At 46.0% G+C, this 57,671-nt stretch carries 59 protein-coding genes (1 of these 59 running past the window's edge); 40 read left to right on the top strand and 19 right to left on the bottom strand.

Translation table 11 applies throughout. The features are described from left to right. The 3 genes from VR7878_RS09410 to VR7878_RS09400 all read left to right on the top strand — a co-directional run. Positions 1-690, top strand: the final stretch of a protein-coding gene (locus tag VR7878_RS09410; RefSeq protein WP_370737078.1) for a methyl-accepting chemotaxis protein. It extends 1,248 nt beyond the left edge of the window; 690 of the gene's 1,938 nt are visible here — the last part of the coding sequence; the start codon falls outside the window, past its left edge; its stop codon occupies positions 688-690. 182 nt (positions 691-872) lie between these two features. Further along, entirely contained in the window at positions 873-1,859 is a 987-nt protein-coding gene (locus VR7878_RS09405) for a serine/threonine protein kinase (protein ID WP_077335562.1), read from the top strand. Positions 1,860-2,010: 151 nt separating this feature from the next. After that, positions 2,011-2,610 (top strand): thiol:disulfide interchange protein DsbA/DsbL, encoded by a 600-nt coding sequence (locus VR7878_RS09400; protein ID WP_077335560.1) that lies wholly within the window; start codon positions 2,011-2,013, stop codon positions 2,608-2,610. 122 nt (positions 2,611-2,732) lie between these two features. Here VR7878_RS09400 and yihG read toward each other — a convergent pair whose 3' ends face one another. Beyond that, positions 2,733-3,611: a 1-acylglycerol-3-phosphate O-acyltransferase, YihG family gene (yihG, locus tag VR7878_RS09395; RefSeq protein WP_077335605.1), complete on the bottom strand. Its 879-nt coding sequence runs from the start codon at positions 3,609-3,611 to the stop codon at positions 2,733-2,735. 134 nt (positions 3,612-3,745) lie between these two features. Next, entirely contained in the window at positions 3,746-5,269 is a 1,524-nt protein-coding gene (locus tag VR7878_RS09390) for a YifB family Mg chelatase-like AAA ATPase (protein WP_077335558.1), read from the bottom strand. Between the two features lie 482 nt (positions 5,270-5,751). Here VR7878_RS09390 and ilvG point away from each other — a divergent pair, with 482 nt between their 5' ends. The 5 genes from ilvG to ilvA are packed head-to-tail and all read left to right on the top strand — an operon-like array spanning position 5,752 to position 12,052. After that, positions 5,752-7,398: an acetolactate synthase 2 catalytic subunit gene (gene ilvG / locus VR7878_RS09385; RefSeq protein ID WP_077335556.1), complete on the top strand. Its 1,647-nt coding sequence runs from the start codon at positions 5,752-5,754 to the stop codon at positions 7,396-7,398. Positions 7,399-7,410: 12 nt separating this feature from the next. Beyond that, a complete protein-coding gene (gene ilvM / locus VR7878_RS09380; RefSeq protein WP_077335554.1) occupies positions 7,411-7,695 on the top strand; it encodes an acetolactate synthase 2 small subunit in 285 nt (94 codons plus the stop codon). Between the two features lie 10 nt (positions 7,696-7,705). After that, positions 7,706-8,647: a branched-chain amino acid transaminase gene (locus VR7878_RS09375; protein WP_077335552.1), complete on the top strand. Its 942-nt coding sequence runs from the start codon at positions 7,706-7,708 to the stop codon at positions 8,645-8,647. A gap of 30 nt (positions 8,648-8,677) precedes the next feature. Beyond that, entirely contained in the window at positions 8,678-10,519 is a 1,842-nt protein-coding gene (ilvD, locus tag VR7878_RS09370) for a dihydroxy-acid dehydratase (RefSeq protein ID WP_077335550.1), read from the top strand. Between the two features lie 3 nt (positions 10,520-10,522). Next, positions 10,523-12,052, top strand: a complete 1,530-nt coding sequence (ilvA, locus tag VR7878_RS09365; protein ID WP_077335548.1) for a threonine ammonia-lyase, biosynthetic — start codon at positions 10,523-10,525, stop codon at positions 12,050-12,052. 319 nt (positions 12,053-12,371) lie between these two features. On the opposite strand, the gene VR7878_RS09360 is transcribed toward ilvA, so the two are convergent. After that, positions 12,372-12,551 (bottom strand): hypothetical protein, encoded by a 180-nt coding sequence (locus VR7878_RS09360; RefSeq protein ID WP_139344064.1) that lies wholly within the window; start codon positions 12,549-12,551, stop codon positions 12,372-12,374. Between the two features lie 137 nt (positions 12,552-12,688). Between VR7878_RS09360 and tusA the strand changes: the two genes are divergently transcribed. Next, positions 12,689-12,943, top strand: coding sequence for a sulfurtransferase TusA (gene tusA, locus VR7878_RS09355; protein WP_077335544.1), 255 nt, complete (start codon positions 12,689-12,691; stop codon positions 12,941-12,943). A 20-nt stretch (positions 12,944-12,963) separates the two neighbouring features. Here tusA and VR7878_RS09350 read toward each other — a convergent pair whose 3' ends face one another. From VR7878_RS09350 to VR7878_RS09330, 5 genes are all read right to left on the bottom strand, one after another. After that, positions 12,964-13,968, bottom strand: coding sequence for a tetratricopeptide repeat protein (locus VR7878_RS09350; protein WP_077335603.1), 1,005 nt, complete (start codon positions 13,966-13,968; stop codon positions 12,964-12,966). A gap of 74 nt (positions 13,969-14,042) precedes the next feature. Then, entirely contained in the window at positions 14,043-14,867 is an 825-nt protein-coding gene (locus tag VR7878_RS09345) for an HDOD domain-containing protein (protein WP_077335542.1), read from the bottom strand. Positions 14,868-15,224: 357 nt separating this feature from the next. After that, positions 15,225-15,743 carry an Hcp family type VI secretion system effector gene (locus VR7878_RS09340; protein ID WP_077335540.1) on the bottom strand — a complete coding sequence of 173 codons (519 nt, stop codon included), beginning with the start codon at positions 15,741-15,743 and terminating at the stop codon, positions 15,225-15,227. A gap of 255 nt (positions 15,744-15,998) precedes the next feature. Continuing rightward, positions 15,999-16,256, bottom strand: coding sequence for a hypothetical protein (locus tag VR7878_RS09335; RefSeq protein ID WP_077335538.1), 258 nt, complete (start codon positions 16,254-16,256; stop codon positions 15,999-16,001). 105 nt (positions 16,257-16,361) lie between these two features. Continuing rightward, positions 16,362-16,916 carry a TMEM165/GDT1 family protein gene (locus VR7878_RS09330; RefSeq protein ID WP_077335536.1) on the bottom strand — a complete coding sequence of 185 codons (555 nt, stop codon included), beginning with the start codon at positions 16,914-16,916 and terminating at the stop codon, positions 16,362-16,364. Between the two features lie 125 nt (positions 16,917-17,041). Between VR7878_RS09330 and VR7878_RS21075 the strand changes: the two genes are divergently transcribed. The 6 genes from VR7878_RS21075 to VR7878_RS21070 all read left to right on the top strand — a co-directional run bounded on the left by VR7878_RS21075 (position 17,042) and on the right by VR7878_RS21070 (position 23,897). Then, complete coding sequence (locus VR7878_RS21075) at positions 17,042-17,185, top strand: hypothetical protein (RefSeq protein WP_159440448.1); 144 nt, start codon at positions 17,042-17,044, stop codon at positions 17,183-17,185. A gap of 110 nt (positions 17,186-17,295) precedes the next feature. Then, positions 17,296-18,219 carry a glycine--tRNA ligase subunit alpha gene (gene glyQ / locus VR7878_RS09325; protein ID WP_077335534.1) on the top strand — a complete coding sequence of 308 codons (924 nt, stop codon included), beginning with the start codon at positions 17,296-17,298 and terminating at the stop codon, positions 18,217-18,219. A 13-nt stretch (positions 18,220-18,232) separates the two neighbouring features. After that, complete coding sequence (gene glyS / locus VR7878_RS09320) at positions 18,233-20,299, top strand: glycine--tRNA ligase subunit beta (protein ID WP_077335532.1); 2,067 nt, start codon at positions 18,233-18,235, stop codon at positions 20,297-20,299. A 323-nt stretch (positions 20,300-20,622) separates the two neighbouring features. Further along, the gene (locus VR7878_RS09315; protein ID WP_077335530.1) at positions 20,623-21,876 is read left to right on the top strand and encodes a valine--pyruvate transaminase; all 1,254 of its coding nucleotides are present in this window, start codon (positions 20,623-20,625) and stop codon (positions 21,874-21,876) included. A gap of 320 nt (positions 21,877-22,196) precedes the next feature. Continuing rightward, positions 22,197-23,723: an anti-phage dCTP deaminase gene (locus VR7878_RS09310; protein WP_077335528.1), complete on the top strand. Its 1,527-nt coding sequence runs from the start codon at positions 22,197-22,199 to the stop codon at positions 23,721-23,723. Between the two features lie 9 nt (positions 23,724-23,732). After that, entirely contained in the window at positions 23,733-23,897 is a 165-nt protein-coding gene (locus VR7878_RS21070; protein WP_159440447.1) for a hypothetical protein, read from the top strand. 18 nt (positions 23,898-23,915) lie between these two features. On the opposite strand, the gene VR7878_RS09305 is transcribed toward VR7878_RS21070, so the two are convergent. The 8 genes from VR7878_RS09305 to dnaA all read right to left on the bottom strand — a co-directional run bounded on the left by VR7878_RS09305 (position 23,916) and on the right by dnaA (position 33,495). Next, positions 23,916-24,413, bottom strand: coding sequence for a GNAT family N-acetyltransferase (locus VR7878_RS09305; protein WP_077335526.1), 498 nt, complete (start codon positions 24,411-24,413; stop codon positions 23,916-23,918). A gap of 162 nt (positions 24,414-24,575) precedes the next feature. Further along, positions 24,576-25,196, bottom strand: coding sequence for a protein-methionine-sulfoxide reductase heme-binding subunit MsrQ (gene msrQ / locus VR7878_RS09300; RefSeq protein WP_077335524.1), 621 nt, complete (start codon positions 25,194-25,196; stop codon positions 24,576-24,578). 60 nt (positions 25,197-25,256) lie between these two features. Then, on the bottom strand, positions 25,257-26,258 hold the full coding sequence (gene msrP, locus VR7878_RS09295; RefSeq protein ID WP_077335522.1) for a protein-methionine-sulfoxide reductase catalytic subunit MsrP: 1,002 nt from the start codon (positions 26,256-26,258) through the stop codon (positions 25,257-25,259). 297 nt (positions 26,259-26,555) lie between these two features. Further along, positions 26,556-26,996, bottom strand: coding sequence for an Hsp20 family protein (locus VR7878_RS09290; protein WP_077335520.1), 441 nt, complete (start codon positions 26,994-26,996; stop codon positions 26,556-26,558). 342 nt (positions 26,997-27,338) lie between these two features. After that, a complete protein-coding gene (gyrB, locus tag VR7878_RS09280; RefSeq protein ID WP_077335516.1) occupies positions 27,339-29,753 on the bottom strand; it encodes a DNA topoisomerase (ATP-hydrolyzing) subunit B in 2,415 nt (804 codons plus the stop codon). A gap of 19 nt (positions 29,754-29,772) precedes the next feature. Continuing rightward, positions 29,773-30,852 carry a DNA replication/repair protein RecF gene (recF, locus tag VR7878_RS09275; RefSeq protein ID WP_077335514.1) on the bottom strand — a complete coding sequence of 360 codons (1,080 nt, stop codon included), beginning with the start codon at positions 30,850-30,852 and terminating at the stop codon, positions 29,773-29,775. A 40-nt stretch (positions 30,853-30,892) separates the two neighbouring features. Continuing rightward, on the bottom strand, positions 30,893-31,993 hold the full coding sequence (dnaN, locus tag VR7878_RS09270) for a DNA polymerase III subunit beta (RefSeq protein ID WP_077335512.1): 1,101 nt from the start codon (positions 31,991-31,993) through the stop codon (positions 30,893-30,895). 98 nt (positions 31,994-32,091) lie between these two features. After that, positions 32,092-33,495, bottom strand: a complete 1,404-nt coding sequence (gene dnaA / locus VR7878_RS09265) for a chromosomal replication initiator protein DnaA (protein ID WP_235862862.1) — start codon at positions 33,493-33,495, stop codon at positions 32,092-32,094. Positions 33,496-33,891: 396 nt separating this feature from the next. Here dnaA and VR7878_RS09260 point away from each other — a divergent pair, with 396 nt between their 5' ends. The 8 genes from VR7878_RS09260 to mnmE all read left to right on the top strand — a co-directional run bounded on the left by VR7878_RS09260 (position 33,892) and on the right by mnmE (position 40,352). Then, positions 33,892-34,641 carry an amino acid ABC transporter substrate-binding protein gene (locus tag VR7878_RS09260; RefSeq protein WP_077335510.1) on the top strand — a complete coding sequence of 250 codons (750 nt, stop codon included), beginning with the start codon at positions 33,892-33,894 and terminating at the stop codon, positions 34,639-34,641. A 166-nt stretch (positions 34,642-34,807) separates the two neighbouring features. Next, on the top strand, positions 34,808-35,479 hold the full coding sequence (locus tag VR7878_RS09255; RefSeq protein ID WP_077335508.1) for an amino acid ABC transporter permease: 672 nt from the start codon (positions 34,808-34,810) through the stop codon (positions 35,477-35,479). Continuing rightward, positions 35,476-36,213: an amino acid ABC transporter ATP-binding protein gene (locus VR7878_RS09250; protein ID WP_077335506.1), complete on the top strand. Its 738-nt coding sequence runs from the start codon at positions 35,476-35,478 to the stop codon at positions 36,211-36,213. The genes VR7878_RS09255 and VR7878_RS09250 overlap by 4 nt, the downstream gene beginning before the upstream one ends. A 300-nt stretch (positions 36,214-36,513) precedes the next feature. Beyond that, entirely contained in the window at positions 36,514-36,648 is a 135-nt protein-coding gene (gene rpmH / locus VR7878_RS09245; RefSeq protein ID WP_005378825.1) for a 50S ribosomal protein L34, read from the top strand. 11 nt (positions 36,649-36,659) lie between these two features. Further along, entirely contained in the window at positions 36,660-37,016 is a 357-nt protein-coding gene (gene rnpA / locus VR7878_RS09240) for a ribonuclease P protein component (RefSeq protein WP_077335504.1), read from the top strand. Continuing rightward, positions 36,983-37,240, top strand: coding sequence for a membrane protein insertion efficiency factor YidD (gene yidD / locus VR7878_RS09235; RefSeq protein ID WP_074374016.1), 258 nt, complete (start codon positions 36,983-36,985; stop codon positions 37,238-37,240). Before rnpA ends, yidD begins: the two co-directional genes overlap by 34 nt. A gap of 2 nt (positions 37,241-37,242) precedes the next feature. Further along, positions 37,243-38,871 (top strand): membrane protein insertase YidC, encoded by a 1,629-nt coding sequence (gene yidC, locus VR7878_RS09230; RefSeq protein ID WP_077335502.1) that lies wholly within the window; start codon positions 37,243-37,245, stop codon positions 38,869-38,871. 119 nt (positions 38,872-38,990) lie between these two features. Further along, positions 38,991-40,352, top strand: a complete 1,362-nt coding sequence (gene mnmE / locus VR7878_RS09225; RefSeq protein WP_077335500.1) for a tRNA uridine-5-carboxymethylaminomethyl(34) synthesis GTPase MnmE — start codon at positions 38,991-38,993, stop codon at positions 40,350-40,352. A gap of 76 nt (positions 40,353-40,428) precedes the next feature. Here mnmE and VR7878_RS09220 read toward each other — a convergent pair whose 3' ends face one another. From VR7878_RS09220 to VR7878_RS21065, 3 genes are all read right to left on the bottom strand, one after another. After that, positions 40,429-41,067: a DUF4276 family protein gene (locus VR7878_RS09220; RefSeq protein WP_077335498.1), complete on the bottom strand. Its 639-nt coding sequence runs from the start codon at positions 41,065-41,067 to the stop codon at positions 40,429-40,431. A gap of 12 nt (positions 41,068-41,079) precedes the next feature. Next, positions 41,080-42,324, bottom strand: a complete 1,245-nt coding sequence (locus tag VR7878_RS09215) for an AAA family ATPase (protein WP_077335496.1) — start codon at positions 42,322-42,324, stop codon at positions 41,080-41,082. Positions 42,325-42,475: 151 nt separating this feature from the next. Beyond that, positions 42,476-42,652 carry a hypothetical protein gene (locus tag VR7878_RS21065; protein WP_159440446.1) on the bottom strand — a complete coding sequence of 59 codons (177 nt, stop codon included), beginning with the start codon at positions 42,650-42,652 and terminating at the stop codon, positions 42,476-42,478. A gap of 729 nt (positions 42,653-43,381) precedes the next feature. Here VR7878_RS21065 and mioC point away from each other — a divergent pair. The 17 genes from mioC to VR7878_RS09130 all read left to right on the top strand — a co-directional run. Then, positions 43,382-43,819, top strand: coding sequence for an FMN-binding protein MioC (gene mioC / locus VR7878_RS09210; RefSeq protein ID WP_077335599.1), 438 nt, complete (start codon positions 43,382-43,384; stop codon positions 43,817-43,819). Positions 43,820-44,129: 310 nt separating this feature from the next. Beyond that, complete coding sequence (locus tag VR7878_RS20845; protein WP_139344063.1) at positions 44,130-44,309, top strand: hypothetical protein; 180 nt, start codon at positions 44,130-44,132, stop codon at positions 44,307-44,309. A 280-nt stretch (positions 44,310-44,589) separates the two neighbouring features. Then, positions 44,590-46,485, top strand: a complete 1,896-nt coding sequence (gene mnmG, locus VR7878_RS09200) for a tRNA uridine-5-carboxymethylaminomethyl(34) synthesis enzyme MnmG (RefSeq protein WP_077335492.1) — start codon at positions 44,590-44,592, stop codon at positions 46,483-46,485. 1 nt (position 46,486) lies between these two features. Further along, positions 46,487-47,119, top strand: coding sequence for a 16S rRNA (guanine(527)-N(7))-methyltransferase RsmG (rsmG, locus tag VR7878_RS09195; RefSeq protein ID WP_077335490.1), 633 nt, complete (start codon positions 46,487-46,489; stop codon positions 47,117-47,119). A 15-nt stretch (positions 47,120-47,134) separates the two neighbouring features. Next, positions 47,135-47,908 (top strand): ParA family protein, encoded by a 774-nt coding sequence (locus tag VR7878_RS09190; protein ID WP_077335488.1) that lies wholly within the window; start codon positions 47,135-47,137, stop codon positions 47,906-47,908. 21 nt (positions 47,909-47,929) lie between these two features. Continuing rightward, on the top strand, positions 47,930-48,823 hold the full coding sequence (locus VR7878_RS09185) for a ParB/RepB/Spo0J family partition protein (RefSeq protein ID WP_077335486.1): 894 nt from the start codon (positions 47,930-47,932) through the stop codon (positions 48,821-48,823). Between the two features lie 147 nt (positions 48,824-48,970). Further along, positions 48,971-49,339 (top strand): ATP synthase subunit I, encoded by a 369-nt coding sequence (locus tag VR7878_RS09180; RefSeq protein ID WP_077335484.1) that lies wholly within the window; start codon positions 48,971-48,973, stop codon positions 49,337-49,339. Between the two features lie 12 nt (positions 49,340-49,351). Next, positions 49,352-50,134, top strand: a complete 783-nt coding sequence (gene atpB, locus VR7878_RS09175) for a F0F1 ATP synthase subunit A (RefSeq protein WP_077335482.1) — start codon at positions 49,352-49,354, stop codon at positions 50,132-50,134. A gap of 50 nt (positions 50,135-50,184) precedes the next feature. Further along, positions 50,185-50,427 (top strand): F0F1 ATP synthase subunit C, encoded by a 243-nt coding sequence (gene atpE, locus VR7878_RS09170; protein WP_021021406.1) that lies wholly within the window; start codon positions 50,185-50,187, stop codon positions 50,425-50,427. Positions 50,428-50,498: 71 nt separating this feature from the next. Next, on the top strand, positions 50,499-50,969 hold the full coding sequence (gene atpF / locus VR7878_RS09165) for a F0F1 ATP synthase subunit B (protein ID WP_077335480.1): 471 nt from the start codon (positions 50,499-50,501) through the stop codon (positions 50,967-50,969). 14 nt (positions 50,970-50,983) lie between these two features. After that, positions 50,984-51,517 (top strand): F0F1 ATP synthase subunit delta, encoded by a 534-nt coding sequence (gene atpH, locus VR7878_RS09160; RefSeq protein WP_077335478.1) that lies wholly within the window; start codon positions 50,984-50,986, stop codon positions 51,515-51,517. A gap of 13 nt (positions 51,518-51,530) precedes the next feature. Continuing rightward, positions 51,531-53,072, top strand: a complete 1,542-nt coding sequence (atpA, locus tag VR7878_RS09155) for a F0F1 ATP synthase subunit alpha (protein ID WP_077335597.1) — start codon at positions 51,531-51,533, stop codon at positions 53,070-53,072. 44 nt (positions 53,073-53,116) lie between these two features. Then, a complete protein-coding gene (gene atpG / locus VR7878_RS09150; protein ID WP_077335476.1) occupies positions 53,117-53,983 on the top strand; it encodes a F0F1 ATP synthase subunit gamma in 867 nt (288 codons plus the stop codon). Between the two features lie 34 nt (positions 53,984-54,017). Next, a complete protein-coding gene (gene atpD / locus VR7878_RS09145; RefSeq protein WP_077335474.1) occupies positions 54,018-55,421 on the top strand; it encodes a F0F1 ATP synthase subunit beta in 1,404 nt (467 codons plus the stop codon). Positions 55,422-55,439: 18 nt separating this feature from the next. Beyond that, complete coding sequence (locus VR7878_RS09140; protein ID WP_077335472.1) at positions 55,440-55,862, top strand: F0F1 ATP synthase subunit epsilon; 423 nt, start codon at positions 55,440-55,442, stop codon at positions 55,860-55,862. Positions 55,863-56,001: 139 nt separating this feature from the next. Then, on the top strand, positions 56,002-57,366 hold the full coding sequence (gene glmU / locus VR7878_RS09135; protein WP_077335470.1) for a bifunctional UDP-N-acetylglucosamine diphosphorylase/glucosamine-1-phosphate N-acetyltransferase GlmU: 1,365 nt from the start codon (positions 56,002-56,004) through the stop codon (positions 57,364-57,366). A 215-nt stretch (positions 57,367-57,581) separates the two neighbouring features. Further along, on the top strand, positions 57,582-57,671 hold a 90-nt coding region (locus VR7878_RS09130; RefSeq protein WP_205409443.1), incomplete at its 3' end, for a transposase.

The raw sequence follows: 57,671 nt of genomic DNA, 5'->3' as shown, positions 1-57,671 counted from the left end.
GAAGTGGCTCAAAATGCCCTGAACGCATCTTCGGCAGCAGAAGAAGCCGCGAAAAATTCACAACAAGGATTAGATGTTGTCAAAGAGATGAGTCAAGACATCCGGATGTTAGTTCAAGGGATGGAACAAGTGGTGACAAGCACAGCGCAATTAGAGCAAGAAACCATTGATATCGGCGGCATTCTTGATGTGATCAATACCATTTCGGAACAGACTAACTTACTGGCCTTAAATGCCGCGATTGAAGCAGCGCGGGCGGGTGAAAATGGCCGGGGATTCGCGGTTGTCGCAGACGAAGTCAGAGGGCTTGCCAGCCGAACCCGGGAGAGCACCGAGCAAATTCAGACGGTCATCGAACGACTGCAAGGCGAAACCAAAAAAACCGTTCAGCTCATTGCATCAAATAATGAAAGTGCGAAACATACAGAAGAACGTTCATTACACGCAACCAATGCATTAGAAACAATCCGGCAATCCGTGATGGTGATTCAGGATATGAACAGTCAAATCGCGACAGCAGCAGAGCAACAAACGCATGTTTCCGCGGAAATCAATGCCAGTATTGTTGAGATTAATGATCTGGCGAAGGCGACCGCGGAAACATCGGATGACAATGCGGATAAAACTAACCAACTCACGGGGATAGCCGCTGATCTATCGCAATCTGTCAACGCATTTCGCCTGTCATAAATGATGCTTGTAAAATATACTGGGGGAACACCGATTTCCCCTTTTCCTGCAAGACGCCATTTCTCATCAGTGCTTGTTGCACAGCACTAAGTAACTTGCAGATGTCGTACCGGTTTGGGGATATTGTCAATCAATGTTAGTCTCTTATCATACTTCACTGACCTACCAACCAAGCTTTTATCATGACACAAGCAACCTTTCACTTTGATGCGCTGACACCGGATCTGATGTGGTACGCACTGGAAAGTATCGGTATTCGTGCCGAATCCGGATTCTTACCGTTGAATAGCTATGAAAACCGGGTTTACCAATTTACCGATGAATCTCGTCAGCGCTACGTGGTGAAATTTTATCGCCCGGAGCGATGGACAACCGAACAGATCGAAGAAGAGCACCAATTCGGACAAGAACTCGCTGAATCAGAAGTGCCGGTTTCCGCTCCGATCATCTTGCAGAACAAAACCCTGCACACATATCAGGGTTACCGGTTTGCCCTGTTTCTCAGCGAAGGCGGACGCCAGTTCGAAATTGACAATGTTGAACAGCTTGAGTGGGTGGGGCGATTCATGGGGCGTATTCATCAAGTTGGTGCCAAACAACCGTTTATGCACCGTCCGACGATCACACTGGACGAATACCTTTATCAACCGCAACAGTTACTGGAGCATTCGACCTTTATTCCATCCCATATCGAAAAGGCGTTTTTCTCTGATCTCACTGTGCTGATTGATGGCATAAAAGAGACCTGGCCGGAACAAACAAACAATATCCGTCTGCATGGTGACTGCCACCCGGGCAATATTCTCTGGCGTGATGGCCCGATATTTGTCGATCTGGACGATGCCCGTAACGGCCCGGCAATTCAGGATTTATGGATGCTGCTCCACGGTGATCGCGCAGAGCGGCTCACACAACTTGATACAATCCTTGAAGGCTACCAAGAATTTTGCGATTTTAACCCTTCTGAATTGAAACTAATTGAACCATTGCGTGGTCTACGCATGGTACATTACATGGCATGGTTGGCAAAGAGATGGCAAGACCCTGCATTTCCGGTCGCTTTCCCTTGGTTTAATGACCCCAAATATTGGGAGGGACAAGTGCTAGCATTGAAAGAACAAATTTCTGCACTGGAAGAAACGCCACTTTCTTTTATGCCGCAATGGTAACCCCGATACCCAAACAACCTCGACAGGATCGCTTCAACAAAACGCATTGCTGTGACTTTGCAAGAGAATGTTTCACCGGCATTGCATGTGTGCAGTAAGGCGTGATTTAAAGGTGGGTGTAATACAATAATTGGATCATATGGAGTTCATCATGAAAAAGCTTTTAGCTTTATTTACAACGTTAATCGTCAGTCTCTCTATTCACGCAGCTCAGTTTAAAGAGGGCGAATACTACAAAGTCCTTGACCGGCCGCATTCCGAAAACCCGAAAGTCATGGAGTTTTTCTCGTTCTATTGCCCACACTGTAATGCGTTTGAGCCTATTGTTGAAAAACTGGCAGCACAACTTCCAAAAGGCACTGAATTCCAGCGTGTTCATGTTTCATTCATGGGCGGCAATATGGCACATTCGATGAGTAAAGCCTACGCGACGATGGTTTCTCTCAATGTTGAAGATAAAATGGTGCCGGTAATGTTTGACCGCATCCATAATAAACGACGCCCGCCGCAGAACGATGAAGCGCTGAAGCAGATCTTTACCGATGAAGGGATCGATGCCAAATCATTCGATAATGCTTTTAACAGCTTTGCCGTTGATTCCATGGTTCGCCGTTTTGATAAAACCTTTGAAGAGAGTGGCCTGACGGGCGTACCGGCGCTTATCGTCAACAATAAGTATCTTGTTCAGCCGCCACGCAATATTAAAACTGAAGAATACTTTGAGCTAGTGGATTATTTGCTGAAAAAATAATGCTCTCAGGTGTCGGTTCAGGTAACAACTGTAACGATAACTCAAAACAATCAGGGAGCCGAAAGGCTCCCTTATGTGTCAATAACGAACGTTCTTCACTTCTTCACATGGCTCATCAGATCTCATTGATAGATATCATCCAATAACCCATCTTTATGTTCCCAGACACCCCCCAGCCATTTCTGAAACTGGCGCTTATAAGGTTTGTCATTAAAGTAATCACCGGAAACCCGCTCATCAACCGGCAAAACTCGAACCCGAACCACAATGCGCTGCATTTTGCCCATCAGCATATCTTTAAATGGCATGTCCTGATTATCCGGATAGGCCAACGTGACATCGAGAATGTTCTCAAACTGCTCGCCCATTGCCGCCAGCGTATAAGCAATGCCGCCGGATTTCGGTTGTAACAGATGCCGATAGGCCGATTTGGTTGCACGTTGTTTTTCCGATGTAAACCGCGTGCCCTCAACATAATTCACCACAGTAGTCGGGATATGCTTGAATTTGGCACATGAGCGTCGGGTCGTTGCCAGATCCTGCCCGCGTTTTTCCGGATGACGCAACAAATATTCTCTTGAATAGCGGCGCATAAACGGCATATCCAGCGCCCAGCAACTCATCCCGATAAACGGTACATACAATAACTGCTGCTTTAAGAAAAACTTGGGCATCGGAATCCGATCTTTAAACACACTGCACAGCACGACGATATCCGTCCAGCTCATATGATTACTAATCATCAGATACCATCCGCGACGATTTAAGTCATCGACGCCCTCAACATCCCATTCAACCGGATTGGACAGATGCAAAATCCGCATATTTATTGTAGCCCACAGCCACATAAACCAATTGGCAAGCCGCGTCGCATAAGCTTTCAACGATGGTGTCGGCAACAACAATTTAATCAAAGCGGCCACACAGATCGCAACAGAACAAAAACCAGTATTCACCAACACCAAACAGGCGTTTACAACCAATAAAACGTAAGCCAGCATAAGATAGACGTCATTTCCGCGCAAAGAATCAAATAGCGTGTGATTATACAAATTTAGTCATTGAATAACATGCTTCTCTTTGCCTCCTTCACTGGACTCAAACAATGGCATAATGTGTAATCACAGTGATCGATTTAAACCGCTTGTATCGTCAGTTGCTTCAATAATCGATCCATCGCACGATATCCCAACGCTTCTGCCAGATGTGCCCGCTGTATATGTTCCTCTTCTGCCAAATCAGCAATAGTGCGGGCAACTTTAATGATGCGGTGATAAGCACGAATAGACAGACCCAGACGGTGCAATGCGTTTTCCAGAAACTCGGCATCGGATTTTACCAGCGGGCAGAAAGTTTCAATTTCCCGGCTGGTGAGCAGCGAATTCGCTTTCCCCCGTAAACGCAGCATTAACTCTCTAGCCCGAAGCACTCGCTCACGAACCGCCTGTGTGGTCTCTCCCCGACCACCGCCTTCAGCAAGCATGCCTTTAGGTAAAGCCGGGATTTCAATAGACAGGTCAAACCGATCCAATAACGGCCCTGATAACCGGCTCAGATAACGGAGAATGTGTTGCGGATTGATCCGGCTCTCCTGGCCTTCATAATAGCCGGTCGGGCTTGGATTCAACGCACCGACTAACTGAAAGCGCGCCGGGAAACGGGTTTTACCTTGCGCCCGGGAAATGACAATCTCTCCCGATTCCAACGGTTCACGTAATGAATCGAGCACCCGACGTTCAAACTCCGGCATCTCATCAAGAAAAAGTAATCCGTTATGAGCCAGCGAGATTTCACCGGGACGAGGAATCGAACCACCGCCGACCAAAGCGGCCATCGAACTGGAATGATGCGGTGCACGGAATGGTCGTTGTTTCCAGTTGTACTGATGAATGTCCTGCTGCGTCAGCGATGCAACCGCTGCCGTTTCCATGGCTTCTTCATTACTCATCTCAGGCAGCAAATCACACAATCGGGAAGCCAGCATCGTTTTCCCCGTTCCCGGAGGCCCGAGAAACAGTAAATTATGATGACCGGCTGCTGCAATTTCTAAAGCACGCTTGCCCTGTTGCTGGCCAATAATATCCTGCAAATCCCGCGAAGACGTCGGTTGCTTAATCTCGGGCTGAGACTGATACAACCCCAGTGACAAATCGCCGCACAACGCCTGACAGACTTCCTGCAAACTCCCGGCAGAGTAATGCTGACCTTGCCCGACTAAGGCCGCCTGATCACCATTCTCATGCGGCACAACCAAAGCACGCTCAGCCAGCCCGGCAGCCAAAGCTGCGGGTAATACCCCTTTCACAGTTCGCAACTGACCGGATAACGCTAACTCCCCTAAAAATTCATAATTTGCCAGATGATCCGAGATGATTTGATCCGAGGCAGCCAGAATGCCTAAAGCAATAGGCAGATCAAAACGCCCGCCCTCCTTGGGTAAATCGGCCGGTGCCAGATTGACCGTGATACGCTTGGGGGGAAATTCAAACCGGGAATGGATAATCGCACTGCGAACCCGATCCCGTGATTCCTTGACGGTGGTTTCCGGTAACCCCACCAGTGTAAATCCGGGCATCCCATTACTAATGTGAACTTCAACAGTCACCAATGGTGCTTCGACCCCGACACTTGCCCGACTATGAATGATTGCTAACCCCATATAATTTCCTTGTGATTGATTTATAAATATTCATGGCATCAATCAGTGATACGCAGAATGTACAGGGGTAGGTATAACGTAAGCGGAAAATAAAAGAATATGAAAAAAGAATGATATTTTCCTTGTCATGTAACAGAATTGTATGTTACACACTAGGTATGTCGAGATTTTCATCAATCTTGGAACATTAACTAACAATAAGATTTCTATTCATGATGCATCTGATCGTCCGTTTACATTCTCTAATTAGCCTGATTCTAGTCGTGGTCATTATTGATTCCGCGCGGGGGCTACTGGACGAAAGATAGCAGCAAGATGAAAAAAACCCCCGCACTGAAAAGTCCGGGGGTTTTTTTTAGCCTGCACCATAATAAAACGTACTCCGACCGAGTCGGAAAAGCGGTATAACGGGAGTCGCACATGAAGTGCTCACACAACACAACACGAAGCAACAAGAACAATAAATCTACGGGAGGGTCACGATGACCGGAGCTCAACTCGTCGTAGCAGCCCTGAAGCAACAAGGTATCAAAACCGTGTTTGGGTATCCGGGCGGTGCGATTATGCCAATCTACGATGCTCTGTATGATGGTGGTGTCGAACATATTCTATGTCGTCACGAACAAGGCGCAGCCATGGCAGCAATCGGGATGGCAAGATCAACACAGGAAGTTGCCGTCTGCATGGCGACATCAGGCCCGGGAGCAACCAATCTCGTGACGGGGCTGGCAGATGCTTTCCTTGATTCTGTCCCACTGGTTGCAATTACCGGACAGGTTGCCAGCTCCCACATCGGCACGGATGCATTTCAGGAGATGGATGTCATCGGCATGTCACTGTCCTGTACCAAACACAGTTATCTGGTGACCGATATCAATGAACTGGCACCGACATTGGCGGAGGCATTTGAAGTTGCCAAAACGGGACGCCCCGGGCCAGTGATCGTTGATATCGCAAAAGACGTTCAGCTGGCCCAATCCCCGGTGACCACGCTTACCCCATTTACTCCCCCTGCCATGCCCCAAGTTAATTCGGATGAACTCACTAAAGCGCAAGCGATGCTCAACGAGAGCCAGCGACCGGTTTTTTATGTCGGAGGTGGCGTTCAACTCGCTCATGCGACCGAAACAGTGCGAGAGTTTTTACGCCTCAACCCCATGCCTTCAGTCAGCACGCTCAAAGGATTAGGCTCGGTTGAACGTCATGACCCGCACTATCTGGGGATGCTGGGGATGCACGGAACCAAAGCGGCCAACCTCGTTGTTCAGGAATGTGATCTGCTGATCACCGTCGGTGCGCGTTTTGATGACCGGGTGACCGGCAAGCTTGATACCTTTGCCCCACACGCCAAAGTGATTCATATTGATATCGATGCCGCAGAGTTCAATAAACTCCGACGTGCCAACGCTGCGCTACGGGGCGACATCAATACGATTCTGCCACAACTGGAACTTTCGCATGACATTAGTGCTTGGGTACATCACAGCGAGAGCTTGCGCAGTGGATTTAAATGGCGTTATGACCATCCCGGTGAACTGATTTATGCACCGCTGCTGCTGAAACAGTTATCCGATATGATGCCTGAAAACTCGATTGTCTCCACCGATGTTGGCCAACATCAGATGTGGGCGGCTCAGCACATTCAGCCAAGATCCCCGCAAAACTTTATTTCATCCGCCGGTCTCGGCACCATGGGGTTCGGTTTACCGGCCGCGATGGGGGCAGCCGTAGCACGTCCCGACGATCAGTCGATTCTGATTACCGGTGACGGCTCGTTTATGATGAATATTCAGGAGCTGGGCACATTAAAACGTCGCCAGATCCCGGTCAAAATCGTCTTGTTGAACAACCAGCGTCTGGGAATGGTTCGTCAATGGCAATCATTGTTCTTCGATGGTCGCCACAGTGAAACAATTCTGGACGATAACCCGGATTTCATCATGCTGGCACGCGCTTTCGATATTCCGGGCAAAACGATTACCAAGAAAGAAGAAGTGGAACCGGCTTTACAAGAGATGCTGGCAAGCAAAACCGCTTATCTGCTGCATGTGGCGATTGATGAAGAAGAAAATGTCTGGCCACTGGTGCCACCCGGTGCATCAAACAATGACATGCTGGAAAATACATAGGAGACACCAGAAATGGAAAGATATTTACTCGACATCAAAGCTGATGATAAGCCGGTTCTGTTAGAGCGTGTTCTGCGTGTCATTCGCCACCGTGGATTTGTGATCAAACAGGTTGCAGCGACCCAAAACCATGAAAGTAAAGTTGCCAGCGTCGAAATTATCGTCGATAGCGACCGACCAATCACCACACTCATCAATCAAATCGAAAAGTTGTGGGATGTGCGTACCGTTGATGTCATTCAAATCAGCAATAACGAACTACCGAACAACAATTTACAACAAAAAATTTGTGCATAAGGAAGAAATAATGGCTACTAATACTGCGGATTTTATATGGTTCAACGGGGAAATGATGCCATGGGCAAATGCTCAAGTGCATGTTCTGACGCATGCAATGCACTATGGGACATCAGTATTCGAAGGGGTTCGCTGTTATGACACCCCCAAAGGCCCGATTGTGTTCCGTCATCAGGAACACGCACAACGTTTAGTCAATTCTGCCAAAATTTATCGCTTCCCGATCCCATACTCTGTTGAAGAAATTATGGAAGCAACCCGGGAAACCTTACGCGCAAATAAACTCACTTCAGCTTATATCCGCCCATTAGCATTTGTCGGTAACGTTGGTCTGGGAGTTTGTCCGCCAAACGGTACTGAACTGGATTTGATTATCGCGGCTTTCCCATGGGGTGCCTATCTTGGCGAAGAAGCATTGGAAAATGGCGTCGATGCAATGATTTCCAGTTGGAACCGTGCAGCACCGAATACCATTCCGACCGGTGCAAAAGCAGGCGGTAACTACCTTTCTTCGCTACTGGTTGGTGGTGAAGCGCGCCGTCACGGTTATGACGAAGGGATCGCCCTGAGCGTGGACGGATATCTGTCCGAAGGTGCGGGTGAAAATATTTTTGTCGTCAAAGATGGCGAACTGCTGACACCGCCGACCACCAGCTCGATTCTGCCGGGAATTACCCGTGACACGATTATGATTCTGGCCAAAGATCTCGGCTATACCGTGCGCGAAGCTAATATTGCCCGCGAATCACTTTATCTGGCTGATGAAATTTTCATGACCGGCACCGCTGCGGAAATCGTCCCGGTGCGCAGTGTTGATCGCATCAGTGTCGGTGCAGGAAAACGCGGCCCGATCACCAAAGTGATTCAGGATGCCTTTTTCGGACTGTTTAACGGAACTACTGAAGATAAATGGGGTTGGTTAGATTACGTCAATCCGCAACCAAACGCCTAACCCCAACAGAATTAAGTAAAGGACAACACAATGCCGAAGTATCGTTCAGCAACAACAACACATGGTCGTAATATGGCAGGAGCACGTGCGTTATGGCGTGCAACCGGTGTCAAAGAAGATGATTTTGGAAAACCGATCATTGCTGTTGTCAACTCATTCACCCAATTTGTACCGGGCCATGTTCACCTCAAAGACTTAGGTCAGATGGTCGCCCGTGAAATTGAAGCCGCCGGCGGGATTGCCAAGGAATTTAACACCATTGCCGTCGATGACGGTATCGCAATGGGTCACGGCGGAATGCTCTACTCGCTGCCGTCCCGTGAACTGATTGCCGACTCCGTCGAATATATGGTCAATGCTCACTGTGCCGACGCGATGGTCTGTATCTCAAACTGCGACAAAATCACCCCGGGAATGCTGATGGCCTCACTGCGCCTGAATATTCCGGTAATTTTTGTCTCCGGTGGCCCGATGGAAGCCGGAAAAACTAAACTCTCTGATCAGCTCATCAAACTCGATCTGGTTGATGCAATGATTCAGGGCGCAGATCCAAACGTATCTGACGAACAGAGTGAACAGGTCGAGCGTTCCGCCTGTCCGACATGTGGTTCTTGCTCTGGCATGTTTACGGCCAACTCGATGAACTGTCTGACCGAAGCGTTAGGCCTGTCTCAGCCGGGTAACGGTTCTCTGCTCGCGACCCATGCGGATCGCAAAGCATTATTCCTCAAAGCCGGTCAACGTATCGTCGAACTGACCAAACGTTATTATGAACAGGATGATGCTTCGGCTCTGCCGCGTAACATTGCCAACAAATCAGCATTTGAAAATGCGATGGCACTGGATATCGCAATGGGCGGTTCAACCAATACCGTCCTGCACCTGCTCGCGGCAGCACAAGAAGGTGAAGTGGACTTTACCATGGATGATATCGACCGCATGTCACGCCGGGTGCCACACTTGTGTAAAGTTGCACCGTCAACGCAAAAATACCATATGGAAGATGTTCACCGGGCTGGCGGAGTCATGGGAATTCTTGGCGAACTTAACCGCGCCGGTCTGCTCAATACCGAAACCAGAACGGTGCTCGGCCTCAGCCTGCAAGAACAGCTGGCGCAATATGACATTATGCAGACAGAGTCTGCTGATGTGAAAGCGTTCTACCGTGCCGGTCCTGCGGGTATCCGAACAACGGAAGCATTTTCACAAGATTGTCACTGGGACACACTGGATGATGATCGTCAGGACGGCTGTATCCGTGCTAAAGCACACGCCTTCAGCCAAGATGGCGGCCTTGCTGTCTTGAAAGGCAATATCGCACTGGACGGTTGTATCGTCAAAACTGCCGGAGTCGATGAAAGTAACCTGAAATTCCGTGGCCCGGCGATTGTGTTTGAAAGTCAGGAAGATGCGGTTGAAGGGATTCTTGGCGGTAAAGTGAAAGCCGGTGAAGTAGTCGTCATCCGCTACGAAGGGCCGAAAGGCGGCCCCGGCATGCAAGAAATGCTCTATCCGACAACGTATCTGAAATCGATGGGATTGGGTAAATCGTGTGCGCTGCTGACCGACGGCCGCTTCTCCGGCGGCACATCCGGTCTGTCGATTGGTCACGCGTCTCCGGAAGCTGCTAACGGTGGTGCTATCGGGCTGGTGAAAAACGGTGACATCATTGATATTGATATTCCCGGACGCACCATTGCACTGGTTGTGTCAGCGGATGAGCTGGCAAGCCGTCGTGCAAAGCAAGATCAACTCGGCTGGAAACCGGCCAACCGTCAACGCGAAGTCTCTTTTGCGCTGAAAGCCTATGCCAGCATGGCAACCAGTGCTGACAAAGGTGCGGTGAGAGATAAATCAAAGCTAGGAGACTAGTCGATGACATTCACCAATCAAACCGGCGCAGATTATCTGCGCCAGATTTTGCGCGCTCCGGTCTACGAAGTGGCACTTGTCACACCATTCCAAGACATGCCCCGGCTTTCAGCCAGACTCAATAACCGGGTTCAGCTCAAACGTGAGGATCGCCAGCCGGTCCACTCGTTTAAGCTGCGCGGTGCTTACAATATGATTGCTAATCTGACTGAAGCACAGAAACAAGCCGGGATTATTACAGCGTCCGCAGGAAACCATGCGCAAGGACTGGCCTTATCCGGCACCAAATTAGGGGTTAAAGCCACCATCGTAATGCCAAAAACCACGCCGGATATCAAAGTTGATGCGGTGCGCGGATTTGGTGGCGAGGTGGTGCTATTCGGCAATAACTTCGATGAAGCCAAAGCCGAAGCCGAACGACTTGCTGCAGAATATCACTATACCTTTGTGCCACCGTTCGATCATCCGCTCGTGATCGCCGGACAAGGCACGATAGGCATGGAAATGTTGCAACAAAACGGTCATCTGGATTATATCTTCGTCCCGGTCGGGGGGGGCGGTCTGGCAGCCGGTGTCGCGGTGCTGATTAAACAGCTGATGCCCGAAATCAAAGTCATTGCCGTTGAACCGGAAGAATCCGGTTGTTTAAAAGCAGCACTTGATGCCGGTGAACCGGTTGTACTTGAACAGGTCAGCATGTTCGCCGACGGGGTCGCAGTCAAACGCATCGGTGATGAAACATTCCGTTTGTGCCAGCAATATCTGGACGGTCATATCTCGGTGTCCAGTGACGAAATCTGTGCCGCGGTGAAAGATATCTTTGAAGATACCCGGGCGATTGCTGAACCATCCGGTGCGCTGGCGCTGGCAGGTTTGAAAAAATATGCAGAACAGCACCAACTCACGGGTAAACAGCTGGGGACGGTTCTCTCAGGTGCCAATACCAACTTTCACGGCTTACGCTACGTTTCAGAACGCTGTGAACTGGGCGAAAAACGAGAAGGTCTACTTGCCGTCACCATCCCTGAACGCAAAGGCGCATTTTTCGAATTCTGCCAGATTCTCGGTGGCCGGGCGGTCACGGAATTTAACTATCGTTACAATGATGATTCACTGGCTAATGTTTTTGTCGGGATTCGTCTTGCCGGTGGACCGGAAGAGCTCAACAGCATCATTCAGGATCTGCGTAAAGCCGGCTATCCGGTTATCGATTTATCAGATGACGAAATCGCCAAGCTGCACATTCGTTATATGATTGGCGGAAAACCGTCCAAGCCGCTCAAAGAACGGTTATACGCATTCGAGTTTCCGGAATATCCCGGAGCGCTGCTGAAATTCCTCAGCACACTCGGCACGCACTGGAATATCAGCCTGTTCAACTATCGTAATCATGGTGCCGACTACGGTCGGGTTCTGTGTGCGTTTGAGCTGAGCGATGACGATTTAGTCCGTTTCTCAGCACATTTGGTTGAACTGGGTTATCAGTATAAAGATGAAACCGACAATCCAACCTATCGGTTCTTTTTGTCTTAAACAGAGAGTCTGGAATCATCGGCACTCTGTCCTCGTCATGCCAGCCATGTCATTGGCTGGCATGATTGCGCGTTAACACCGGAAAGCCCGCAACCATCAGAGCCCTCGGGTAAGATGAAGCGCCTGTCCTTTGTTTCTGAGCACATCGGTCAAAACTTGATTCCCGTTTTTTATAACGATCAATATTTATAACAATCAAAGTTTATAACGGTCAGATATCGAAACTGCAGACAAAAAAAATCCCGCATTACAGCGGGGAAGCCCAAGAAAACTGGGATAGTGTCGGAAATGTAGCATTGTGTTTAGAATTGTTTTTCAATCAATGCTTGGATGTATCGTGTTGATGGATTTCCAACCAAAATCCGATCATTGCAGCAATAACGCCCCATACTGGCATGAGTGAGACCTGTTCCGCCCCGGATGTATTCACCACCAGCGCCCCAAAAGAGATAATTCCCATCAGCGCATAGAGAGTCAGTCTGTCGATTTTATTCTGCATTCTCAGCTCCTCGACATAACATGTTGCAAACATGTTAAATAAATTAAAACAAAAAGTTTCATTTGCCAAGAGATTATTGAATATTTTTTCTTCGCAAGTATCATTTGACATTCAAATGACTAACAAAGCTACCCGCCATGACCATTGATAAATCATTAGCCAACTACATATTAGAGGCAGAGGGATTACGGTGTCCCGAACCTGTCATGATGGTCAGAAAAACCATTCGTTCGATGCAAGACGGTGAGACATTACTGGTGATTGCTGATGACCCCTCAACAACACGCGATGTGCCGAGCTTCTGCCGGTTTATGGATCATCAGTTATTGGAAGCTCAAACTGAGCAGGAGCCTTATCAATTTTTGATTCGGAAAGGGCTTGAGTCGCATTGATATGACAAGCCATCCGCTATCTATTGGTTAGCCAAAGCATTCACTTCCGCCAACGCTCTTTCCAGATTTTCTTGTGCAGCTTGGTAGTCGGATGGGTTTTCATCAATCGCTTGTTGCAAATAAGGAATGGCCTTGTCAGGCTCCCCCTGAATCATGAGAAAGTGGCCGATATGATTTAATGCTTCATAGTTTTTCATTTGCTGTCTAAAAACATGCAGCGCTCGATGTGCCTTGCCTTGTTCGAGATAGATCAAAGCCAGATTATTCTGCGCTCTGCGGTTATCCGGATCGAGTGAGAGTGCCGCAAGCGTGGCACGCTTTGCTTCAAAATAATCACCACTCATGTAATAGGAATAACCGATATTCAGCAGCAATTTGCTCGATTCAGGCTGGATATTCAGCAACTTTTTATACAGCGCCTGAGCCATTTCATGCAGAGAATCCATATCATAAACAATCCCCAGCCCCATATATGCGTCGATGGGAGACTGTTCATCAATGTCTAAAGCCGCCACCCATTCGATATTATCGTGTATTTGATTCAGGTGGGTAGAGTGATTCAAACGCGCCTGATCAGCATCAATCGCCCGGAGAAAGTAACGTTTTCCTATATCAAACGCCCCTTTTTTACTGTAAATCATCCCCAGTTGCTGCAATACATCGGTGTTATCAGAATTGTCCTGCAAAGCCATCTGATAGGCTTTCTCTGCTAACGCTTCACGCTGATGCAGTTGATGAATTCGCCCGATTTTATACAGAGTTTGATCTCGCTCCTGTCCCGGTTTCAGACTCAGGGAACGAATATATTCAAACAGTGCCAAATCATCGTTCTGTTCGCGCATTGCGGCATCACCCCGCTTAATGGCTTCTTGTTCGGTCTTCGCTGCATCAGTAACGTTCAGGCTGCTTAATGGGCGGCCATCATACAACTGCGCCATCATTGACGTCTGTTTCTGGTGGGTTGCACATCCAGTCATCAACCCAACCATTAATGTCACAGCGATGCACACAGATTGTTTCTTCATCAGCATCAGCAATTCCTCATCCTGAACCCAGCACCACGATCACTCTCCCATAAGTTCTCCCGAAATGACAACAACTAGGTAATCTGATGAGCAAGTTCTTTGCCTTCACCGCGATGATTATCCAAATCTGGGATCGCAGCTTGAGACACATTCAGCATACCGCTATAAGCCTGTTTAGCCATAAAATTAAATTTTTCCTGTTCGCTGGCTAATAAATCCCAATGCTCATGAATCATCCGAGACAAATGAATCAACCGAGCATATTGCGGGCTTGTAGTGGCAGCATCCGGATTCTCGCTGTGCTCAATCGCATCAACTACTGAATCAGGAAACTTCCACCTGGTGGCGAGCTTTCCTCCCAACGCTGGAGCCGTTGTCTCAAGAACCTGCTTTTGTGCTTCTAATGGTGCCATTCCGTGTTTAATTTTGGCTTGAATTTCTGATGCCAGTTCAGGTACTAATGAGTGAATCATTAATTCTCCAACATTATGTAAGACACCAATCGTAAACGCTTCATTTTTATTCAGACCAGCAGCAGGTGCCAATTGACTCGCAATTACTGAGATTTCGAATGTATCGGACCAGTATTGATCCATGTCTAATGTTTTGACTTGATTAAAAGCACTGGATAATACAGAAGCAACAACCAGTGTTTTGACGGCACCAATCCCGACTCGAATCAAAGCGTCATTGACTGATGAGATGGTTTTACTCCCACCAAAATAAACCGAATTTGCCATTCTCAACAAACGCGCACTCAGCACTTGGTCCATGGCTATTTTTTTAGATAACGCATTAAAATCAACATCTTCTTGGTTGACCATTTCGAGCAATTCTTGCAGCAATGACTCGATTCTTGGCAGTTCATTTAAGCGATTGATCATTTCCGCTTGACTCATTGATTACTCTCCATATTCGAGTGAGACAATAAAAAGCTTAGGAGAGAAGTCGTAAAATATCTTGTGACCAGAAGTACAAATATGAAAACCAAATCATAAACCCTGCTCGCCCCCAATAATCATGTTGATTGATTGTAAGCGGTTTATCTGGCTGAGATGAGGAGTGTAGGCGGGTTTGACGACACATGATTACTGACAAAGAAATAAATTACGTCACCAATAAATCAGAATAAAAGACTAAAAAGAGGTGGAATGATATAAACAGATGATATAAACAATGTTGCCCACCAGTCGGTGAGCAACAGGACAATCAAAGCATTGTCGAACAGACACACAAGGTGCCTGTTCAGCTGACAATTAAGCTTCGATTGGCTTACGCCAGTCGTCAGCACCTGAAGTACCCGCGTTAACGTGGTCCCAAGTGATCTTACGGTAAGACATAGAAACAGTCAGGTTTTGCGTGAAGTCAGAATCTGCTGGGTTTTGGCAGTGTGGCATTTCACACTTGATGTCAACGATAGTTGCGTTTTCAAGTGTTGTGGTGAAGAAGTTTTCTTGTTTACCTTCGATTGAAGTGCGGTACCACTTCAGCGTTACAGAAGACATTTTCTCACCAGAAGCCAGTGCGTTATACAGCAGTGGAACGGCTTTGTTCAGGTTCACAGTGAATTTGAAAGGCTTGTGAACACGTTGACCAGCAGGTTGACCAGACTGAGGGTCAGTTGGAACGCTCACGACGTGATCGAACTGTTGAACCATCATTTCATCTTCGTGACCTTCAACAAAAGAGTCACCGATAGAATCTGCTGTACAAGCGCCTGACGTGATTAGCCCCTGAGTTTCACCTTCGATAGAGATATAACATGGAGTTGGCATTCTGAATTCCTTCAATTATCTATAATAAGTTCATGTTTTTAATGCACATAGAACCTTTAGGCTCTTAAACAATAAGAGCAAGGGGTGTGCCAACTCACTCACATCAATAAAATCAATGTGTTATATAGATACAAAGGTAAATACAAGCAAGATCTTGCCCGGAGGCGAGCAAGAAGTTGCCCGGCGAGCAAAAAGTTGCCCGGAACAAGTGGAATAAGTATCACAAAAACGCGTCATCTCTGACGCGCTGAGGCATCAGAGATTCTTCTCATCCTGATAATGATGTTGCAGTTTTTCCACCTGTTTTTTCAGTGCCCGAACTTCCTGATGTAGTGGCACCACATGAAAAATCTGGATCCAAGACTCAACGAGCAACCCCATCAGAATGAGAGAACCCACCACCATCGGTAGCCACATATCGGTTAACATCATGCCCAGTATGGTCAGAATAAAGCCAAAACCGTACAAGTAAAATTGGCTTTTCAAGCTCATGCCAGTGTAACGAACTAACATACGCAACTCCCTTTGTTGACATCCTAGCATCACAGTAGCATGAGATTGATGACGCATGTATGTCAGATATCACGCTTGTCACCGATATGTTCACCAATAACGGACTCAGTATAAAATTGCTACACCAGCCAAACCGACAAACAGGACGGCTGTAATTTTCCGGATCAGCCCCAAAGGTAATCGATCTGCTGAGAGTTTCCCGATCAACACCACCGGCACATTCGCGATCATCATTCCGATAGTCGTTCCTAAAACCACCCAGAGCAAACCATCGGCAAATTGAGCCCCTAACACAGAAGTCGCAATCTGTGTTTTATCCCCTATTTCTGCTACGAAAAACGCAATAAAACTGGCAACAAACGGTCCCCGGCTTGAGCAGGCACCGTCATCATCCAGTTTATCGGGGATCAACACCCATCCCGCCATCGCTAAAAAGCTGACAAAAATGACCCATTTCAAAATTTCAGGGGAAAGGTATTCAGCAACGACGACACCCAGCCAGGCCGCGAGGGCATGATTGACCAGTGTTGCAAGGAAAATGGCACTAATAATCGGCAATGGTTTGCGATAGCAACTTGCCAACATTAATGAAAGGAGTTGAGTTTTATCACCGATCTCTGCCAGCGTTACGGTTGTGATAGATATAGCTAAAATATTCACGACATGCTCTCGGGGCAGGACGATTAACCATTAGACAAACATCACGCCCCACCCCGGTACCGCGATATTTGTCTAAGGTCTTGCTAAACTCCTGCGAGTCTCGAACGCCACGGTGATGGGCACCAATGATGTTGACGAACGAACCAGTGACATTGCCGCAGAACTTGCCAGTTCTGATCCAATGGTGTGGTAAGCTACTCCCCAAAGACGCAGCGATTCTAACGGGCTTATGTACGGAAAACAAGCATCGTATCGGTTTTATGTCGTGAAAAGAACAATGCACAACAATTAAACAAGATTGCCACTACTCGATGCGTCAATATATCGGTATAATTCAACGTTATTTTTCATGATTCAAACAACTCGCGCGAACCCGACTATGCAAACAAACTATGATATCAAAACCTTTCAGGGGATGATCCTCGCGCTGCAGGATTATTGGGCCCGTCAAGGATGTACGATTGTTCAACCTTTAGACATGGAAGTGGGTGCAGGGACGTCTCACCCGATGACTTGCCTGCGCGCAATTGGCCCCGAGCCAATTGCGACTGCTTATGTGCAGCCTTCCCGTCGCCCGACCGATGGTCGCTACGGTGAAAACCCCAACCGTCTGCAACACTATTATCAGTTTCAGGTGATGATCAAACCATCACCGGATAATATCCAAGAACTTTATCTGGGCTCGCTGAAAGCTCTGGGGATTGACCCACAAGTCCACGATATCCGCTTCGTCGAAGATAACTGGGAAAACCCAACCTTGGGCGCCTGGGGACTCGGCTGGGAAGTTTGGCTCAATGGTATGGAAGTCACCCAGTTTACCTATTTCCAACAAGTCGGCGGTCTGGAATGTAAACCCGTCACCGGTGAAATTACTTACGGAATTGAACGTCTTGCAATGTATATTCAGGGTGTCGATTCTGTTTATGATCTCGTCTGGACAGACGGCCCGCTGGGTAAAGTCACCTACGGTGACATTTACCATCAAAACGAAGTTGAACAGTCAACCTATAACTTTGAACATGCAGACGTGGACTTCCTGTTTACCTTCTTCGATCAATGTGAAAAAGAGTGTCAGCATCTGCTGGAACTGGAAACCCCACTGCCACTGCCGGCCTATGAGCGCATTTTAAAAGCAGGTCATGCATTTAACCTGCTCGACGCACGTAAAGCGATCTCAGTGACAGAACGTCAGCGCTACATTTTACGAATTCGTAATTTGACTAAAGCAGTCGCAGAAGCTTATTACGCATCTCGTGAAGCGTTGGGCTTCCCAATGTGCAAAAAGCAAGACCAACAGGCATAAGGGGGAGAGAAGCATGGCTAAAGAACTTTTAATTGAATTGGGAACAGAAGAACTCCCACCGACACAGCTTCGCACACTGGCTGAAGCGTTTTACAACAACTTTCAGGCCGAACTCAACGCCGCTGATTTGCCTTTTGAAACAATGCAGTGGTATGCCACACCGCGCCGTCTGGCATTGAAAGTCACAGCATTGGCAGAACAGCAGCCGGATAAAGTTGTCGAAAAACGAGGCCCGGCCGTTGCGGTCGCATTCGATGCGGACGGCAATCCAACCAAGGCCGCTGAAGGCTGGGCACGTGGTAACGGGATTACCGTCGCACAAGCTGAACGGCTGACCACCGATAAAGGGGAATGGCTGCTATTCAAGCAAGCGGTCAAAGGTCAGTCTGCCAAAGCACTGATTGTTGAACTGGCAGCAAAAGCGTTAGCAAACCTGCCTATCGCCAAACCGATGCGTTGGGGAGACCAAGACACCCAATTTATCCGCCCGGTCAAAACTCTGACTATTTTGCTGGATGAAGAATTGATTGAAGGGGAAATCCTCGGTGTGCAGTCTGATCGTGTGATTCGTGGCCACCGGTTTATGGGAGAACCCGAACTGACCCTTGAATCTGCAAGCCAGTATCCTGATATTCTGCAAGAACGCGGCAAAGTCATCGCGGACTACGAAGCACGTAAAGCAACCATCCTTGCTGATGCACAAAAAGCAGCCGCAGAAGTGGGCGGCATTGCCGATTTAGAAGAAGACTTGGTTGAAGAAGTTGCATCGCTGGTTGAGTGGCCGGTCGTTCTGACTGCTTCTTTCGAAGAAAAATTCCTTAAAGTTCCTTCTGAAGCACTGGTTTACACCATGAAAGGCGACCAAAAGTACTTCCCGGTTTACGACGTCAATAAGAACCTGCTGCCGAAGTTCATCTTCGTCTCTAATATTGAGTCGAAAGAACCACGTCACGTCATCGAAGGAAATGAAAAGGTGGTGCGTCCACGTCTGGCCGACGCAGAGTTTTTCTTCAACAACGACCGTAAGCGCCCGCTGATTGATCGTCTGCCAGAACTCGAAACAGCCATCTTCCAGAAACAACTGGGCAGCATCAAAGATAAAACCGACCGGATTGCGGTGTTAGCCGCTTATGTTGCAAAAAGCATTGGTGCCGATGTCGAGAAAACAACCCGTGCAGCGTTACTGGCAAAATGCGACCTGATGACCTCGATGGTTTTTGAGTTCACCGAAACTCAGGGCATCATGGGAATGCACTATGCGCGCCATGACGGTGAAGCTGAAGAGGTAGCTCTGGCACTCAACGAACAGTACATGCCACGCTTTGCCGGTGATCGTCTGCCGAGCAATGCTATCTCTGCTGCGGTCGCAATAGCCGATAAGCTTGACACCATTGTCGGGATTTTTGGCATTGGTCAGGCTCCGAAAGGCTCAGACCCATACGCATTGCGCCGGGCGTCATTAGGGATTCTGCGGATTATCGTTGAAAATGGCTATCAGTTGGATCTGGTTGATTTAGTTGCTGAAGCGGCAGCGCAGTTCGGTGACAAGCTGACCAACGCAAGTGTCGAACAGGAAGTGATCGAGTTTATGTTAGGCCGTTTCCGTGCCTGGTATCAAGATGAAGGATTCAGCGTTGATGTCATTCAGGCCGTATTGGCCCGCCATCCAACCAAGCCGACCGATTTTGATCAGCGCGTCAAAGCTGTTTCTCACTTCCGCACGCTTGATGCGGCGGATTCACTGGCGGCAGCGAATAAGCGTGTCGGTAACATTTTAGCTAAGTTTGATGGTCAGCTGGCAGCAGAAGTTGATCTCGCCTTACTTCAAGAAGGCGCTGAAGTGGCGCTGGCAGAGAATGTTGCTGTTCTCAGTGAAGCACTGGAACCGGCATTTGCAAACGGTGATTATCAGTCGGCATTAAGCCAGTTGGCAGCCCTGAAAGAACCGGTTGACGCATTCTTTGAAGACGTGATGGTTATGGCGGATGATGAAGCCCTGAAAATCAACCGTCTGACCCTGCTCAACGATCTGCGCAATCTATTCTTAGAAATTGCTGATATTTCGGTATTGCAGAAATAATCTGTTCAGACCAAACATAGCTCGCAAAGCCCTGCTTACGCAGGGCTTTTTTTCGCCTATTCACCGAGATCGGACAAAAAGAGAGCAACATGGTTATACGGCCTTCAGCGACCCAGTCAAAAAACGCTTAGAAAATTGAGGGCAATAAATCCAGAGGTAAGAGTTGCTTTTCAATTAAAAATCATTACGGTTAACTCAAGTATTGGTGCATTGTGGGTTAGCAACACAATCTCCCTACGGATGTCCCGGTACATTCCCGGTAACGAAAAGTCCGGTAACGAAAAGCGATTCTTTCCTATTAAAAAATATCAGGTAACTCAGTCATGCAGTTCTCTTCGTTTGGTGAAAAATTTAACCGATACTCAGGTATCACTCAGCTCATGGATGATCTGAATACAGGCCTCCGCACTCCCGGAGCCATTATGCTCGGTGGTGGTAACCCGGCAGCCATTCCATCAATGCTCGATTATTTTCATCAGGCGAGTCAGTCGCTGCTCGATAGCGGTGAGCTGGTTGCCGCCATGGCAAACTACGACGGCCCGCAAGGGAAAGACGCCTTTCTGCGGACGCTTGCAGCGCTGCTGCGAGAAAATCTCGGTTGGCAAATCTCGGAAAAAAACATCAGTCTGACCAATGGCAGTCAGAGTAGCTTTTTCCATCTGTTCAACTTACTGGCAGGGAAACAACCCGACGGCTCACATAAGAAAATCCTGCTCCCGCTGGCACCGGAATATATTGGTTACGGCGATGCAGGTATCAATGAAGATATGTTTATCTCTTACCGGCCAGACATCGAAATGCTTGACAATGGTCTGTTCAAATACCATGTTGATTTCGAACATTTGCAAGTGGATGATTCAATAGCTGCGATCTGCGCCTCTCGCCCGACCAATCCAACCGGCAATGTACTGACGGATGAGGAAGTCTGTAAACTGGATCAGCTGGCACGTCAGCATCAGATTCCACTCATTATCGATAACGCCTACGGCCTGCCGTTTCCAAATATTATTTTTGAAGATGTCACCCCCTTCTGGAATGAAAATACCATTTTATGTATGAGCCTATCGAAACTTGGCTTACCGGGCGTTCGCTGCGGCATTGTAATTGCCAGTGAAGAAATTACTCAAGCCATGACAAACCTCAGCGGGATTATTAATCTTTCCCCCAGCAGTATCGGTCCGGCAATCGCTAATCATATGATTGAACAAGGTGATCTACTGCGCCTCAGCGAAGATGTGATTCAACCGTTCTACCGACAAAAATCCCAACACGCGATTAAGCTACTCCAACAGGCGATTCCCGATCCGCGTTTTCGAATCCACAAACCGGAAGGCGCCATTTTCCTCTGGTTATGGTTCGACGAACTGCCGATCACTACCATGGCGCTTTACCAACGCTTGAAAGATCGAGGGGTTCTGATTATCCCCGGTGAGTATTTCTTTATCGGTCAGCAGGAAGAATGGGAACACGGTCATCAATGCTTGCGGATGAATTACGTGCAGGATGATGAGCAGATGCAGAAAGGCATCGCTATTATCGCCGAAGAAGTCGCAAAGGCGTATGGGGAAAAGAGCTAAGTAAACAAAGGAGAGGTTCATCCATTGAACCTCTCCTTTATTAATAAGATATTTTTAAGTAAAAACGTTAAATACATCACTCTTTTTACGAAAACCAATGTAATCAAAGTTTGTTTTTTCCTGACATCAATTAATTTTTTGCTGAAATTCACTTCTATTAATTATTGACTGAATTACTATCTTATCGTTTATATTATATCCATAAAATATAAATTCATTATTTATTAGGATGCTATTTATTCATTTTTAAGTTATTTGTTACTCTTAACATTGATGCATTCTAAATTTACATAGCAACCCATTTAAAATAGAGTCAAATTATGGAAGAGCCTTCCGAAATAGTAATCGCTTTAGTTTCTGCAGTCGGATCAGATCTTAATCGGTTTGTTAATTTCATAAAGGAGGAATTAGAACTATATGATTTCAAAGCTAAGGAGATACGGATATCTCAAGAAGTTCTCTTCAGTTTAAATCCCCCAAATGAAAATTTAACGAAATTAGAAACGATTAATCATTTTATGAGCATCGGTAATGATTATCGCCAAGTGTCACAACACAATGGCGCTTTAGCCTACTCAGCAATAGCTGAAATAGCAAAATATCGAACTGAAATATTAGGGGATGATGAGGCAAGGCCTATTGATAAACAGGCATGGATCATCAGATCACTAAAACATCCAGAAGAAGTGAAGGTCCTGAGAGATACCTATGGTAATAATCTTTTCCTTATCGGAATTCATGCCAGTGAAGAAATGAGATTTCAAACACTAAAAAATAAAAAGAAAAAATCAGATTCAGATGAGTTCATTAAAAAACTAATCATAAGAGATACTGAAGAAGGGCCAAGTAATGGCCATGGACAACATACCAGAGATACGTTTCATTTATCCGATTTTTTTATTAATGAAGACCCTAATTTAGACCGGAACAAAGCTGATATAGAAAGAATATTAAAACTAATTTTTGATAACCCATATCTCACACCTACATTTGACGAATATGCAATGTATATGGCATTTTCAGCCTCAACTAGATCAGCTGATTTATCAAGACAAGTTGGTGCAGTCCTAGCAAAAGACTGCAATATTATATCTACCGGAGCAAACGATGTGCCAAGAGCAGGAGGTGGGCTCTACTGGCCAACGTTAGATGAAAACAATATTCAGATAGCGGATGTACTTGACGGTAGAGACTATATGAGAGGATATGATGCAAATAAAAATGCAATTCAAGAACTAATCGATAATATTGTCGCACATCTTGACTTACACAAATTGGAAGATAACCAATCTCAAACCGATAACAACAATCTTAAAGAAAACATTGAAAATCAATTAATTAAAACAAAAATAAAAGATATTACAGAATATGGACGCGTTGTTCATGCAGAAATGGAAGCAATATTATCTTGTGGACGCTCCAATAATAGCACGATTGGAACAACACTATACTGTACAACTTTTCCCTGTCACAACTGTGCAAAGCATATTATTGCTGCAGGTATTATGCGAGTTGTTTATGTTGAACCATATTCAAAAAGTAAAGCATTTGAGTTTCACCACGACTCGATAGCAGAAAGTGGTATTGATGGAAAAGTAACTTTCGAACCCTTCGTCGGTGTTGGACCCAGAAGCTTTTTAAATGTTTTTTCAATGACTCTGGGTAATGGTAGAAACATAAGAAGGAAAGATACTCAGGGAAAAACCATAGACTGGTCCAAAGAATCAGCTAAACTTAGGCTGACATCTGATGAATTTAAATATATTAAACAAGAGACCATAGCTTCAGTTGCAACGAGTAAACACCGTGAAATGTACAAAAATCATATGGGACTAAGTAAGAAGTAGGACAACATTATGAAAAAAATTGATAATTCAGCATTGGCTAAACATTTAGAAAAGGCAAACAAGACTGTTTCGCAGTGGCCACAATGGCAGCAACAACTTTTACAGATCAAAATTTCTGATTCACAACAATCCTCCAATACCTCCCTATCCAGTCGGAAACAAGCCACGAACTGATTTGTCCAAAGAAAACCGTTACGATACGGTTTTCTTATAAACCTTCATCCCTCTTGCCTGATAGTTTGCCAGCGCATATTCGTGGTCAAGGGTACAGGTGTGAACCCAGACCCGCTGCGGGTTATCCCATCCCCATGCCGACTGAAGTGCATGGGTCAGCAGGTAACCGCCGAAGCCATGGTTCATAAAATCAGGAGCCAGACCAAAATAAGCGATTTCGATATTCCCGTCGGTCTGTTGCTCGAGCTCATAATAACCGGCAATACTGCCCTGACTTAAAGCAAACCAAGTTCTCACCTGTGGTGACTCAGCGTATACCTGCCACTCATGGTCGGAAAGCGCCAGTTTATCCCGCCACCGCCACGGTTCTCCGACTAACTGATACAAATAGCGGTTAAAGCGGTAATTCTTGATTTGCGCTTCAATGACCTCAAAGCCTTCCGGCTTGGGTTTTTCATTCAACGCTGCCAGCGAGTGCATTTCAAGGTAGTATGTCGTGACTTCCGGTTCTTTCATTCCAACTCCGTCGGATCAAACTGTATTCTGATCGACTGATTGTATCAAAACTATCAACAAGAGTGGGGACGATGAAGGGAAAGATAAAGGCACCGAGCATTCACCAAGATACCGGCCACCGTTGAAGGCAGTATCTTTCTTCATCAAAAACGTTCATCCAGATTAATGAGGCTTGAGTGATGCGTGGTGCCGACGCAAACGAGACTGAAAAAACCGCCACAGCTGTGGCAGGCGGAAACTCAGTAATATCACACCGATGACGCCATAAAACGCCGCTTCGTAATAACTGGAACGTACCTGCCAGAACAGATGAACCCATCCCAGAATCAGCGCAAGATAGACCAGACGGTGCAACGTTTGCCAGCGCTTCCCGAGCCGTTTCATCCAGCCTTTGGTTGAAGTGATCCCCAAGGCGATTAAAATCAGCAGTGCCGGTGCACCGACCAAAATATAAGGACGTTTCACCAATTCCGAACCAAACATAGCCAGATTACCGCCCAGAATGAACTGGTAATAAGCCAGTAGGTGCAACAAGCCATAAAACAGCGCAAACAGTCCCAACATCCGTCGGTGGGTCATCAACCAACGCCATTTCAAATACCGGACAAATGGTGAAACCATCAGTGTTATTAACAGAAAACGTAATGTCCAAAGACCGGTTTCCAGCACAATGGTTTTTGCCGGGTCACCGCCTAAATTCTGAGTGAATACACCCCAAATTAACAGTGACACCGGCGTACAGCCCAGCATAAAAATCACGATTCGACGTAGAGTAACCGGCATCTGTTTCTCCTGACTTCTGTGCCCGACGCCTGAAGCCGGCCACAAAGTTAACGGACTAAATTAATAGTAACGGGCTAAATCCATCCCCTGATACAAAGGCGCAACTTCTTCATAACCATTAAATAGTCGTGTCGGAATAATATTCGGGCTTAATAACCCTGAAGGCAAACGGCGCTCTTCTTTCTGGCTCCAGCGTGGGTGATCAACCTGTGGATTCACATTGGCATAAAACCCGTATTCATGGGGGGCTAACTGGCTCCATGTTGTCGGCGGCTGTTTTTCTGTGAGTTCAATTTTGACGATTGATTTAATACTTTTAAAGCCATACTTCCACGGTACAACCAAGCGGAATGGGGCGCCATTTTGATTCGGCAGGGTTTTACCATACAACCCGACTGCGATCATTGTCAGGGGGTGCATCGCTTCATCGATGCGTAACCCCTCAACATACGGCCAGTCAATTGAGCTAAACAAACTATTCTGTCCCGGCATCTGCTCCGGACGCTCAATCGTGGTAAAAGCGACATACTTCGCTTTACTGGTCGGCGCAAATCGTTTGAGTAACGTCGCTAAAGGAAATCCAATCCAAGGTATCACCATTGACCACGCTTCTACACAACGCAGCCGGTAAATACGCTCTTCCAGTGTGATCCCTTTCAGTAAGTCTTCTAAATGGTAAGTGCCGGCTTTCGCGACTTCACCGCCAATTTGGACTTGCCACGGAAACGGCTGAAAGTCCCCGCTCTCATCCGAGGGGTCATTTTTGCCATAACCAAATTCATAAAAATTATTGTACTGCGTGACATTTTTGTAGGGCGTTAACGGCTCATTGATGACTTGTTGATTTGCCTGCGCATCATTTAACTGCTGTTTCAGCCATGGTGGTGTATTCGGCTGAAACTCTCCGGCCTCCTGACTGGGTTTGGCCAGTACATTCAATGAGGGGAGCAAAACACTGGCGCCGAGAGCAAGAGAACCTTGCATAAACTTCCGGCGAGAGCGATAAATGGCTTCCGGTGTCACATCAGCTTCGGTGAGCTGTGGTTTTTTCCTGATCAACATAAGCTATCCTTATCCTTCCATGCTCTCATGTGTACTGGTTATAATTTCGCCTTTACCAAACTGTATCGCGCAATGGTTATCTTAGCCAATACGAATGTGATAAATTCACGATGACTCAACAGCCTTTATGACAGTTAGACGGATAAAAGAGAAATTTATTACAGTCGGTTGGATATTTTTTGGATATTTGATGCCATCAAATGATCATTCGATAGCGGTCCGTCCAATAATGGTAAATGAGAGACGATCAAAAAGAGCGCCTAAAGGCGCTCTTTCACAACTTTCCCTAACTGATCGTTATTCTTTACTTTCAATTAGGTTTTTACCGTTAATCGCAATTTTGCGTGGCTGCATTGCTTCTGGAATTTCACGTTCCAAATCAACATGCAGCAGGCCATTTTCCATCGTTGCACCAACGACTTTGACATAATCAGCCAACTGGAACTTACGTTCGAAGTTGCGTTCTGCAATGCCTTGGTAGATATAGGTTTTCTCATCTTCAGGTTTGCGTTCACCTTGTACAATCAGGGTATTTTCCTGCTGGGTGATATCGAGATCCTGTTCAGCAAATCCAGCGACAGCCATCGTAATCCGATACTGATTTTCGCCTTTTTGCTCGATGTTATATGGCGGATAACCTGAAGAGCCGTTTTTTGCGTTGGCTGTTTCCATTAAATTAAACAGACGATCAAAGCCAATGGCATTCCGGTATAAAGGTGTGAAATCGACAGTTCTCATATTTCTATCCTCTCTATGAAGCAATAGTTTCATGAATTTTTGTCCGACTTTCTGTTCAGATGACCCAGAAAACGAACGGTTGTAATTTGGTTAACTCACCTTCTCATCAGAGCAAGGCGGTCTTCCGGTTCAGAGGCCCGGTTGGCATCCTCTTCATTCACAGATATATGGTCGTTCAAATTAAGTTCAAGGGGGATCAGATAAATTTTTAAAAAAATTTTCTGCTGGTTGCACACATATATTTGTATCTCAGGCTCAGACAAAAAAACAGCCACCAACGGGTGACTGTTTCTCGATGAGCTGACATGATTGATAGTCATCAGCAAAGTTTCATGAACAAAACTAAACGTCCAGATTTGCCACTTTCAGCGCGTTGTCTTCAATGAAGGCACGCCGCGGTTCAACTTGATCGCCCATCAGGGTCGTAAACAGCTCATCGGCACCCACCGCATCATCAATGGTCACCTGCATCATACGACGCGTTTCCGGATCCATGGTAGTTTCCCACAACTGCTCAGGGTTCATCTCTCCCAGACCTTTGTATCGTTGTACCGCCAAACCACGACGAGACTCTTTCATCAACCACTGAATCGCTTCGGCAAAGCTATTCACCAATTGAGTCCGCTCACCTCGCTGAATATAAGCACCTTCTTCAATCAGCCCGTTCAGTTCTTCCGATAAGCCAGCCAATGAACCGTACTCTTTCGAATTCAGCAGATCGACACTCAGCATATATTCGTATGTCACACCATGAGTACGAACGGTTACTTTCGGAGAAGAAAGACCAGTCTCTTGATTTTGTTCAATCTTATAACTGTACTGACTTGCACCCACTTCTTTGGCATTGAGCTGCTCAATTAACTGCTTAGTCCAGGCTTCAACTTTATCGTGATCAGCACAATCGGTTTCGGTTAATCGAGTCATATAGATAAACTCGCCAACCAAAGCATATGGATAGCGGCGACTCATCCGTTCAATGAGCTTCATTGCAGAATTATAACGCTGAACCAACCCTTCCAACGCACCACCAGACAATGCGGGGGCATCAGGGTTGACGTGGAATGATGCACCATCCAACGCCAGTGAAATCTGATACTGCGTCATTGAGTCTTCATCTTTAATATATTGCTCTTGTTTGCCTTTTTTGACTTTATATAACGGTGGCTGAGCAATATAAACATAGCCGCGCTCAATCAATTCGGGCATTTGGCGATAGAAAAAGGTCAACAGCAAAGTACGGATGTGCGAACCATCAACATCGGCATCGGTCATGATGATGATATTGTGATACCGCAGCTTGTCCGGATTATATTCGTCACGGCCAATACCACAGCCTAATGCAGTGATAAGTGTCGCAACTTCCTGAGACGATAGCATTTTGTCAAAACGGGCTTTTTCAACGTTGAGGATCTTACCCTTCAGCGGCAAAATTGCCTGATTCTTCCGGTTACGGCCTTGTTTAGCAGAGCCACCAGCCGAGTCACCCTCCACAATATAGAGTTCAGAAAGAGCCGGGTCTTTTTCCTGACAGTCCGCCAGCTTACCCGGCAGACCTGCGAGATCCAACGCACCTTTACGGCGGGTCATCTCGCGCGCTTTGCGAGCCGCTTCACGGGCACGAGCCGCATCGATAATTTTCGAACAAACGATTTTGGCTTCATTCGGGTTTTCAATCAGAAACTCTGATAATTTTTCACCCATTGCGGTTTCAACCGCAGATTTCACTTCTGAAGAAACCAGTTTATCTTTAGTCTGGCTGGAGAACTTCGGATCCGGTACTTTCACCGAGATAACCGCAGTCAGACCTTCACGGGCATCATCACCGGATGTTGCGGTTTTCTCTTTCTTACTGAAGCCTTCTTTATCCATAAACGAGTTCAGCGTACGGGTTAATGCCGCCCGGAAACCGGCCATATGCGTCCCGCCGTCTCGCTGAGGAATATTATTGGTAAAGCAGAAAATACTTTCCTGAAAACTGTCATTCCACTGCATGGCAACTTCAACTGTGATGCCATCTTCACGCTCTTGGTTAAAGTGGAAAACTCTGTCATGGATTGGGGTTTTGTTGCGGTTCAGGTGTGAAACGAATGCCCGAATCCCCCCTTCGTACATGAAGTGATCGTGCTTACTGTCACGCTCGTCGTTCAGCTTAATCGACACCCCGGAGTTAAGGAAAGACAGCTCACGCAGACGTTTGGCAAGAATCTCATAGTGGAACTCGATATTGGTAAATGTTTCACTACTTGGCCAGAACCGAACCATGGTTCCCGATTTCTCGGTGTCACCAACAACCGCCAGTGGTGCCTGCGGAACGCCATGATGATAAGTCTGAGTATGGATGTGACCACTACGATGAATCGTCAGGACAACCTTTTCAGACAGAGCATTCACGACCGAGATACCAACGCCGTGCAAACCGCCGGAAACCTTATACGAGTTATCGTCAAATTTCCCACCCGCATGTAGTACAGTCATGATAACTTCTGCTGCAGAAACATTTTCTTCCGTGTGAAGCTCCGTCGGAATCCCCCGACCATCATCACTAACAGAAACAGAGTTATCTTCGTGAATCGTCACGACGATATCTTTACAGTAACCCGCTAACGCTTCATCAATTGAGTTATCCACCACCTCAAAGACCATGTGGTGCAGACCCGTACCATCATCCGTGTCGCCGATGTACATCCCCGGACGTTTTCTGACTGCGTCCAGACCTTTCAGTACTTTAATACTCGATGAATCGTAATTATTCGACATGAGTTACTCTCTTTATTTTTTATCCTTGCTCTATCCGGCCTTGTTCCACATGGAACAATTTGCTGTCTGACATACACATGTCATCCACCTGATCCCGGGTAATAGAGCTTACAAAAACTTGCGCTCCGGTCGCTTTTAAACAGTCTGCCAACCTTTTACGGCGCTCGCTGTCCAGCTCGGAAGCAAAATCATCAATGAGATAAATACATTGCTTACCCGTTAAGGATGTTAAGTGTTGTCCTTGTGCAACCCTCAGGGCACAAACCATCAGTTTGAGCTGACCGCGCGACAAAACATCTTCAACCGGGGTACCGTTCACTTTTATTCTTAAATCCGCTTTATTCGGCCCACTGAATGTGTAGCCCAACATTTTATCGCGTTCAAAATTTCTTTCGAGAAGCGTTTGATATAACGTCTCTTTTTCCCAGCCACGATAGTATTGTAACTGGATTTCAAATTCCGGTAAAAATGACTGACACAAAGCTTCTGCCACTGGTTTGATTTGCGCCACATAATCGGCACGCCATGCGTCAATCTGCTCTGCCAGATGCGATAGTTCTGCATCCCAGTATTTGAGTTCCCGATAGTCCGTTGCCGTTTTAAGCAAAGCATTACGTTGCTTATTCAGACGACGGAAACGCCCCCATGCATCAAAAAAGGCCGCGACGGAATGAAACACACCCCAGTCAATAAATGCCCGTCTCTGTTTCGGACCATCCGTCAGCAATTCAAAGCCTTCAGGATGAATCAATTGCAGGGGTAATACCTGTGCCAGCTGAGCCAGTTTTTGTCCGGACTGGCCCCCTATTTTAACCTCAACCGTGCCGTCGCGCTGCTTATTAATGCCAACCGGTATCTCAATTTGGTCGGGGTTCAAAAAACGCCCGTGAACAAACAGCTCCTGACATTCATTTTGAATCACCCGTCCGGTTAAACTACTTTTAAACGAACGACCGTGACCAAGCATGTAAATCGCTTCAAGCACACTGGTTTTACCGCTTCCGTTCGCCCCGATAAGAAAGTTAAAGCCTGATGATAATGAGATATCACAGGCTTTGATATTCCTAAATTGCTGAATCATTAAGCGCGAAAGTGGCATACTTCAATCTATCGATGTATTCATTATTGTCAGCTCAGTCTTATAACCGGATCGGCATAACGACATACATTGCACTATCGTCTTCAACATTTTCGATCAAAGCACTGGCATTCGAGTCTGACATCGACATCCGGACATTATCGCACTTCAGGGTATTGAGAACATCCAAAACGTAACTCACGTTAAAGCCAATCTCGATCGGCTCCCCTTCAAACTGCACATCTAACAATTCTTCCGCTTCTTCCTGCTCCGGGTTATTCGCAGTGATCCGCATATCACTGCCATCAATATTCAGACGGACACCGCGGAATTTTTCATTCGACAGAATAGCAGCCCGGGAAAATGCATGGCGCAAGACATCACAAGCAGCCACCAGCACTTTATTGGTACTCTGAGGCAACACCCGACGATAATCCGGAAAACGGCCATCGATCAATTTTGAGGTAAAAATAAACTGATTCACTTCAACACGAATATTCGCACTACCGATTTGCACGACAACCGGTTGATCCGGCATATCGAGCAACTTGACCAGTTCAAGGACACCTTTGCGCGGCACAATGATTTGTTGTGCTGCCAATGCTTCCGGCAATTCGACCTGAGCAACGGCCATCCGGTGACCGTCGGTCGCGACCGAACGCAATGTGGAGTCTTCAATATCAAACAACATTCCGTTGAGATAATAGCGAACATCCTGATTAGCCATCGAGAATTGCGTTTTCTCGATCAATCCACGTAAATCCGCCTGTAACAAAGTCAGTGATAACTCACTTTGCCAGTCTTCAATATTCGGGAAATCTTTGGCAGGCAGCGTCGCCAAAGAAAAACGGCTGCGACCAGAACGGACTTGCAATCGATCGCCATCTAATAAGAAAGAGATCGCTGCATCATCGGGAAGTCCGCGACAAATATCGAGGAGTTTGCGAGCCGGAACCGTCACGCGACCCGTTTCTACATCACCTTCCAGCGCAATTTTACCAACCAGTTCAACTTCCAGATCGGTGGCCGTCAACATGAGGGTATCACCTTCAACTGCTAACAACAGATTACCGAGGATCGGCAACGTTGTCCGTCCACCAACCGTTCCGGAGACTTGCTGCAGCGGTTTAATCAAATTGCTACGTTCAATGGTAAATTTCATAGTTCGCTCTTTTATTATATGGCATCCCACCGATCAGGTCTGGGAATCGACCGACACCGTACTACTTGTTCTGTATGACTATTGATGCTGTATAGACATCAAGAAGAGAGCGTCCGAATCAGGTTGGAATAATCTTCCTTGATGTCATGACTTTCTTCTCTTAACTGCTCTATCTTCCGACAGGCGTGAAGCACTGTCGTATGATCACGTCCGCCAAATGCATCACCGATTTCCGGCAAACTATGGTTGGTCAGTTCTTTCGCCAATGCCATCGCTAATTGACGAGGGCGGGCAACCGAACGTGAACGACGCTTCGACAGTAAATCTGCCACTTTGATTTTATAATACTCAGCCACCGTTTTCTGGATATTATCAATCGTGACCAATTTTTCCTGTAAAGCTAATAAATCACGCAAAGCTTCACGGACAAAATCAATCGTGATTGGCCGGCCGGTAAAGTTAGCATTGGCAATGACACGGTTCAGTGCGCCTTCCAGCTCACGCACATTCGAACGCAGCCGTTTGGCAATAAAGAAAGCGACTTCATCAGCCAGATGAATCTGGTGATCTTCAGCTTTCTTCATCAAAATCGCGACTCGTGTTTCCAATTCAGGGGGTTCGATAGCAACCGTCAAACCCCAGCCAAAACGAGACTTGAGACGATCTTCTACCCCGTGAATCTCTTTCGGATAACGGTCAGAAGTCAAAATAATTTGTTGATTCCCTTCAAGCAACGCATTAAAGGTATGAAAGAATTCCTCTTGAGAGCGCTCTTTGTTGGCAAAAAACTGAATATCATCGATCAACAGTGCATCGACACTGCGATAGTAGCGTTTAAATTCTTCTATCGCATTGTTTTGCAATGCTTTTACCATATCCTGAACAAACCGCTCAGAATGCATATAAACCACTTTCGCTTGTGGATTATGATCAACGATCGCATTGCCAACTGCATGTAACAGGTGCGTTTTACCTAACCCGGTTCCGCCATATAAGAAGAGAGGGTTATAGGCAGCCCCCGGATTATCAGCAACTTGTTTTGCTGCTGCGAGGCCGAGCTGGTTCGATTTACCTTCCACAAAGTTATTGAACTTATGCTTCGGGTTCATATTGGAACGATAGTTAATCTCAATCGGAGTCGACTCATCATCCCATGTTTTATGAATTGGTTTTCTGGCTTGCAACCGAGCTGGCGCTGAAGATTCAGCCGCAACATCTGCCGGCGTGCGAACAGGCGCCCGTTTTTGTTCAGCGACCGGACGGTTGCCAATTTCAAAGCGTAAACTTGGAATATCACTCCCACAATACTCGTTGAGAAGGCGATTGATGCTATTGAGATATTTATCCCGTACCCAATCAAGCACAAAACGGTTTGGGGCGAATAAAGTGAGAGTATTGTCATTGAGCTCGGCTTGCAGCGGTCGAACCCACATACTGAATTCTGTCGCAGGAAGCTCTTCCTGAAGCTGTTGCAAACATTGCAACCAAAGAGAAGATGACACTGTTCCCTCACTCTGATTAGATGATCGATAAAGACTGGCAATTCTACCTGTTGATCTTAAAGATCGCCAGCAATTGATCGTCAATCCTGTAAACTAGATCCAAGTTATTCACACTTTTTGGCCAATTTATTCTTGGATCAACCCTAAATGTCCCTGATTTACCCACATGTTCATACACAAAAACCTCGATCCGACAAAGTTATCCCCAAATTAGCACAATGCAGTTTAATGAGACATAATCGTTGTCAAGCACAATGGAAGATCATAGCAACAAACAAAAAATATGAACAAGGTATCATAATTTATATGATAGGTTATGACCCATAACTTATGGTTATTTCTTTTGTTATGCGATATATCATTAAAATAAGCGCCTGAAATATTTTGGAGATCAACATGAAAAAATGGTTTATTGCTGCAATTGCGGCTCTCGCTTTTACAACAATCAATGCCTATGCAGCAACAGAAGTAAAAGTCGGCATGTCTGGCCGCTACTTCCCGTTCACGTTTGTCAAAAAAGATGAACTACAAGGGTTTGAAGTTGATCTATGGAAAGAAATAGGTAAGCGCAACGACTATCAAGTAAAATTTGTCACCGCAAGCTTCTCTGGCCTGTTTGGTCTGTTAGAAACGGGACGAGTCGATACGATTTCAAACCAGATCACCATTACTGATGCCCGCAAACAAAAATATCTGTTTTCAGATCCGTACGTGATTGACGGTGCACAAATCGCTGTGCGTAAAGGGAATAATACCATTCACAGTCTGGATGACCTGAAAGGTAAAACCGTTGCGGTCAATTTAGGTTCCAACTTTGAGCAACTGTTGCGTGAGCACGATAAAGACAATCAAATCAACATCAAAACTTATGACTCAAGCTTTGAACAAGATGTTGCACTGGGTCGGATCGATGCCTTTGTAATGGATCGTCTTTCTATTCTGGAAGTGATTCAAAAATCAGGGCTCCCCCTGCAACTGGCAGGAAAACCATTCGAAACTATTGAGAATGCCTGGCCTTTCCTCAATAATAAAAAAGGTAAGAAGCTTCAGGGTGAAGTCAACAAAGCGCTTGCAGCAATGCGCGCCGACGGCACACTAAGCCAAATTTCAGAAAAATGGTTCAATACGGATATCACACAACGATAACGAACCATCGCCATGATTCCCGATGAATCATGACAGCTTATAAGCCCACTGTCCGGATCAGTACAGTGGGTTTATTTTTAAACATACCAATGCATTAACACCAATATTCAGGAGTCGCCGACCGAAGTCAGCCGTTGATTCCCTGATAAAACAGAAGACACACATTATGGGTTTTGATTTTCAATATATGCTGGAGCTGATGCCAATCCTGCTCAAATATCTCGGCATTACAATAGAGTTAGCTTGCTGGGGCATGGTGCTTTCCATCATTTTATCGGTCATCATTGCGAATATCCGGGTCTTCCGAATTCCTGTACTCGATCAGATTTGCCAACTTTATATCAGCTATTTTCGAGGGACACCGCTGCTCGTCCAGCTTTTCCTCTTTTATTACGGGTTGCCACAAATTTTTCCGGTCATGACCGGGATGGATGCCTACAGTGCGGCGATTCTCGGTCTGGCACTCCATTTTGCAGCTTATATGGCGGAAACCATCCGTGCTGCCATTATTGGCGTAGACAGAAGCCAAATGGAAGCGAGCTTGTCTATCGGTATGACCACCGCACAATCGATGCGTCGTATTATCCTGCCACAAGCAACCCGAATCGCTTTGCCTTCACTGATGAACTACTTCATCGATATGATCAAATCAACCTCACTGGCATTTACGCTCGGTGTTGCTGAAATCATGGCAAAAGCACAAATGGAAGCCTCTTCCAGCTTTCATTATTTTGAAGCCTTTCTCGCGGTCTCTTTCATTTACTGGGGAATCACCATTATCCTGACCCGAGTCCAGAGCTGGGCAGAACACAAACTCAATAAGGCGTATATGAGATGATCAAGTTAACCAATATTCATAAACGTTTCGGAGAGAGTGAAATTCTCAAAGGCATTGATCTTGAAATCAATCAAGGTGAAATCATCGTCGTCATCGGATCAAGTGGTACAGGTAAATCGACACTGCTGCGCTGTGTGAATTTTCTGGAGAGTGCCGATCAAGGCACGATTACGATTGGCGATGTGAGCGTCGATAGTACCAACCCGAATAAAAATGATGTACTGGCACTGAGACGCAAAACCGGATTCGTCTTTCAAAACTATGCGCTATTTGCCCATCTCACCGCAAAACAAAACATTGCGGAAGGATTGATCACTGTCCTCGGCTGGAAGAAAGATCAGGCTTACGAGCGTGCTCAGCAAATTCTCAATGACATCGGCCTTGGGGATAAAAGTGAACAGTATCCGGCATCACTTTCCGGTGGTCAGCAACAACGGGTCGGGATCGGCCGGGCCATGGCTCAGGAGCCTGAATTGCTATTATTCGATGAACCGACATCAGCGCTCGACCCTGAGTGGGTAGGCGAAGTGTTGAGTTTAATGAAAAAGCTGGCCCGGGTTCATCAAACCATGCTGGTGGTCACCCATGAGATGCAATTTGCCAAAGAAGTCGCGGACCGCGTGATCTTTATGGCTGAAGGCAAAATTGTTGAACAAGGATCTCCACAGGATATCTTCGATAATCCACAGGATATCCGCTTGAAGAAATTCTTAAATCAGGTCGGGATCCAATAAGGATCCTTGAGATTTTATCCGTACAACGTATAATCGCCCGACCAAATTGAAATGAAGCGGCTTTGCTTTTATATCCGTTCTTGAAAACATCGGTTCTTGAAAACAGAGATAAAAGCAATTTATAAGCCAGAGATTCTGGTGCTTCGTTTCCCCAATTATTGACACCTTCGGTGGCAGTGATTACAATTCCGCCTCTTTGTTGCAAGGTGTCGGAATTTTCCCTCTTGTAAAAGAGGCAGAAAGAGCCCAACACCGGGTTTAACAAGAACCTAGAAACTACTGATCAGTAAGGTAAAAACAATGAAACGCACTTTTCAACCTACAGTTCTGAAGCGCAAACGTACTCACGGTTTCCGTGCTCGTATGGCAACTAAGAACGGTCGTAAAGTAATTAACGCACGTCGTGCGAAAGGCCGTGCACGCCTGTCAAAATAATCTGACTTATTTTGAACAAGTACGCTTTTCGTCGGGAGTTACGTTTGTTAACTCCCGAACACTACCGATACGTATTCCAGCAAGCCCATAGTGCTGGCTCGCCTCATTTTACCATCATTGCCCGTAAAAACGCTCTTTCCCACCCAAGACTGGGATTAGCCGTTCCGAAAAAACAGATAAAAACTGCCGTAGGCCGCAATCGTTTTAAGCGACTTGCTCGGGAAAGTTTTCGCCTGAAGCAGCACGAATTACCGCATAAAGACTTTGTCGTCATTGCGAAAAAAAGCGCTCAGGAACTCAGCAATGACGAAATAACAAAGCTGTTTGATAAACTATGGCAACGCCTGTCTCGCCCTTATCGTGGTTAGTCATCGGACTGATTTATCTATACAGATGGCTGATTAGCCCTCTGTTAGGACCACGTTGCCGATTTACACCGACCTGCTCCCGATATGCGATAGAAGCATTGAAAGCTCACGGTTTTGTAAAAGGATGTTGGTTATCAGGCAAACGTCTATTAAAATGCCACCCTCTGAATGAAGGGGGCTATGACCCCGTTCCACCTAACCCAAGACAAGACAGAGATAAATAACGATGGATTCTCAACGTAATATCCTGTTAATCGCTTTGGCGCTGGTTTCTTTCTTACTGTTCCAGAAATGGCAAGTAGCACAGAATCCTGCACCAACTGCGGTTGAGCAGACACAATCAAGTAGTTCAGTTCCTGCTGCTCCTCCAGGCTCAGATGAGTTTGAACCAGTATCAACTCAGGATGTTGCAGGGAAAATAGTGACCGTGAAAACAGACGTTCTCACACTTGCCATCAATACGGTCGGTGGCGATGTCATCTCGGCAAAACTGAATCAATATTCTAAAGAACTAAACTCAGCTCAACCTTTTGAACTGCTGAAAAAGAACAGTGATTTTCAGTTTATCGCTCAAAGTGGCCTGATCGGTCCACAAGGGATTGATAAAAGAGATGGTCGTCCGACTTATCAGGTAGCCCAAAACAATTATCAACTTGCCGATGGCCAAGATGAAGTTCGCGTCCCACTGACTTATCAGGCGAACGGTATTACCTATACCAAAACATTTACCCTGAAGCGTAACAGTTATGCAATTGATGTTGATTTCAACGTCAATAACCAGTCGGGCCAAAACGCAGCTGTCGGTATGTATGCGCATCTGCGTCAGACACTGGAAGCATCCGGTAGTAGCTTTGCCATGTCAACTTATCATGGCGGTGCGTACTCCACTGAGGAAACCCGCTACAAAAAATTCAGCTTTAGTGACATGAAAGATCACGCCCTCAATGAGACCTTGAACAATGGTCAAGGCTGGGCAGCGATGATCCAACACTATTTTGCTGCTGCATGGATTCCGCGTCAGGCACCGGATACCAAACTCTTTTCCCGGGTGATGACCAACCGTAATATTGGTGATATCGGTATCCGCGAACCAAACCGAATCATTGCATCAGGCGAAAGCACTGACTTCGATGCAACGCTATGGGTTGGCCCTAAACTGCAAGACCAAATGGCAGCAACCGCGCCAAACCTGGATCTCGTAGTAGATTACGGCTGGTTATGGTTTATTGCCAAACCACTACATAGCCTGCTTTCCTTTATTCAGGGGATTGTCTCTAACTGGGGTATTGCGATTATCTGTCTGACCTTTATCGTTCGTGGTGTCATGTACCCACTGACTAAAGCTCAGTACACTTCCATGGCAAAAATGCGCATGCTGCAACCAAAATTGCAAGCAATGCGTGAACGCATTGGTGATGATCGCCAACGCATGAGCCAGGAAATGATGGCATTATATAAATCAGAGAAAGTGAACCCGCTGGGCGGCTGTTTCCCGATTCTGCTGCAAATGCCGATCTTCATCTCGCTCTACTGGGCGCTGATGGAATCTGTTGAACTGCGCCACCAGCCATTCTTTGGTTGGATTCACGACTTATCAGCACAAGACCCATACTACATCCTGCCACTTTTGATGGGTGCCAGTATGTTTATGTTGCAGAAAATGAGCCCGACAACGGTTACCGATCCGATGCAACAGAAGATTATGACCTTTATGCCAGTCGCATTTACGGTTTTCTTCCTGTTCTTCCCATCCGGTCTGGTACTGTACTGGTTGGTCTCAAACATCGTGACCCTGATCCAGCAGATGGTCATTTACAAATCGCTGGAGAAGAAAGGTTTACACTCGAAGAAGTAAACCTGAGCAATGCGAAAAGAGGCGGCCAAAGGGTCGCCTTTTTATTAGCGGCTGATTACAATGCCCATCATACTATCCATCATCGATAGCGCCTTTTGGACTGAACAGACAAATTCACTATGACTACAGACACAATCGTTGCACAGGCAACACCGACAGGCCGTGGTGGTGTCGGAATCATTCGTGTATCCGGCCCGAAAGCGGCTGACGTCGCCCAAGCTTTGACGGGTAAAACACTCCGCGCCCGGTATGCAGAATATCTTCCTTTTCAGGATGAAGACGGTACCCAGTTGGATCAGGGCATTGCTTTGTTTTTCCCCAATCCTCATTCATTTACCGGTGAAGATGTGCTTGAGCTGCAGGGGCACGGTGGCCCCGTCGTCATGGATATGTTGATCCGCCGGATTTTAACCCTTCCCGGTATTCGGGCAGCACGTCCGGGAGAGTTTTCAGAACGCGCGTTCCTCAACGACAAACTGGATCTCGCGCAAGCAGAAGCCATTGCTGATTTAATCGATGCCAGTTCAGAACAGGCAGCCAAATCAGCGCTGCAATCGCTGCAAGGGCAATTCTCAACCCGAATCCATACGCTGGTTGAGTCGTTAATCCATCTGCGAATCTATGTTGAAGCTGCAATTGACTTCCCCGAAGAAGAGATCGACTTTCTGGCTGACGGTAAAGTGGCAGGCGATCTGCAAGCGATTATTGATAATCTGAACATGGTTCGGCGCGAAGCCAGCCAAGGCGCTCTGATGCGTGAAGGCATGAAAGTCGTCATTGCCGGACGCCCCAATGCCGGTAAATCCAGCCTGCTCAATGCACTCTCCGGTAAAGAATCCGCGATTGTCACAGATATCGCCGGCACCACCCGGGACGTGCTGAGAGAGCACATTCACATTGATGGTATGCCACTACACATTATCGATACCGCAGGGCTGCGGGAAGCTTCAGACGAAGTCGAACGCATCGGAATTGAGCGTGCCTGGGATGAAATCAAACAAGCTGATCGCGTTTTGTTCATGGTGGATGGCACCACAACCGATGCGACCGATCCGAAAGAGATCTGGCCGGATTTCGTTGATCGTCTCCCGGAAAGCATCGGGATGACGGTGATCCGTAATAAAGCGGATCAAACCAACGAAACGATGGGGATCTGCCACGTCAATGACCCAACATTGATCCGCCTGTCAGCAAAAACCGGCGAAGGGGTCGAAGCCTTGAGAAGCCATCTCAAAGACTGTATGGGCTTCACCGGCAGCCAAGAAGGTAGCTTCATGGCCCGCCGCCGCCACCTCGATGCCTTAGATAAAGCCGCCGAACACCTCGCCATTGGCCAACAACAACTCGAAGGCTACATGGCCGGAGAAATCCTCGCAGAAGAACTGCGCATCACCCAGCAGCATCTTAATGAGATCACCGGTGAGTTTAGTTCTGATGACTTACTGGGACGGATCTTTTCGAGTTTCTGTATTGGGAAGTGAATACCTGTGTGCTCAGGTTTGGTCTTGAATATTATCGGAGCACACAACCACCTTTATTCGACTTTTATTGTTCTTCTTAAATATAGCTCTGGAGGCATCTTACAAAATCCTGAAAACTGGGAGATTTATTGTCAATAACTTCCATATATAACGGAATTTTTTTCGCCCATTCTTTTTTCTTATCCATTACTAAAGTACTTCTTTTCTTGTTATTTAAAACCGTTGGCTCATCCGCTTCTGCCAGTTTTTCCCAAGTTCCACATATACTGTCTTGTTGATATTGCTCTAAGACCTGACTTTTAATCTTCGGATTAAACTTCTGGAGTGCAGCTACATCACCGAGATACCATGCTTCCAATTCCTCAATAGCGAATTGGAACCTAGCCTCAAAAGGGGTTTGGCAGTAATTCAGCAAAGATTCCAATTGTTGCAGAAATTCAGCAGAATTCTTGTCATCCAAATCGAGAAGTACCACTACAACTCTTTGTTCATCAATAATTTTTGCATAAGCCCTAAGTTTGGCCGGTAACTGATGCAGTAATGTCATATCTCTCGCGTTTGGTCTTAATTGTGGATCTGCTGGTAATTGACCAACCCCTCTATGTTTATGGATCTTCCATGTATGAGGTTCACCATAAGCCCCAACAATTTTCGGCATTAAAATAGATAAAGCTGTCAGTTCCGTTTTTCCTTCAACGAGGATTTCAAAATGCATTAATACACCTCGTTATAACTGGCTATCAATATGATCGCTATACCATAAGCTACCAAGAGGGATACCTTCTTCTACCATTGAAACTACTTCTTTGTATTCAGAAGCCCTTGTCAATGTAGAAAACCCATCATCCTTTTTCTCCAGAATCCAGACTTCGTTGGGTTCCAGAGCATCCACAAGGTAAGGCTGATGGGTTGTAATAAATAATTGAGATTTACCTTTTCGCCCCGTGGCATTAGCTCGGAACTCATCAACCAGAGACTCCAATAACTTGTGATATAAACCATTTTCCGGTTCTTCAATACAGATAAAAGGCGCTGGATCAGGATCTTCTAATAACAGCATATAGGCAAAAAGTTTTAAGGTTCCATCCGACATCTGCTGTGCATAAAATGGTTTGTCAAAACCTTCACTCTTAAAACGAAGTAATAATCGGCCATCAGGAGATAGTTCAGTATCAATATTTTGAATGCCCGGAATTTTTTCAGCTATGTCAGAAAGAACATTCTGAAACTTACGTGGATGTTCCCTTTCCATGAACTGGACAAAATTACCTAAATTTTCACCTTCACGATCAAGATGCTTTTGAGGTCCTGCTCGAGGAATATCACGAGCAGCATCCGGCCGGAAATAGGACAGATACCAGCCTTCAATAAACCTTCTAAATTTAGCAATTCTCGGATGATCTTTCAGATTCCCTAACGTCGCTATACCCAATTTCTGAATATTATCCAAATTCACTAACTGAGTTTCATTTGTTTCTTCTTTGAGATTCGGGTTTTCACTTTCCGCAAGCGCAGTACCAGACCATACTTTTCCCGAACCATGATTGAGTTCCAAAAACGAAAAAGGCCATCCATGTCTTTGTCCTTCACGTCGCTGCCTTAAACGTTCACTGAATACAACTGGTCGACCGTAGCTATCTTGACCAATTGATAACTCATAAGTAATCGGACGATCATTTTTAGATTCCCGATAGTAAATTTCAAATTCAATATTTCCATCGGTTCCGGAAGAACGCAAGCGCTCATAACCGCCACGCTGATTACGATGACACGCTTCATCAACACCGTATGTCAGACAATCTGCAAGAAAACCAAAAGCATCAAACAGCGAACTTTTCCCAGCACCATTTTTTCCAACAACGACAGTTAGTGGCGTTAATGGAGACTGTTTCTGGTCTTGCCAAGTTTTTCCGAGCGTTACATCACGCAACGATCTGAAATTACGAATTTTGAAACCTTCAATGAGCGCCATAAAATATTGCCCTATTCCGAAAAACACAGATGATCAGTATTTATTCAGTTTATTGTTTTCTCTGCTAAATTCCACGAATTTTTAGTCATTCTGAATCAAAGCCATTTGATTCAAACAAAGGAGAGCCCCGCTCTCCTTTTGCTTTTCAGTGTTACACCTCATCCTCTTGCTGTAACTGCAATTCATCAAAGGTAATCAGGTTATTGAGGTACAGCAGCACCTCTCGCAGTTCGTGCTGATTGGTTCCGGCATCGGTACACAGGCCGAGAAAATCGATCAGATAACCTCGGGCGGTCAGCGGTAAATTAGGGGTAAATTGCGCAGGCATATTGGCCTCCTTTGTGATGATTGGATATTCACCACCAAGGAGGTCCGAATCTCTGGAGGTGGTGAGCTGAACGGGTTCGAACTACCGTCACAAAGGAAACGGCCTGACCGAAGCCAGCCTCATTCAGCCCACCATAGTTCAAATAGGTGAAGCCATACATAATAAAGCCAGCAACCGCTGTCGTCTATGTACCTTTATGATCAATACGGGGTTCGAATCCCGACGCCGGAGATCACCGACGTGTGTTCAGCTTAAACAGCAGCGGGAGTTGCAGCGACTCCCTAAAGATAAATATTTGTTCTGACTCGAAGAAAGTCATCCTTTGGCCAACATCTTCATTACCTATTTTTACGAGTGATTTCACGGTTTGAGGGTGATCGATGTTCGAAATTCACAGCTACGCCTTCGCAGGAGTCTATGAACGGATCAAAAGCATGATCGATAATGCCCAAATCAGCACGCAGTGATGATCATGAATATTTACCCACAAACAACACACATCACTATACAAATTATCTCCCCGATCAGATCTCACGACCATGCACCGGTTGATCCCATGCTATCCACACAATATACAGTTACGTCTTTCTTTCCCGCTTCGGTTTGATTACTCTTATGCCTACGTTTTGTTTCTCGACACATGTTGCTGATCAGAATTCGTGTCAGTGCGTTTTATCGAAAGTAATCAAAGCATTCCATTTGTGAAATATCATTGTGAAGAGGATGAATATGATCCATATCATTACGGGGAGCACGCTCGGCAGCGCTGAATATGTCGGTGATCATCTTGATGAGCTATTACAGCAGCAAGGGCATGATACCGAGATCCATAATCAGCCGGTTCTGGCAGATATTCCGGCAGAAGGCATTTGGCTGATCATTACATCGACACACGGGGCGGGTGAGTATCCTGATAATATTCAGCCATTTATCCGGGCACTTCAAGATACGCCACCCAGAACGGATAAATTATCATTTGCTGTTGTGGCTATTGGTGATTCCAGTTACGACACATTTTGTGCCGCAGGAAAACATGCCTACGAGCTGCTGCTCGATATCGGGGCAACCCCGCTGACAGACTGCTATACACTGGATATTCTCGAACATCCGGTACCAGAAGATGCCGCTGGTGAATGGCTTACTCAACACATAGAACAATTCAACTGATGACGGATTGTATATAAAAATTGTGTATAAATAGTTACTCACAGGGTAGCCTCAACTGCCCTGAAATTACTCCCAAGCTTTTCCACATTAAACATGACGATGGATCCATTGCAAAGTGACATGCTTTTTATCTCTCATAACAGCTCTCACGGATCAATATCAGGGCTGAAACCACACCTTATGTCGCGATGATGGATGGATACAAAGCTCATTTCACTCATTAATATAAAACCAATTGCTTAAAATTATCTTTAATGAATGTTTTAAACGACTCAAAATCGACAATATCGGGTAAATAGGGGTGTTTAATATGGCGGCGAACAGCTTCCAAACACCATTCTTGAACATTTTCATTTTTGAAATGACAGCAGAAGAGACCGATCGATTCTTTTTTGAGCAACTCAAACTGTGGATAAATACAGAAAGATCCAGTGAAGAAGCTATAGTTATCCCAATGATAACTTATCACTATGCGGTGGGGTGTGAATAAGTGCCATTTTTGATCCCAGTTAATCCTCGATCTGATCAACGTTTGATCACAAAAAGTGATCGTATCGAACGTAATGATCCTGTTGATCATTTTTGGTTTATCCACAAAGATCGTCTTCCCTAATAGTAGATCTAATAAAAGATCTATATAAAGATCTTATATATTTATAAGGTTCAAGGATCAGGTGTAAAAACATAAAATCAATTTTCTAACGGAGATAAAAAAGGTAGAATGCGGCTCTTTTATTTCTTATACAGATCTGAATATCTGAGGTCGGTTCATGCTTTATCACGAAAATTTTGACGTCATTGTGGTTGGTGGCGGTCACGCTGGAACGGAAGCCGCTCTCTCCTCTGCACGCACAGGACAAAAAACATTACTCCTAACCCATAACATTGACACGTTAGGACAGATGTCATGCAATCCTGCCATTGGTGGGATCGGAAAAGGTCATTTGGTCAAAGAGGTTGACGCTTTAGGCGGGCTCATGGCTCAAGCGATCGATCATGCAGGTATTCAGTTCAGAACTCTGAACGCTTCAAAAGGCCCCGCAGTACGAGCAACCAGAGCTCAGGCGGATCGAGCTTTATACAAAGCTTATGTACGTCACGCGCTGGAAAATACTCCGAATTTGACACTATTTCAGCAAGCGGCTGATGATCTGATCGTCGAACAAGATCGTGTGATCGGGGTCGTAACTCAAATGGGGCTCAAATTCCACGCTAAAGCGGTTGTCCTCACCGTCGGTACATTTCTGGGCGGAAAGATCCATATCGGTATGGAAAACTACTCAGGTGGCCGTGCCGGTGATCCACCGTCGATCGCTTTAGCGCAACGCTTACGTGAATTGCCATTCAGGGTAGATCGTTTGAAAACAGGTACTCCGCCTCGGATTGATGCCCGTTCGGTCGATTTTTCTCAATTAGCAGCACAACATGGTGATGATCCGACCCCGATCTTTTCATTTTTAGGTCATCGTGATCAGCATCCGCGTCAGATCCCGTGCTATATCACTTATACCAATGAGAAAACCCACGATGTGATCCGCAATAATTTGGATCGCAGTCCGATGTATGCCGGTGTGATTGAAGGGATTGGTCCGCGTTACTGTCCGTCAATTGAAGATAAAGTGATGCGGTTTGCTGACAAGAACAGCCATCAGATCTTTATTGAACCGGAAGGATTAACCACCACAGAATTATATCCGAACGGGATCTCCACCAGCTTACCGTTTGATGTACAGGTACAAATCGTACAATCGATGCAAGGCTTTGAAAATGCGCATATTGTTCGTCCGGGTTATGCGATTGAGTATGATTTCTTTGATCCGCGTGATTTAAAACAGACCTATGAAACTAAATTTATTCACGGGTTGTTCTTTGCCGGTCAGATTAACGGCACAACCGGTTATGAAGAAGCAGCAGCACAAGGATTGATGGCTGGTTTGAATGCCAGTCTGTATGCCCAAGAAAAAGAAGGTTGGAGTCCGCGTCGTGATCAAGCCTACATGGGCGTATTGATCGATGATCTGTCAACGCTTGGCACTAGCGAGCCTTACCGAATGTTTACTTCTCGCGCGGAATATCGTTTGTTACTCCGTGAAGACAATGCTGATCTGCGTTTAACTGAAAAAGGCCGCGAGCTTGGTTTGGTCGATGATGTACGCTGGGCTCGTTTCAACCAGAAAGTTGAAAATATGGCACGTGAACGTCAACGGTTGAAAGACATCTGGATCAACCCAGAATCTGCGGGCGTTGAAGCACTGAATGAGATGTTAAAAACACCGGTTTCCAGAGAAGCAAGTGGTGAAGATTTATTACGTCGCCCGGAAATGACCTATGATTTACTGACGAGTTTGCCGCAGTATTCACCTGCGTTAGATGATCGTCAGGCAGCCGAACAGGTTGAAATTCAGGTCAAATATGAGGGGTATATTCAACGCCAGCAAGACGAAATTGAAAAATCACTGCGTCATGAAAATACCAAATTGCCGATTGATCTGGATTATAGCCTTGTCAAAGGGTTATCGAACGAAGTTGTGCTCAAACTGAATACGGCAAAACCTGAAACAGTCGGTATTGCATCACGTATATCCGGGGTGACACCTGCGGCTATTTCTATTTTGCTGGTCTATCTCAAGAAAAATGGGATGCTCAAAAAGGGAGAAGCTGCATAACATGGATACGCTGGCAGCACGTCTGGCACAGTTGATTGCTCAGACAGATCTCAAGGTAAGTGAACATCAGATGACACTGTTGCTCGGATATGTTGAGCGCTTGAATAAATGGAATAAAGCCTATAACTTGACATCGGTTCGCGATCCGGAAGACATGTTGGTGAAACATATCATGGATAGTATCGTTGTAAGCCCTCACTTACCCGGTGAGCACTTTATTGATGTCGGTACGGGGCCGGGCTTACCCGGGATTCCCCTTGCGATTATGAACCCTGATAAATGTTTTACATTGCTGGATAGTCTGGGAAAACGCATTCGGTTCATCAAACAGGTGGCTTATGAATTGAATATTCATAACGTGATACCGGTTCAAAGCCGGGTTGAAGATTTCCAGCCTGAAGATAAATTTGATGGTGTGCTCAGCAGAGCATTTGCTTCCATGGTAGATATGGTAAATTGGTGTCATCATCTCCCCAAAGCGGATGGTGGAGTTTTTTTGGCATTGAAAGGACAAATACCGCATGATGAGATAGATATGCTGCCTGAATGGTGTTTGGTGACGGATATTCAGTCTTTAGCCGTTCCTGAACTCGAAGGTGAGCGTCATCTTGTAATTTTATCGCGCAAGGAATAGACAACGAGGCATGCCGTGGGAAAAATAGTAGCAATCGCCAACCAAAAAGGTGGTGTTGGTAAAACAACGACTTGTGTCAATCTTGCCGCCTCGATGGCGGCAACGAAACGTAAGGTATTAGTGATTGATCTTGACCCGCAAGGCAATGCAACGATGGCAAGCGGTGTCGATAAGTATCAAATCGATTATACGGCTTATGATTTATTAGTTGAGGAAGTCCCGTTTCAGGAAGTTGTCTGTGAAAAGACAACCGGCCGTTATCATCTGATTGCTGCAAATGGTGATGTGACGGCTGCGGAAATAAAACTGATGGAAGTTTTTGCCCGTGAAGTCCGGTTGAAAAATGTACTCTCTTCGGTTCGCGATAACTATGATTTCATCTTTATTGATTGTCCTCCTTCTTTAAACCTCCTTACAATCAATGCGATGGCTGCTGCGGATTCAGTTCTAGTACCAATGCAATGTGAGTATTTTGCGCTTGAGGGATTAACGGCTCTGATGGATACCATTAGTAAATTGGCAGCTGTTGTGAATAGTAATCTGAAAATCGAAGGGTTACTGAGAACGATGTATGATCCTCGTAATCGACTCTCCAATGAGGTATCCGATCAATTAAAACAACACTTTGGTGACAAAGTGTACCGTACCGTTATTCCGCGTAATGTTCGTCTTGCCGAAGCACCAAGTCATGGTAAACCAGCGATGTATTATGATAAATATTCTGTTGGTGCCAAGGCCTATCTGGCATTAGCCGGAGAGATGTTGCGCCGAGATGAAGTCATTGCATAACTAAAAAAGGAATCCGCTTACATGTCTAAACGTGGTTTAGGAAAAGGCTTGGATGCGTTGCTTTCGACAAGTTCTATGGCACGAGAAAAGCAACAAGTGGCGACTCAGAGTCAAACGATGTCATCCGATGGTGAACTCGCTGAAATTTCTATTACCCACCTGAGACCCGGTATATACCAGCCTCGAAAAGATGTCTCCCCGGAGACATTGGAAGAGCTGTCAGCTTCGATTCAGGCTCAGGGAATCATCCAGCCGATCGTTGTGCGGCCTATCGATAACGGAAATTATGAAATTATTGCCGGGGAGCGACGTTGGAGAGCAGCCAGACACGCAGGTCTCAAACAAGTGCCTTGCTTGGTCAAACATGTAGAAGATCGTGCTGCGATAGCAATGGCTTTGATTGAGAATATTCAGCGGGAAGACCTGAACGCGATTGAAGAAGCTCAGGCGCTGGAGCGATTACAAGATGAGTTTAAACTGACTCATCAGCAAGTGGCGGACGCGATCGGTAAATCCCGGACGACGGTGACGAATTTATTGCGACTGAATCAGCTTGATGATGTTGTCAAATCACTGGTTGCTGAGAAAAAATTAGAAATGGGGCATGCGCGTGCGCTGTTGATGTTAGAGGGCGAGGCTCAGGTTGAGGTTGCCGGCCAGGTTGCGAAAAAGCAACTGACCGTTCGTCAGACTGAACAGCTCGTCAAAAAACAGCTATCACCGAAACCTGAAACACAGAAACCTATTGTAACGAATCATGCATTGAATTTATCGGATAGATTAGGTGAAATGCTGCAGGCTAAAGTTTCTGTGAACCTTTCTGATAAGGGGCAGGGGAAAATCACCATCAGTGTTGCTGACAGCCAAGCTTTGGAAGATATATTGCAATCATTGACTGCAAAACTAGAGTCATAACCCATAGAACCAATATGTTTATTTTTGCAATCATTGATTTACGTTTTATGGGTTTTTGTGATGTATCTAGAGTAATTGTAGGTCCGGCTTTATTGTAAAAGGTAAAGGCGGATGTATAATCGGCCTATAGTTAACGGGTGGTAACTTATGTTAAATAAATGGTTTATCTTGTCATTTTCGTGGCAGTTAGCCTTTTTTATAGTATTAGCTACCATTGTCGGCTATGTGCTGGATGAGAAAAGTGGTCTTTCTGCTTTTCTTGGGGGACTTACGTACATCGTACCTTCACTACTAGCGAATTTGTATATGCATAAAAGGCTGGATCGCGAAGATAATGCGGGTCTGGATGTTGGTCGTGCATATGTGGGCAATCTATACAAATTAATGATGACCGCTGGCGTTTTAGTGTTTATTTTTAGGGAAATCGACATAAATGCCGGGGCTCTTATTGTGTCTTATTGTCTGGCAAGTGTGGTGCAGTTCGTAACGTCATTTTTTTCAATCAACCGTGAATAGATAGGATATTCAATGTCTGGTTCAGGTGAAACCACTCTAACCTCTCAAGAATATATCTCTCACCACCTGACCTTTTTAAGTTCAGGAGACGGCTTTTGGAGTCTGAATATTGACTCAATGGTTATCTCTGTGCTTTTAGGGGCTGGTATGCTTTGGCTATTTTTTCGAGTTGCCAAAAATGCAACCAGTGAGGTTCCCGGGAAGCTACAGTGTTTCATCGAGATGATCGTTGAATTTGTAGACGGGACTGTTAGAGATGTATTCAGCGGAAAAAGTGCGTTAATTGCTCCATTAGCGATAACCATTTTCGGATGGGTGTTCCTGATGAACTTAATGGACTTGATCCCGGTAGATTTTCTTCCTCATGCAGCAAGCTTAGTTGGAATTCACTATCTTCGTGTCGTTCCTTCTGCCGATGTCAACATTACGCTATCGATGGCGTTGGGCGTCTTTATTTTGATTTTGTACTACAGCTTCAAGATTAAAGGGCCAATCGGGTTTGCAAAAGAGCTAACACTGCAGCCATTCAATCATTGGGCATTCATTCCAATCAACTTAATTTTGGAAGGGGTGACTTTGATTTCGAAGCCGGTATCACTGGGTCTTCGTTTGTTCGGTAACATGTATGCGGGTGAATTGATCTTTATATTGATTGCCGGTTTGTTACCGTGGTGGTCACAGTGGGTGTTGTCAGTGCCTTGGGCTATTTTCCATATACTGATCATCACATTACAAGCATTTATCTTCATGGTATTGACGATAGTTTATCTGTCTCAAGCTTCTGAAGATCACTAATTCAACTTAATCAATCAGAAACTCAATTAGTATAAAACTTGGAGTCAATAATGGAAAACTTGAACATGGATCTGCTGTATCTTGCAGCGGCAATCATGATGGGCTTGGCAGCGATTGGTGCGGCAATTGGCATCGGTATGTTGGGTGGTAAGTATCTTGAAGGTGCTGCTCGCCAGCCAGATCTTATCCCACTTATCCGTACTCAGTTCTTTATCGTGATGGGTCTTGTGGACGCGATTCCTATGATCTCTGTTGGTCTAGGTTTGTACGTCATGTTTGCGGTTGCTGGCTAATTAACACAATTCATTGTGTCTAGAAATTAGCTGGTGTTTTTAATTATTTGCAAACATAGAAGGAGTCTGCGGTGAATATAAACGCAACTCTGCTAGGTCAGGCTATTGCGTTCGCTATCTTTGTTTGGTTTTGCATGAAATATGTATGGCCACCATTGATGGCAGCGATTGAAGAACGTCAGAAAAAGATTGCTGACGGTCTATCAGCTGCTGAACGCGCTGAAAAAGACCTCGATCTAGCGAAAGCGAATGCTTCTGAACGTATCAAAGAAGCCAAGCAAGCAGCGGCTGAAGTTATTGAACAGGCGAACAAACGTAAAGCACAAATTCTTGATGAAGCGAGAGATGAAGCCATTGTTGAGCGTAATCATTTGATTGCTCAGGCTGAAGCTGAAATTGAGTCTTTGCGTATTCGTGCCAGAGATGACTTGCGTAAACAGGTTGCTGCTCTTGCTGTGGCTGGAGCTGAGAAGATTCTTGAGCGTTCTATTGATAAAGATGCGCATAAAGATATTCTCGATAGCATTACTGCGAAACTTTAATTAGGGGGGCGCAAATGTCTGATTTGACAACAATAGCACGCCCCTATGCTAAAGCAGCATTTGACTTTGCGGTAGAAAAAGGGCAACTCGACCAATGGGGTGAGATGCTTACTTTTGCTGCTGAAATCACTAAAAACGAACAAATTCATGAACTACTGAGTAGTTCTATGGCTGCCGATAAGTTGGCAGAGATTTTTGTTGCAGTTTGTGGTGAACAGTTTGATGAATACGGTCAGAACCTAATTAAGGTGATGGCTGAAAATGGGCGCTTAAGTGCGCTCCCTGATGTTTGTGAACTGTTTTTTGTGTTGAAAAAAGAGCATGAAAAACAGGTGGAAGTTGAAGTTGTTTCGGCAACGGAGCTCTCCGCAGAACAGAAAGCAGAGATCAGCAACAAACTGGAGCAGCGCCTCGAGCGCAAAGTTCAGCTGAATTGCAGTATAGATGAGGCCCTACTCGGTGGGGTAATTATTCGAGCCGGAGACTTAATCATCGATAACTCAGTACATGGCCGTTTGAGCCGTCTGAGCGATGCATTACAGTCTTGATGGGGATTGGAGCATGCAACTTAATTCCACGGAAATTAGCGATCTAATTAAACAGCGTATTGAACAATTCAATGTTGTTAGTGAAGCTCGCAATGAAGGTACTATCGTCTCGGTAAGCGATGGTATTATCCGCATCCACGGCCTGAAGGACGTGATGCAAGGTGAAATGATCGAATTACCGGGTGGCCGTTATGCCTTAGCACTTAACCTTGAGCGTGACTCGGTTGGTGCGGTTGTAATGGGCCCGTATGCTGACCTTAAGGAAGGCACTAAAGTTACAGGTACAGGTCGGATTCTTGAAGTACCAGTTGGTCCTGAAATGCTTGGTCGTGTGGTAAACACACTGGGTGAGCCAATTGATGGTAAAGGCCCAATTGATGCTAAATTGACTTCTCCGGTAGAAGTGATTGCACCTGGTGTTATCGATCGTAAGTCGGTTGATCAACCTGTACAAACTGGTTACAAATCTGTTGACTCAATGATTCCTATCGGTCGTGGTCAGCGTGAGTTGATTATCGGTGACCGTCAGACTGGTAAAACAGCAATGGCGATTGACTCGATTATCAACCAGAAAGATTCTGGTATTTATTCTATTTATGTTGCGATTGGACAGAAAGCTTCCACGATTGCCAACGTTGTGCGTAAGCTTGAAGAGCATGGCGCATTATCGAACACAATCGTTGTTGTTGCTTCTGCTTCTGAATCTGCGGCACTGCAATATCTGGCGCCTTATGCCGGATGTGCAATGGGTGAATACTTCCGTGATCGCGGTGAAGATGCACTGATTGTTTATGATGATCTGTCAAAGCAAGCTGTTGCTTATCGTCAGATTTCTCTACTATTGAAGCGCCCACCGGGCCGTGAAGCATTCCCTGGGGATGTATTCTACTTACACTCTCGTTTGCTTGAGCGTGCATCACGTGTCAGTGAAGGGTATGTAGAAAAATTCACCAACGGTGAAGTGAAAGGTAAGACAGGTTCTTTGACTGCACTACCTATCATTGAAACACAAGCTGGTGACGTTTCTGCATTTGTACCGACAAACGTAATCTCGATTACCGATGGTCAGATCTTCCTGCAAACTGAATTGTTTAATGCAGGGGTTCGTCCGGCTGTTGACCCGGGTATCTCGGTATCTCGTGTGGGTGGTGCTGCTCAGACGAAAATTATCAAGAAACTCTCAGGCGGTATCCGTACAGCGTTGGCACAATATCGTGAATTGGCTGCGTTTGCTCAGTTCTCTTCTGATCTGGATGATGCAACGAAGAGACAGCTTGATCATGGTCAGAAAGTAACTGAACTGATGAAGCAAAAGCAATATGCTCCAATGTCTGTTTTTGAGCAGGCACTGGTTATCTTTGCTGCGGAACGTGGCTATCTTGGAGATATTGAGTTAAATCGACTCCTTGATTTTGAAGCCGCACTACTGTCGTTCGCTCGTAATCAATATGCTGATTTAGCAGCTGAGATCAACAAGACTGGTGCTTATAACGATGACATCGAAGCGCAGCTGAAAAAGCTGGTCGATGAGTTTAAAGCAACTCAAACTTGGTAATCAAAGTCGGTGGCTTGATTGCCACCAACTAATGGAGAGTGACGATGGCCGGCGCAAAAGAGATACGTAGTAAAATCGGGAGTGTGAAAAGCACTCAGAAGATTACGAAAGCGATGGAAATGGTAGCGGCTTCTAAAATGCGTCGTAGTCAAGATGCAATGGAGTCTTCCCGTCCATACGCGGAAACAATGCGTAAAGTGATCGGTCATGTGGCAAATGCGAATCTGGAATATCGTCATCCGTATCTGGAAGAGCGTGAAGCCAAACGTGTTGGTTATATCATCATTTCTACCGACCGTGGATTGTGTGGTGGCCTGAACATTAATTTGTTCAAAAAAGCCCTGCTGGATATGAAATCCTGGTCGGAGAAGAATGTTGACGTTGAGTTAGCCGTTATCGGTTCAAAAGCGACAGCGTTTTTCAATAACAGCGGTGCCAAAGTGTCTGCTCAGACTTCCGGGCTCGGAGATACTCCGTCTCTGGAAGACTTGATCGGCTCTGTTAATGTCATGCTGAAAAAATATGATGAAGGTGAGTTGGATCGCCTCTATGTGGTGTTTAACCGTTTTGTGAACACCATGGTGCAAGAACCAACGATCGATCAATTGCTACCTTTGCCTAAATCAGACAGCAAAGAAGTAAAGCGTGAGCATTCATGGGATTACCTCTATGAACCTGAACCAAAACCTCTACTCGATATGTTGTTGCAACGTTATGTAGAGTCTCAGGTTTATCAAGGGGTAGTTGAGAATCTTGCTTGTGAGCAAGCGGCTCGAATGGTTGCTATGAAAGCTGCAACTGATAATGCGGGTAACCTGATTGAAGATCTTGAGCTTGTGTATAACAAAGCGCGTCAAGCGGCAATTACACAAGAATTATCGGAAATCGTGGGCGGCGCAGCTGCGGTTTAAGTGAAGGTCAAATAAATAGTTTAGAGGATTAACGATGGCTACAGGTAAGATCGTACAGATCATTGGTGCAGTAGTCGACGTAGAGTTCCCACAGAGTGAAGTACCTAGTGTTTACGATGCTCTGAATGTTGTCGATGCGAAAGAACGTCTGGTTCTTGAAGTTCAGCAACAACTAGGCGGTGGCGTAATTCGCGCCATCGTTATGGGTAGCTCGGATGGTTTACGTCGTGGAATGACAGTAGAAAATACTGGCGCTCCAATCTCAGTACCTGTCGGTACTAAAACGTTAGGTCGTATCATGAACGTTTTAGGTGATGCGATTGATGAGCGTGGTGATATCGGTGCAGAAGTAACGTACTCAATTCACCGTGAAGCGCCAAGCTACGAAGAGCAGTCAAGTGCGACTGAGCTTTTAGAAACAGGTGTTAAGGTTATTGACTTGATTTGCCCGTTTGCGAAAGGGGGTAAAATCGGTCTGTTCGGTGGTGCTGGTGTTGGTAAGACCGTCAACATGATGGAGCTGATCAATAACATCGCACTGCAACACTCTGGTTTGTCTGTATTTGCCGGGGTAGGTGAGCGTACTCGTGAAGGGAACGACTTCTACTACGAAATGCAGGAAGCGGGTGTTGTTAACATCGAAAAACCTGAAGAATCTAAAGTAGCGATGGTTTACGGCCAGATGAACGAACCACCGGGTAACCGTCTGCGTGTTGCTCTGACTGGTTTGACAATGGCTGAGAAGTTCCGTGACGAAGGTCGTGATGTACTTCTGTTTATCGATAACATCTACCGCTATACCTTGGCGGGAACAGAAGTTTCAGCATTGTTGGGCCGTATGCCTTCTGCGGTAGGTTATCAGCCGACACTGGCGGAAGAAATGGGTGTGCTGCAAGAACGTATCACGTCAACTAAAACTGGTTCTATCACGTCTGTACAGGCGGTATATGTCCCAGCGGATGACTTGACTGACCCGTCACCGGCGACAACATTTGCCCACTTGGATGCAACGGTTGTATTGAACCGTAACATCGCGGCAATGGGTTTGTATCCGGCGATTGACCCGCTAGATTCAACGTCTCGTCAGCTTGATCCACTCGTTGTTGGTCAAGAACATTACGATGTCGCTCGTGGTGTTCAGTCAACACTTCAACGCTATAAAGAGTTGAAAGATATCATTGCGATTCTGGGTATGGATGAGCTTTCTGAAGACGATAAGCTGGTGGTTGCCCGTGCACGTAAGATCGAGCGTTTCCTGACTCAGCCTTACCACGTTGCTGAAGTATTTACTGGTGACCCGGGGATTTATGTCCCTCTGAAAGAAACCCTGCGTGGTTTCAAAGGTCTCCTTTCCGGTGAATATGATGACGTTCCTGAACAAGCGTTTATGTACTGCGGTGCAATTGATGACGCTGTTGAGAATGCGAAGAAGCTATAAGGCTGACTAGGAGGCGATATGGCATCAATACCCTTTCATCTGGACGTTGTGAGTGCCGAGAAGAAACTTTTCTCTGGCATGGTTGAAACGTTTCAGGTGACCGGTAGCGAAGGTGAACTTGGTATTTACCATGGTCACGCTCCGCTTCTGACCGCTATAAAGCCTGGTATGGTGCGTATTGTGAAGCAGCACGGCCACGAAGAAATTATTTATGTTTCTGGTGGTATAGTGGAAGTTCAGGCAAGTACCTCAACGGTACTTGCTGATACAGCCATTCGTGGTGAAGATCTAGACGCAGCAAAGGCGGAAGAAGCCAAACGTCGTGCTGAAGAGAAAATTCAGAATCATCAGGGCGGGATGGACTTCGCGCAGGCGGCCAGTGAACTGGCTAAAGCCATTGCTAAGCTACGAGTAATCGAGCTGGTTAAAAAACGTCGTTAAACCATTTATGACGTTTAAAAAGGCGACTTAAGGTCGCCTTTTTTCGTTTTCCCACAAAAATTCTTGCTGATGATTTAACTATTGGGACTTTCCCATATAAAATCAGAGATCTCTTTCCGATTCAGTATAAAGGTAATCCATGAAATTCAGTGCCGTGATTTTAGCTGCGGGCAAAGGGACCCGAATGTATTCTCAATTGCCCAAGGTGCTCCATACGCTGGCTGGCAAACCGATGGTCAAACATGTGATTGATACATGTCAGGGGAGTGGTGTTCAGCAAATTCATCTTGTTTATGGTCACGGTGGCGAGTTGATGCAACAACAACTTTCAGCTGAATCCGTCAACTGGGTGTTGCAGGCGCAACAACTGGGGACAGGCCATGCGGTTGATCAAGCCGCTCCGTATTTTCAGGATGATGAGCAGATCATCGTATTGTATGGTGATGTGCCACTGATCTCGGAAGAGACAATCGACAATCTACTCGCTTCACAGCCACAAGGCGGAATCGCGCTACTCACCGTGGTATTAGACAACCCTACGGGTTATGGGCGGATTATCCGTCACAATGATGCTGTCGTTGCGATTGTGGAGCAAAAAGACGCTTCAGAAGCAGAACTGGCGATTCGAGAAGTGAATACCGGTGTGCTGGTGGCTTCCGGCAAAGATCTGAAACGCTGGTTGTCCGGATTAGAAAATAATAATGCTCAGGGTGAGTATTATTTAACGGATGTGATTGCCGCTGCCCATGCAGAAGGAAGAACCATTCAGGCGGTTCACCCGCTTGAGCCGATGGAAGTTGAAGGCGTGAATGATCGGGTTCAGTTGTCTCGGTTGGAAAGGGCATATCAGCATTCGCTGGCAAATAAGTTGTTAATGCAAGGCGTGATGCTGCGGGATCCGGCTCGGTTCGATCTCAGGGGGCAGTTGCAGTGTGGCTATGATGTCGAAATTGATGTCAATGTCGTCATTGAAGGCAGCGTCTCGCTGGGAAACAATGTGATTATCGGTGCCGGTTCGGTGCTGAAAGATTGTGAGATTGATGACAACACTATCATTCGTCCGTACAGTGTGATTGAAGGGGCTACCGTCGGAGAAATGTGCACCGTCGGGCCGTTTACTCGTTTGAGACCTGGCGCTGAGTTAAAAGATGACGCGCACGTCGGTAATTTTGTTGAAGTTAAAAATGCACGTTTAGGTCAAGGTTCGAAAGCCAATCACCTTACTTATTTAGGGGATGCTGAAATCGGTGATCGTGTGAACGTTGGTGCCGGGGTAATTACCTGTAACTATGATGGTGCCAATAAATATAAAACCGTGATTGGTGATGATGTATTTGTCGGATCTGACAGTCAGCTGGTGGCACCGGTGACGATTGAAGATGGTGCTACTATTGGTGCGGGGACGACATTAACGCGCAATGTTGCTCAGGGTGAGTTGGTGATTACCCGGGCGAAAGAGCGCCGGGTTGAAGGCTGGCAAAGACCGGTGAAGAATAAGCCATGATTGGATGGCCGATGGTTCAGCATGAATGAACGCTCATCACTGAAAAAGGCTCCTGTTAGGAGCCTTTGTTGTTGTATAGAGAAAACCCCCAGCTAGGCTGGGGGTTCCGTAAAGCTTACAGCTATAAGTCAGTTATATAACCCCTTTCAATTTGATAAAAACGTCTTGTGGTCTGGCAACTACAAGAGTTAATTAAGAATTGAAAGGGGGTCCCAATGGGGGACGAAAAGAGCTTAGCGCACACGCGCTGGAACTGTAAATACCACATAGTGTTTGCACCGAAATATAGAAGACAAGTGTTCTAC

The organism is Vibrio ruber DSM 16370, from assembly GCF_900163965.1.
GTDB lineage: Bacteria > Pseudomonadota > Gammaproteobacteria > Enterobacterales > Vibrionaceae > Vibrio > Vibrio ruber.
This window is presented reverse-complemented; position numbering and strand designations above follow the sequence as displayed.

Coding starts and splice junctions, on each gene's coding strand:
- yidD (WP_074374016.1), top strand. CDS start 36,983: ATGGCAACGCCTGTCTCGCCCTTATCGTGGTTAGTCATCGGACTGATT.
- VR7878_RS09255 (WP_077335508.1), top strand. CDS start 34,808: ATGGGTTTTGATTTTCAATATATGCTGGAGCTGATGCCAATCCTGCTC.
- VR7878_RS09405 (WP_077335562.1), top strand. CDS start 873: ATGACACAAGCAACCTTTCACTTTGATGCGCTGACACCGGATCTGATG.
- tusA (WP_077335544.1), top strand. CDS start 12,689: ATGACCATTGATAAATCATTAGCCAACTACATATTAGAGGCAGAGGGA.
- VR7878_RS20845 (WP_139344063.1), top strand. CDS start 44,130: ATGGCGGCGAACAGCTTCCAAACACCATTCTTGAACATTTTCATTTTT.
- VR7878_RS21070 (WP_159440447.1), top strand. CDS start 23,733: ATGAAAAAAATTGATAATTCAGCATTGGCTAAACATTTAGAAAAGGCA.
- ilvD (WP_077335550.1), top strand. CDS start 8,678: ATGCCGAAGTATCGTTCAGCAACAACAACACATGGTCGTAATATGGCA.
- recF (WP_077335514.1), bottom strand. CDS start 30,852: ATGCCACTTTCGCGCTTAATGATTCAGCAATTTAGGAATATCAAAGCC.
- mnmG (WP_077335492.1), top strand. CDS start 44,590: ATGCTTTATCACGAAAATTTTGACGTCATTGTGGTTGGTGGCGGTCAC.
- rsmG (WP_077335490.1), top strand. CDS start 46,487: ATGGATACGCTGGCAGCACGTCTGGCACAGTTGATTGCTCAGACAGAT.
- ilvG (WP_077335556.1), top strand. CDS start 5,752: ATGACCGGAGCTCAACTCGTCGTAGCAGCCCTGAAGCAACAAGGTATC.
- VR7878_RS09180 (WP_077335484.1), top strand. CDS start 48,971: ATGTTAAATAAATGGTTTATCTTGTCATTTTCGTGGCAGTTAGCCTTT.
- VR7878_RS09345 (WP_077335542.1), bottom strand. CDS start 14,867: ATGAGTCAAGCGGAAATGATCAATCGCTTAAATGAACTGCCAAGAATC.
- VR7878_RS09390 (WP_077335558.1), bottom strand. CDS start 5,269: ATGGGGTTAGCAATCATTCATAGTCGGGCAAGTGTCGGGGTCGAAGCA.
- VR7878_RS09310 (WP_077335528.1), top strand. CDS start 22,197: ATGGAAGAGCCTTCCGAAATAGTAATCGCTTTAGTTTCTGCAGTCGGA.
- yidC (WP_077335502.1), top strand. CDS start 37,243: ATGGATTCTCAACGTAATATCCTGTTAATCGCTTTGGCGCTGGTTTCT.
- VR7878_RS09250 (WP_077335506.1), top strand. CDS start 35,476: ATGATCAAGTTAACCAATATTCATAAACGTTTCGGAGAGAGTGAAATT.
- mioC (WP_077335599.1), top strand. CDS start 43,382: ATGATCCATATCATTACGGGGAGCACGCTCGGCAGCGCTGAATATGTC.
- VR7878_RS09305 (WP_077335526.1), bottom strand. CDS start 24,413: ATGAAAGAACCGGAAGTCACGACATACTACCTTGAAATGCACTCGCTG.
- ilvA (WP_077335548.1), top strand. CDS start 10,523: ATGACATTCACCAATCAAACCGGCGCAGATTATCTGCGCCAGATTTTG.
- atpD (WP_077335474.1), top strand. CDS start 54,018: ATGGCTACAGGTAAGATCGTACAGATCATTGGTGCAGTAGTCGACGTA.
- VR7878_RS09215 (WP_077335496.1), bottom strand. CDS start 42,324: ATGGCGCTCATTGAAGGTTTCAAAATTCGTAATTTCAGATCGTTGCGT.
- VR7878_RS09260 (WP_077335510.1), top strand. CDS start 33,892: ATGAAAAAATGGTTTATTGCTGCAATTGCGGCTCTCGCTTTTACAACA.
- VR7878_RS09350 (WP_077335603.1), bottom strand. CDS start 13,968: ATGAAGAAACAATCTGTGTGCATCGCTGTGACATTAATGGTTGGGTTG.
- VR7878_RS09185 (WP_077335486.1), top strand. CDS start 47,930: ATGTCTAAACGTGGTTTAGGAAAAGGCTTGGATGCGTTGCTTTCGACA.
- yihG (WP_077335605.1), bottom strand. CDS start 3,611: ATGCTGGCTTACGTTTTATTGGTTGTAAACGCCTGTTTGGTGTTGGTG.
- atpA (WP_077335597.1), top strand. CDS start 51,531: ATGCAACTTAATTCCACGGAAATTAGCGATCTAATTAAACAGCGTATT.
- atpH (WP_077335478.1), top strand. CDS start 50,984: ATGTCTGATTTGACAACAATAGCACGCCCCTATGCTAAAGCAGCATTT.
- VR7878_RS21075 (WP_159440448.1), top strand. CDS start 17,042: ATGATGTTGACGAACGAACCAGTGACATTGCCGCAGAACTTGCCAGTT.
- rpmH (WP_005378825.1), top strand. CDS start 36,514: ATGAAACGCACTTTTCAACCTACAGTTCTGAAGCGCAAACGTACTCAC.
- atpG (WP_077335476.1), top strand. CDS start 53,117: ATGGCCGGCGCAAAAGAGATACGTAGTAAAATCGGGAGTGTGAAAAGC.
- gyrB (WP_077335516.1), bottom strand. CDS start 29,753: ATGTCGAATAATTACGATTCATCGAGTATTAAAGTACTGAAAGGTCTG.
- VR7878_RS09360 (WP_139344064.1), bottom strand. CDS start 12,551: ATGCAGAATAAAATCGACAGACTGACTCTCTATGCGCTGATGGGAATT.
- ilvM (WP_077335554.1), top strand. CDS start 7,411: ATGGAAAGATATTTACTCGACATCAAAGCTGATGATAAGCCGGTTCTG.
- glyS (WP_077335532.1), top strand. CDS start 18,233: ATGGCTAAAGAACTTTTAATTGAATTGGGAACAGAAGAACTCCCACCG.
- VR7878_RS21065 (WP_159440446.1), bottom strand. CDS start 42,652: ATGCCTGCGCAATTTACCCCTAATTTACCGCTGACCGCCCGAGGTTAT.
- atpB (WP_077335482.1), top strand. CDS start 49,352: ATGTCTGGTTCAGGTGAAACCACTCTAACCTCTCAAGAATATATCTCT.
- msrP (WP_077335522.1), bottom strand. CDS start 26,258: ATGTTGATCAGGAAAAAACCACAGCTCACCGAAGCTGATGTGACACCG.
- VR7878_RS09335 (WP_077335538.1), bottom strand. CDS start 16,256: ATGTTAGTTCGTTACACTGGCATGAGCTTGAAAAGCCAATTTTACTTG.
- VR7878_RS09340 (WP_077335540.1), bottom strand. CDS start 15,743: ATGCCAACTCCATGTTATATCTCTATCGAAGGTGAAACTCAGGGGCTA.
- VR7878_RS09140 (WP_077335472.1), top strand. CDS start 55,440: ATGGCATCAATACCCTTTCATCTGGACGTTGTGAGTGCCGAGAAGAAA.
- dnaN (WP_077335512.1), bottom strand. CDS start 31,993: ATGAAATTTACCATTGAACGTAGCAATTTGATTAAACCGCTGCAGCAA.
- glmU (WP_077335470.1), top strand. CDS start 56,002: ATGAAATTCAGTGCCGTGATTTTAGCTGCGGGCAAAGGGACCCGAATG.
- mnmE (WP_077335500.1), top strand. CDS start 38,991: ATGACTACAGACACAATCGTTGCACAGGCAACACCGACAGGCCGTGGT.
- VR7878_RS09315 (WP_077335530.1), top strand. CDS start 20,623: ATGCAGTTCTCTTCGTTTGGTGAAAAATTTAACCGATACTCAGGTATC.
- glyQ (WP_077335534.1), top strand. CDS start 17,296: ATGCAAACAAACTATGATATCAAAACCTTTCAGGGGATGATCCTCGCG.
- VR7878_RS09375 (WP_077335552.1), top strand. CDS start 7,706: ATGGCTACTAATACTGCGGATTTTATATGGTTCAACGGGGAAATGATG.
- VR7878_RS09220 (WP_077335498.1), bottom strand. CDS start 41,067: ATGCATTTTGAAATCCTCGTTGAAGGAAAAACGGAACTGACAGCTTTA.
- VR7878_RS09400 (WP_077335560.1), top strand. CDS start 2,011: ATGAAAAAGCTTTTAGCTTTATTTACAACGTTAATCGTCAGTCTCTCT.
- atpE (WP_021021406.1), top strand. CDS start 50,185: ATGGAAAACTTGAACATGGATCTGCTGTATCTTGCAGCGGCAATCATG.
- VR7878_RS09290 (WP_077335520.1), bottom strand. CDS start 26,996: ATGAGAACTGTCGATTTCACACCTTTATACCGGAATGCCATTGGCTTT.
- msrQ (WP_077335524.1), bottom strand. CDS start 25,196: ATGCCGGTTACTCTACGTCGAATCGTGATTTTTATGCTGGGCTGTACG.